Raw genomic sequence first — 57,671 nt, 5'->3', positions numbered from 1 at the left:
CTCCTCCCCCACCTTAAATGGCTGACATACAACAAATACACCCATGTCTATTATGTTGACCTGAAACCAAAGGTTACAGATGTACAGATATTTACGCCTGATACCGACCACCCCAACGGATGGGGGACCATACTCATTGGCGGCATGAGACTTGGAGGGAAAGACATGGAGTGGACAGCGGGGGGCAATAAGTACCGGACATTCTCGGCCTATTTTGCCCTTGATATAACCAACCCTGAGGTTCCGCCGAAACTCCTCTGGACATTTACAGATCAGGATGCAGACTCTGATGGAATCCCGGATATGGGCCTCGGCCTTACCACGTCATACCCGGCAGTGGCAAGAGTCAAGGCATCAGATACCGATGACCTCTGGGTCATGATCGTGGGCTCAGGTCCTACCGAGTTTGATGCAGGCTCCAATGTAAGCAGTGACCAGACAGGCAAGGTCTTTGTAGTTGATCTGAAAACTGGCAGCCTTTTGAAGTCCTTTGACACAGCCAGTAATGCCTTTATGACAGACCCCATCACCGTTGATGTTAATCTTGACTACAAGGTTGATGTTGCATATATAGGAGAGGCTTATGATCCTGGAACAGGATATAACCGGCTCAGTGGCAACATGTACAGGCTTGTTACAAAGAACAGCACAGATGTGTTCAATGAGTGGCAACTCTCAACCCTTATCTCCACCTCAGGTTATAAAGTGATAACCTCTGCACCATCTGCTGCACTTGATGGAAAAGGGAACATGTGGATTTTCTTCGGTACAGGCAAGTTCATCGGCTCGGATGACCAGTTGACCTCGGATGCACAGACCTTCTACGGCATAAAGGATGTATGCAAACCCTGGCAAAATTACACGTGCACAACTACTGTCTTAGAGGCGGATCTTTACGATGCATCTGCAGTAGATGTCTGCGAAGGCGGCACTGTTACGGACTGCAGCACAAATGCCCAGACATGGAGCAGCATCATTAGTGCATCTGCTGCTGCAGATGGCTGGACTATAAACTTCCCATCTGTACCGGGACACGCGAGCCTCAAAGGTGAGCGTTCATTCGCAAAACCTGTTGTGCTTGGAGGTCTTCTCATCTTCACCTCATACATACCGGAAGAAGACCTCTGCAGTAATAGCCAGGGAAGTGGATACCTCTGGGCCGTCTATTACGAGACAGGCACAGCCTATAAAAACTATATCTTTACAGACGATACTTCGAGTACTGTAAGCAGAACAAGAGATCTCGGAGAGGGTTTTGCAAATGTCAGCGCCATGGTTACAAGGGGCGGTTCACTTAAGGCATTTGCCCAGACTTCGATAGATGCAGAATTCCAGATAGAAACAGAAACGCCCTTTAGCTTAACAAGCGGTATCGCTGGCTGGAAGACAGGCGAGTGCAGGCAGTAGGTAGCGGGTGACGGACAGATTGAACTCCCCCTTCAGAAAAAGGGGGAGTTTTACCGTACTAAAGAGAAATAGTTCACCGCAGAGCTCGCTGAGAATGCAGAGAAAACAGTAAAAGATTAGAATAATACTTTTAAAAATATCCTGTTAATCCTGTCTGAATAATTACTCAAATTCCTGCACATCAAGAAAACACGGCCAAATTGTGCTAAAATAAATCTGATGATGAAACCAATAGTACTGGCGCTAACACTTTTATTGATAATATCCTGTGGAAATGCAGAGCAGGAAAAAGCTGTACAAGCGTCACAGCCTCAAAAAAAATGTCCTTACACGATTAATTTAATTCCTGAGGACGCAACAAGGAAAAACTCAATCACAGTGTACGTAAGGGGAGCAAATCCCCGGGATCTGAGCTACCAGTGGTTTGTAAACAATACAGAGATCACAGGGGCCAATGGCCTTGTTCTCAAATACTCCGGACTCAGAAAGCACGATGAGGTGAGAGTAAGGGTCTCAACTAAAGACCTCGGTGAATGTCTTTCCGACCCATTGGTTATTGCCAACATCCAACCCAAGATCCAGTCAGCCGCACTCCTGCCCAGCCCACCCCGAAAAGGGAACGACCTGCACGTTAAAATAAAGACATTTGACGGAGACGGTGATAACGTAACCGTTGATTACGAGTGGTTTATAAATGGTGAGATCATACCGCAACAGGCACTTGACGACCCCGGGATATTGAACGGCAATCTTATAAAAAGAGGCGACAGGGTCTCTGTAAAAATAACCCCATCTGACGGCGAAACAAGAGGCCGTGCAATAATTCTTGAAAGCCGTGTTGCCAATTCCGCACCGGTCGTCTCTGATGAACTGGAAACAGAATTTAACGGCTCTGTCTACTCGGCAAAAATCAAAGCATTTGACCCAGACGGCGACACGCTCACCTATACCCTTAAGCAGGCTCCTGAGGGCATGACGATCGACCCCGAAACCGGCGTTATAACCTGGCTGGTAACACCTGATGACGAAGGAGAGCACGACATAACGGTGTCGGTAAAAGACGGTCATGGCGGTGAGATCATCCTGCCTTTTAGCACCACAATAGGTTTTCTTGAACGTACAGGCTGATCAAATATCTTCAACTTTTTACAAATGGACCCGGGGTTTTCACCTCAGTTCTTTCCCCTAAACTGCTTTCTGCTGATAATTCTATGGTAGTTGCTTCCACAATCTGTGAAGCTGATTACATATTTTTTTCTGCCAAGGATATACCCTTCCTGCAACATCCTGAAATATAAGCAAAAAAATTCAGGCATTGATATTGCTTTATAACCAGTAACATTAAAAAAACTTAAGAGTTCACCAAAGGGACAACACGAAATCCCCCTGCCCCCTTAAAAGGGGTTTTAAGGAGTCCCCCTCTGTAGAGGGGGACCAGGGGATTTTACACTGTTCGACTTTATAACAGACTACAGGAGGAAGGAGGTAGAATGAAGGCTTCAGAAAATGTAAGAAAGGAAATAACAGGGAGATTTTTCAGGAAACTCCTTTTCCTGATGACAATTATGGTCTTTATACTCACTTCCGCCAGCTTTGCACTCTCAGACGATTCTCCCTCAATTGCACAATATACTGCATATCCGCCCTTTGGCGGCAAGCTGATAAAGCCGAATGTGCTTATCAATCTGGACACCTCGATTTCCCTGAACTACTTTGCCTATGATTTTAACTGGAATGCAAGGACTTCAAGTGGTGGACGTGCAGCTATCCCGACAAGTGTAGGGTTTTATCCAAACAGAGAATATTACGGTTACTTTGATCCTTACAAATGGTATCAGTACACATCATCTGTAAGCGAGTTCGAGGCTGTTGGCAATAAGAGTACAATCAGTGACTCCAAACCTGCAGGAGCAGCGTGGTGGGACGGTAACTTCCTGAACTGGCTTACCATGAGACGGTCCGACATAATAAAGAAGGCACTTATTGGCGGAAGAACAAAGGCAAGGGCCGGTATAACCGGTGGACACCCTCATGACCTCATTGGAAAGGCGGCACACATTAAACTTGAGGGGTATGAAAAGAAAATTTGTGTTGCAGAAGACGGAAACCTCAATTCAGCAAACTATACACCTTACAGTGACTGTCCCCTGACATTCGCCTTTGATAATGCAACAGGCACGTCAACAGAGCCGATAGCTTATTTCAACGTTAATTCCACTACACATTATGTCACTGTACACAGGGGCTCAGAGCCCGGAGGGGTAATTCAGAGAGTCGGCAGCAGCGTAAGATGGGGTCTTGAACTGATAACCGACGGTACATTTGACGATAACGGCGGCGGTAATTGCAGGGGAGAGACAGGCACCTCTGGTGGGGGGGCGATAATTCCGATAGACGGTGGAACCGTAGTAGTTCCGGTTGGGTACTATGATGCAGTAAAGGATGACATAATAAACAACATCGCAAACAGTCCTTCAGCTCCCTCAACACCTCTTGCCGAATCACTCTGGACGGCAACCGGATACTTCGCTCAGGACAGCACCACCGGCAGTACTGGGCCTCGATATACTTCAAATTCTTCCGGGTCCTATACTGTAAGCGATGAAACCGATCCATTCAACTATGCACTTGATCCGGCTGCTGATACAAGATGGGTCCCCTGCGCCAGTTGCTTTGTCATTACTATCACAGATGGAGAACCGACTGCTGACCTGGAAATTCCATCTGCACTAAGAAGCTATGGTTCAGCCTATGCCGATAGTCCGGCTAATGAAAAATCAACCGGAATACCAGACTGGGCAGACACAACTACCACTGTAGACGGTGCCCTTCTCAACTATTTCTGGGACCAGGACCTCGAAGGATCACATTACATTGACAATGTTGCCTACTATGGTCATACCAATGACCTCAGAAACCTCAGTGATAAGACGAATCCCGATGGTAGTGCCGTTGTTGACAATGAAAGACAATATCTCACACATTATTTTATATATGCAACTTTTGGCAGTAACACACCTGATGGCAGAAGACTACTGAACTGGTCTTCCGGTACAGGCACCTCTCCCAATGATTATTCAAGCGGTGGTGGCGGAGCGGCAAGGAACGGCGGATTTATAGATTCGAACAGCAACAATGAGCCTGATCAGACCAGTGAGTACAACACTAACAATGATGATTTTGACGACAATTTCTATGCAGCGAAAACAGGAGATGAACTTGAGGCAGCCCTGATAAAGGCGCTGTTTAAAATTATCGAACAAACAGCATCAGGCACTGCACCCGCTCTTGCAGGTTCGAGGAACGGAGAGGGGAATATTGTTTATCAGGCATATTTTTATCCTGAAAAGACATTTCCTGAAGGTAAAAGGGACTGGATAGGTTATTTGCAGGCATTGGAGGTGGATACTGATGGCAATGTTTCGGACACCCCGTTATGGGAGGCCGGGGAGAAACTCCGGGAAAGGGAACTTTCAACCCTGCCCCGTTTAATATACACCACTACAGACGGATTGAGCCTCATTGAGTTCAAGGACGGCAATGGCCTGGATGATTATCTCAGAGCAGCAAACAGTGCAGAGGCCACAAATATAATCAAATACATTCAGGGCGAAGATATACCCGGATACAGGCCAAGGACTATTAACGGAAAGGTCTGGAAATTAGGGGACATCATTTACTCATCACCGACACCTGTCGGCTTGCCCGGCGAAAACTACGACAGGCTTTACAGGGACATCTCTTACACAGGCTTTTATCGAACATATAAAGACAGGAGGAATGTTGTCTATGTCGGCGCCAATGACGGAATGCTCCATGCCTTTAACGGAGGCAAATACAACGCAGCTACCGGCCAGTACGAAAACGGCGGGACATACCCTCCTATCGGCAAGGAACTCGCCCTCGGGGATGAACTCTGGGGATTTATACCAAAACAGCTACTTCCTCACCTTAAATGGCTTACAAATCCCAACTACACCCATGTCTACTATGTTGATCTGAAGCCCAAGGTTACCGATATCCGGATATTCTGCGATGCTACCAATTCCAGTGCAGACTGCATTAATGGACAGTCTAATGTATTACATCCTTCTGGATGGGGTACCATACTCATAGGAGGGATGAGACTCGGGGGCAAACAAATCAGCGCTGATATTAACGGAACCAACGAAACATTTTACTCTGCCTACTTTGCCCTTGATATAACTAACCCCGAGGTCCCTCCAAAACTCCTCTGGACTTTTACAGACCAGGATTCAGACGCTGATGGTGTCCCTGATCTGGGACTCGGGCTTACCATGTCATACCCGGCAGTTGCAAGGGTGAATACCGATACTAAAGATCTGTGGGTCATGATTGTCGGCTCCGGCCCCACTGAGTTTGATGCAGGCTCCAATGTAAGCAGTGACCAGACAGGCAAGGTCTTTGTAGTTGATCTTAAGACCGGCAGCCTTTTGAAGTCCTTTGACACAGGTGTCGGCAATGCCTTTATGACAGACCCCATCACCGTTGACGTCAACCTTGATTACAAGGTCGATGTTGGATATATAGGAGAGGCTTATGATGCAGGGACGGGATATAATCAGCTCAGCGGCAACATGTACAGGCTTGTTACAAAGAACAGCACCGATGTCTTCAATGAGTGGAAACTTTCAACCCTTATCTCCACCTCCGGTTATAAGCCGATAACATCCGCGCCATCCGTAGCACTCGATAAAAAAGGAAATATGTGGGTCTTTTTCGGAGCCGGCAAGTTCATTGGCTCCGATGACAAGTTAAGCAATGATGCCCAGGCATTTTACGGCATAAAAGAGATATGCCAGCCCTGGAAGGATTACGCTTGCACCGCTGCTGTCTCAGAAACAAACCTCCTTGATGTATCCGGTGTAACAGTCGATGTTGGCGCTACAAATATCACTGCAACTGGGACAACAATTTCAGGCAGTACGTGTGGTGATACAACCGCTATTGAATGGTGTGACCTCTTACATGCTATAAACACGAAGAACGGCTGGGTCATAAACTTCCCCTCTGTTGCGGGACATGAAAGTCTCAAAGGTGAGCGTTCATTCGCAAAACCTGTTGTACTCGGAGGCCTCGTCATCTTCACCTCATACATACCGGAAGAAGACCTCTGCAGTGATAGCCAGGGAAATGGATACCTCTGGGCCGTCTATTACGAAACAGGCACAGCCTATAAGGACTATGTCTTTACAGACGAGATAGCGACTGAACCTGCCACTGTTGGAAGGGAACAACAACTCGGAGAGGGTTTTGCAAGTGTCAGCGCAATGGTTACAAGGGGTGGTTCACTCAAAGCGCTTGCCCAGACCTCATTGGGAAATATCCCTGGAATCGAAATAAAAGCGCCCTTTTCATTACAGAGCGGTATCGTAGGCTTTAAAACAGGTACCTGTCAGGAAAAATAAGCTTAATCCATATCCGGGAAGACGGGGAAAAGGAGGAGAATGACTGAACGACCTGTCATTCTCCTCCTGACAACCGTTTACACAAACTATGAATCAGATTCCATAATTCTTTTTGCTGCAACAACAAACCCCCCGAAAAACAAGTAAATTTATTTTGGTATTGATTTTGCAACTCCGCCTACTGTAAACATAGCTCACACGCATATAGAGAAAACGATGGAAAAACAATTTAATTCATATTCATCACCAATCACAAACAAAAAAGGGGTTACCCTTATTGAGGTCCTTGTGGCGATTGTAATCCTGACAGTCGGCCTGACAAGCGTTGCCATGATGCAGTATATGGCAGTGGCAGGCAATGCATTCGGAAGAGAGACACAGATTGCATCGGAATTGGGCCAGGAATTATTGGAAAAGATGCGGTCTACTCCTGTCAGAGACGATACAGGTACCGTCAACAGCATATTTGTGGCCGGCACTCATCCGACACCGGAAGACGACACAATCCTGCAGAACCCTGTAGGTTCAGGAGACGCTGACTACGACCCTGTAACAAGAGCAGGAGGAATGACTTTTACCAGGATATGGTGGGTTGAGGATGATTGCAGGAGCGTGGACATAAACGACCCGATTCCCACTGCACTTCTCTGTACCCCTGCCCCTCCGGGCGCGTGTGCCGGCGGTGCCGGGATGAACAATGTAAAGGCACTTGCAGTCAGGGTATGCTGGACCGACAAAAACGGCAGCAATCATACAGTCACACTAAATGGAGTTAAATGGGATGAAACAGCAACACCATAAAAAACAATCTGAGTGCACGGGACAAAACGGCTATTCACTTGTTGAACTGCTGGTCGTTATAGTCATCAGCCTGATAATAACAGGCGCTATATATTCGTCATATATATCCCAGCAGCGTTCCTTTACTGCACAGGACCAGGTCACTGAGTTGAACTCTACATCCAGGATATCTCTCAACATAATTGCCAACGACCTCAGAGAGACAGGCTTTGGCCTGCTGGAAAACGGGGCATTCAACATAAACGGCTTCACACAGGTGCTTACCCTTACAGATAATGCCAGCGCCCCTGATCAGATTACCTTGATAGGAGCCTTCAGAAAAGCCGGGACCTTATGCAGCAATGGCAATGGTAATGCCATAAGCCCGGATGATACCACCCTCAGACTCGTACCGCCTGAAGGCAGTGAGGGGCTGGATAATATAAACACCACTGACAAGAGGAACATCAGTATAGCAGGTATCAGGTACGGAATAGTTACTTCAGGTGGCGGTGCAGAGTTCAGGATACAATTACAGGACCGTGTAGGCGAATCCTTCCCGTTGTATACTGACTTAAACGCTAACGGCAACTGTGACGACGGCGAGGGAGTGCCTGTTTACCTGATTGAGGACTACACCTATCGGGTAGTCGGAAACGAATTACAGAGGGTCAGGAGATTAAACGATCCTGACCCTGACATTGATATAATTGCTCAAAACATTGAAGATCTGCAATTTGCTTTGGTGAATAGTAATACGGTCAGGGTAAATATCCTTGCATCAACAGCACGGCCTGACCCGAATTTTCAGGGACTGGGCAACCCGCCCCAAACAATAGAAAACCGTAACCTGCCTGCCACCAATGACGCTCTGAGAAGGAGATGGTGGCAGATGGAAGTTGCTGTGAGGAACCTGTAATGAAAAATAGACAGAGGAACATAACCTCAAGTGATACATTTAAGGGAGCAGATGGGTTCATCCTGATCATCTCCCTTCTTTCCCTACTGGCTTTAACAGCTATCGGGATTCTGGCAATCTCGACATCCACGACAGAAGTCATGATTGCAGGGAACACGAGGCTCAGGGAGATTGGCCTCTCTGCTGCTGATTCAGGGATAGAGCTGACTGAGCCGATATTGAGAAATACCGATAATCTTGAATTCACAGATATTCCACAGGCTGAGCTGAGTGACAGAATGCAGGACTTAAGGGCTGAAAGAAACTGCGTATCTCAACTGAATCCCGACACTGAAAATTTTCCGGTTAGTATAGGAGGCAATAATAATGTCAGTGTTGATGTTGATTATGTCAGTGCTGGTGACCCAGGTCCTGGTTATGCACTCGAAGAAGGGGGACCACCGATTGTAAGAAAGAACTACATAATTAACGCAACAAGCAGGGGAGCATCAGGCTCTGAAACCAGAGTCGGTGCAGTGTATTTCCTCGTAGGTTGGTGTGATTAACATCCAAGAGGAGGGACCATGAAAAAATTACTCGTGATAACAACCATGTTTTTAATCCTGTTTATAACCTTCTCCCCTGCCATGGGAGAGGAGACCATAACAGGCAATCTGTCAGGATATGGAAAGGATTTTATAGTTGTAGATGGTAAAAAGATCGAACTCTGCGACGATTACAAAATATCCGAATCCATTGATGCGGAGGAAGAGGCAAGTACGGATGGCCTGATTGCTGTTGAAACAGTAACGGTCACTTTAAAAGATACATGTGCCGCAGAAATTAAGGCAATGGTTGTGAGGAACTGACATGAAATATTTAAATAAAATATGGCTTGCGATTTCAGTCTCGATAATGAGCCTTATGGTTTTTCAGGGGCAGGCATTCTCAGCATCCTGCACTGTCCCGACCCCTGGCGACTACACTTCCTATCCGCCGTTTATTGGAAGTGTTGTGAAACCCAACGTGCTTATCCTGCTCGACAACTCCGGCTCCATGTTCTTCTTTGCCTATGACTTCAACGGCTCTGATGTCAGCGAAGGTTTCGTCCCGGGAACAGCCTATTACGGTTATTTCAATCCTGAAAAATGGTACACGTATCAAAACTCAAGGTTCGATGAGACAGGAAACAAATCAGACCGTGTAAAGACATCAAGTGAGTGGGACGGTAATTTCCTGAACTGGCTCACAATGAGAAGAGTCGATATTGCCAGAAAGGTTCTTGTAGGGGGAAAGGCCGTTTCAAGGTCAGGACAGGGAAACCCCCACGACCTCTTTAGTGAACAGGCTGATTATGATGGCAGGGGATACCTGAAACGGTACAGCGATGCCGGGGATTATACTCCCTACGGCGGGGAGAGATGTTTCAGGTTCAACCGGGGGTCAAGCAGTGTTTCAAAATTCGGGGTCGGCCCCTCCGACGGAGATTGCTCTTACAGTAAACTGGTCACTAACGGCTATGTATTTAATGTCAAGGTACATCTGTCCGACGAGCCCCTCGGGGTTTTACAAACACTGCAGGACAAGGTGAGGTGGGGACTTGAGTTCTTTAACACCTCGCAGGGCGGACGCATAAAGACCGAGATCGATGACGGTCTTCCAAGCAGCATGATCACTGCCATAGAGAATGAGCGTCCAAGCACATGGACGCCCTTGGCCGAGGCGCTCTGGACCGCAACAGGGTATTTTGCCCAGGACAGCACAACCGGTGATACCGGCCCGAGATATTATACATCCAACAGCAAGTCATACAGAGTGGGCGCTACTGCAGACCCGTTTAATTTTGGCACGGGAACAGGTGCACAGGCAGATTATGTCTGGTGTGCAAAGAGTTTTGTCCTTGTTATTACAGATGGAGAGCCGACATATGACTTGATGTTACCATCAGGAATAGAGGGATATTATCCGGACTATACAGACGGATCAGCCCCGGTACCCCCGTGGGCCGGGCCGGATTATTTCTGGTCATCAAAGGGTTCACACTACATAGACGACATTGCCCTCTGGGGCCGTACTGATGTCTCAAACGGTAAGTACAGGGATCTGAGACCCGACCTGGAAGGAGACCAGTATATTACATCATATTTCGTATATGCAGCCTTCAGCGGGGGATCCCCTGACGGCCGCCAGCTTCTGAAACAGGCGGCAAAAAACGGCGGGTTCGAAGACCTGAACGGAAACTTCCTCCCGGATATTCCCGAGGAGTATGACAAAAACGGAGATGGAGACCCTGACAATTATTTTGAGGCCCAGGAAGGATATGCCCTTGAAAATGCCCTTATTAATGCACTCACCGGTATACTTAGCCGCGTCCTTTCAGGAACTGCGGTAAGCGTGCTTACAACAACAGGCGAAGGTGAAGGTGCGGTTTACCAGGCTTATTTCTATCCATCAAAGATGGAGGGACTCAATGAGGTAAAGTGGCTTGGCTATCTACAGGGGTTATCGATTGATGCTTATGGAAATCTGAGAGAAGATACGAATGGAAACAAGAGCCTTGATCTCGGAACAGATTTAATAATACGGACATGGTTTAATGAGACAGAAAAGAAGGTTATGGTAGACCGGTTTAGCGATGCAGATGAAAACGGCTTTTTTGACTGCATTGACTCGGATGGTGACGGCAGGATCAATACCGATACCTGCACCAACGACCTGAAAGTTGACTCTATAGAGTTTAATGATATAACCCCGTTGTGGGAGGCGGGAATGCTTCTCTTTGAAAGAGACCCTGCTGACAGGAAAATCTACACCACAGAGGACGGCTCAACACTCCTTACAAACGGCTTCTCTGCATCCAACGCCTCCACCCTAAGGCCGTTCCTGAGGGCGGCAGACAACACAGAGGCAGAAAATATTATCAACTGGATACGTGGAGACGACCTCAACGGCGTAACCGACTCCGGCCATCCTGACGGATACAGGTCACGGACACGCACCATTGACGGGAACACCGCAACGTGGAAGTTAGGGGATATAATCTATTCTACACCTACAAGTGTGGCACGGCCCAACGAGAAGTTTTATATTTATGACAATACATATGCAGCATTCAGGAATAAATACTATAACCGGAGGACGGTTGTCTATGCAGGTGCCAATGACGGTATGCTCCATGCGTTTAACGGAGGGTTTTATGACCTGCAAAACGACGCCGGTGAGAATATCAATAAATTCTGTATTGGTGGTGACGGCAACAGCGACGGAATCATCAGCGATTCGGAATGCTCATCAGGCACTTACAATCTTGGCGAAGAACTATGGTCATTTATCCCAAGGGACCTGCTGCCCCAGCTAAAGTGGCTCACTGATCCTGACTATACTCATGTCTATTACGTGGATCTGAAACCAAGGATTGCCGATGTCAGGATTTTTGACCCTACTGACGATGCCCATCCCGGCGGATGGGGTACAATCCTTATAGGCGGAATGCGATATGGAGGCAAGCCTATATGTGTAACAGACGATTTTGGATCAGGCACGGAAAACAGGACCTTCAGGTCAACATATTTTGCGCTGGATATCACTGACCCTGAAAAGGAACCAACGCTCCTGTGGACGTTCACCGATGACAACCTCGGCTTTACTTCCGTCTATCCCGCTATCGTGAAAGTAGGCGCTGATAAATGGTTCACCGTCTTCGGCTCGGGGCCGACAACAAATGTCAAATGTTCCCGCAGCACCAAAGGCTCAGTCTATATCCTTGATTTAACAGGGACATACGGCGTGGTTTCCGACTGGAATCTCTCAAACAACTACTGGAAAAAAATCCCTTCAGGGAATAACAATTCCTTTATGGCAGACGCCATTTCAGTAGATGTAAACAACGATCAAACTTCCGACGTGGTTTATATCGGCACGGCATATGAACAGGGAAACGCGTGGCAGGGGAAGATGTTAAGGCTGGTAACACAAAATAGCTCGGATCCCGCTACCTGGAACCTCTCAACACTTTATAACCCGGGTAGACCTGTGACAGCTTCACCCTCTGCATCACTGGATGGAGACGGCAACCTGTGGGTATTCTTCGGCACCGGCAAATTCCTTGACCAGTCAGACAAGGAAAACACCGACCAGCAGGCTTTTTACGGAATAAAGGACATCTGTAAACCCTGGATCTCCGACAATTACTCATGTACCGATACTGTCTCCCTGGGAAACCTGCTCAATGTAAGCAGTGCTGTTGTCTCTGTAGGAGGCGGCACCATAGCAGGGGTTTCAGGTGCTTCCAACTGGACGGAACTAATCAGTAAAATTAACTCATCCGATGGGTGGTATATAGACTTCCCGATCTCCGGAGAGAGGAACTTTGTAAAACCCCTGGTCATGGGAGGTCTCGTTGCCTGGGCAACTTACCTGCCTGACACCAATCTGTGTTCTCCTGAAGGAGAGAGCAATGTTTACGTTGTATATTATGAGACAGGAACCGCCTTCAGAAGTCATGTATTTGTGGAAGACAAGGGAACCGGCAAGCCCACTGTTGACAGGAGAAAGGACATAGGCAGGGGCGCACCGTCGAGCATAGTTGGAATGATAACCAAAAAAGGTACCATTAAAGGTTTTGCACAGACGTCAACAGGCGAGATTAAAGAGTTTGAACTTGACGCTCCGATTAAGCCTTACAACTATATACAGCGCTTCAAAAGAGGCGGAATTCGGTAGCATAAAGTGGCTTCAACCCCAAACCTCCTCCTTATAAAACCCCTCCCTTCATAGGGGGGAGGGGTTCTTTTTTTATCTTATTTCCCGGTATTAACAATCTCAAGGAAAGAGAAAAAATAGCCAATCTCATACTTTGCGGACTCCGGGGAGTCAGAGCCATGGACTATATTCCTCTCTATATCAGATGCCAAATCTGCCCTTATCGTCCCCTGGTCAGCCTCTTTTGGGTTTGTAGCTCCCATGATGCCCCTCACCTTTGATATGGCATCCTCACCCTCCAGTACCATCACAACAATGGGCCCTTCAGACATGAAATCAGTAAGGCTCTCATAAAACGGTCTCTCCTTATGGACTATATAAAAACCCTTTGCCTCATCCCTGCTCATCCTTATCATCTTGAGAGCTGCAACCCTTAATCCGTTTTTCTCAAATCTGCCAACCACATCTCCAATGAAATTATTCTTGACCCCATCAGGCTTAACAATTGAAAGCGTCCTCTCCATATACCAATTCCTCCTCATTTTTTCGTTAGCCACAGATTCTTACAGACATAAAACGTTTATTATAAATACTGATTTTTTTCACGCAGAGAGCGCGGAGTTCGCAGAGAAATAATCAATACTCAATCGAAAATGGTCAATCGTCAATCATCAATCCTATCTTCTCAATAAGTCCCTTTACAGCCTGAACCGATCTTTCAAAAAAAGCCTTCTCATCCGCTTCAAGCTGAAGCTCTATAATCCTCTCTACACCCTTAGAGCCAAGAACAACAGGCACACCTGCATACAGGCCGTCAATTCCGTATTCACCGTTTAGACGGACTGCTGCCGGCACCACCCTCTTCTCGTCAAGCAGTATAGCCCTGACCATCTGGAAGGCAGAGGCTGCCGGTGCATAATACGCACTCCCGGTTTTAAGGAGCGCAACTATCTCTGCACCACCGTTTCTTGTTCTCTCACTCAATGATTCGATCTTCACGGCAGGGAGCAGGTCTGTTATCGGCACCCCCCTTACCGTAGTATACCTCGGCATGGGAACCATCTGGTCCCCGTGACCACCCAATACAAGTGCCTCAACATCCTGAGGCGAAACACCCAATTCTTCTGCAACAAAAGTCCTGAACCTTGCCGAATCAAGGACACCACCCATTCCCATAACCCTCTCAGCAGGGAAACCGGTCGTTGCCCGGCATAACTGGGCCATTACATCCATAGGGTTTGTCACAACAACGACAATGCTCCCAGGACAATATTCTGCAATCCCCTTACTGACAGTCCTGACAACACCGGCATTTATATTCAAAAGGTCATCCCTTGACATGCCGGGCTTTCTTGCCGCCCCTGCAGTAATTACGACTATATGAGAGCCGGCAATATCCTTTAAATCGTTTACTCCCCTTATATTAACGCTGACATCCCACAACGGAGATGCCTCCATCATGTCCAGGGCCTTGCCCTGAGGCATCCCCTCAACAATATCATACAGAACAACATCAGACAGGCCCGACTGCACAATAAGCTGTGCAAGCGTAGCTCCCACATTTCCAGCCCCTATAACTGTAACCAATTTTCTCATTCTCTATCTACCCGGAATATTTATCATTTGTCATTTGCTATTTTTCATTTACTATTGAAAGAACAAACAACCGACAGAAAAAAATGATAAATGATAAATGGAATATTATATATGTTCTGTGTCTCTGTGTTTACAACTTCCTGTACATTTCACCGTGCCATTTTCTCAATAATTGCATCCGCCACCTCTGAGGTCCCGACAGCAGTGGGGTCATCAGCAGCAGGTTTCATATCATAGGTCACGCTCCTGCCTTCCTCTATAATCTCAGCAACGGCCGTCTCAAGCCGCACGGCAGCCTCACGCTCGCCTATATGCCTGAGCAGCATCACTCCTGAGAGGATCATGGCAAGGGGATTTACCTTGTTCAGTCCCTTATATTTGGGTGCACTGCCATGGGTTGGCTCAAAAACCGCTATATCCTTACCTATATTGGCCCCGGGCGCAAGACCCAGTCCCCCGATAAGACCGGCGGCAAGATCTGAAACGATATCCCCGTAAAGGTTCGGCAGGACAAGGACATCATATAATTCAGGTTTCTGAACAAGCTGCATACACATATTGTCAATAATCCTGTCCTCAAACCCGATATCCGGGTAATCTGCCGCGACCTCTCTTGCCACATCAAGAAAAAGCCCGTCAGAGAATTTCATAATATTCGCCTTGTGCACAGCAGTAACCTTTTTCCTTCCATTGGCCCTGGCATACTCAAAGGCAAACCTCACTATTCTCTCCGTACCAAACACGGATATAGGCTTGATACTTATCCCGGAATCTTCCCTTATCCGCTTCTGAGCGGCCTTCTCAATGTAGTCGATCAACCCCAATGCCTCCTGAGAACCCTTGGCAAACTCGATGCCGGCATAGAGGTCTTCGGTGTTTTCTCTTACGACTACAAGGTTTAGCCCTTCGAATTTGGTCCGTGCACCCTTAAAAGCCCTGCAGGGCCTCAGACATGCATAGAGGTCTAGGGTCTGTCTCAATGTAACATTGACACTCCTGAACCCCTTGCCGACAGGTGTGGTAACAGGCCCCTTGATGGCAACCCTGTTCTTTCTTATAGATTCAATAACACGATCGGGAAGGGGAGTTCCCTCGCTCTGATAAACATCCTCACCAGCCTCCTGCACATCCCACTCTATAGGAACACCGGTTGCCTCTATAACCCTGACAGTAGCCTCTGTTATCTCAGGTCCAACTCCATCACCCGGAATAAGTGTTATCCTGTGCATCAGAAGTTCACCGTCAGAATTTTCTTGACCACGTCAGGATAGGAAGCAATAAACCTCAACTCATCATCAGTCAGTGGTTTCTGGGTATGGAGGTTTGCATACTGTACCAGCTCGAGTACCCTCCTTGCCTCTTCATCGCTTTTAAAATGGATACCCAGCCCGTCATAGACATGGCGGAAGCCTTTGACTCCACCATAGGCCCCTGTAGTAATCACTCTACCTGACTGAAGCAGGTCAGGCTCTCCCCTGCCGACATCTTCAGGGTCATAGAGCTCATAATTACGCCTGTCCTTCAATGCACCGTCAGCATGAATACCGGACTCATGGGCAAAGGCATTGGCGCCAACACCGGCCTGTGTAATCGGTATGGGTATGTTAAAGGCATAGGAGGCATACTTTGCTATCCTCCAGGCCATCTTCAGATTGACCCGTTCGTCAAGGGGCGCCCTCTCCCTGAGACCCGTTGAGAACTTCAATGCCAGCATGGTGGATACCAGGTCGGCATTGCCGGCCCTCTCTCCATAACCGTTTATTGTAGTGTTTATGTAAGTATGCATACCGCTCTCTATCGCTGCCCTTGCCCCTGCAACGGAGACAGCCTCGGCCATACCAAGGTCATTATGACAGTGCATCTCTATCGGAAACTTTGTGGCAGCAGAAAGGGCATTAATCCGCTCATAAATCGTTATGGGGTCATCTGCGCCAAGGGTATCACAGTAACGGAACCTGTCAGCCCCAGCCTCCTTACCGGCAATGACAAATTCTATAAGACGCTCCAGCTCCGTCCTTGAAGCATCCTCTGCATTAATACCGACTGTCTCGGCACCAAGGGCCTTTGCAGTCTTCAAGGCCTCAATCGTTGTCTTCAGAAGGTCCTTAAAAACCTTTCTCCCCTGAAATTTTCCCTGTATCATTATCTCGGAAGTCGAGATCGAGATATTTATATGTTTCAGTCCGGGACAGTTTTTGAAAGAGAGTTCCACGTCCTCAGGAACAGCCCTGCACCATCCCTCAAGGTGGAGGGTCTTTATCCGTCCCAGACGTGCGAGCTCTATGTTAGCATTGATATAGTTTATCTCATGTTTCAGGGTTGGAAAACCAACCTCGCTCTGATAAACTCCCATCTCGTCAAGATAGAGGTTTATCATGGTCTTTGAAAGTTTTGGAAGCAAAATCCTCGATGTCTGAACACCATCGCGGTTGGTGACATCAATCAGGTAAACCTTTCCTTTTTCAGTCATATATATATCTCCCTCTTTAATATTTATTTTTTTGTTTCTTGTGTAAATCCTCGAATTTATGAGACCCTGAAACAAGTTCAGGGTGACAAATAGAGACGTTTCACGAAATTATTTGGTTACTGCCGGGAAATCAGCGAACCCACATCAGGAGGTACTTTAACACAGTCTCTTGTCCATTCTCCGGATTGAATATAAATTATACAATATTTCTTTTCTTGACTTCAATGCTTTTGGTTATTTATGATAATTTCCAGTGTCGTTGTCTATAAACCTCAAAATGACACCAGAAACAGAACACTAAAAAATATTATGTCTTCAATGAAAATTGCCATTGCTTGTGACCACGCTGGTCTGGAACTAAAGGAAAGCATTAAAACACTGCTCCAGAGATTCGGGATAGATACCCGGGATTATGGAACAGGTGATAACTGCTCTGTTGATTACCCTGATTATGGTGAAAGGGTATCAGATGCTGTCGCTTCAGGAGAGATTGAAAGGGGCATCCTGATATGCGGCACAGGACTCGGCATGTCAATTGTAGCCAATAAATTTCCGGGTGTCCGTGCAACACTCTGCCACAACCCCCTTACTGCCAGGATGGGCCGTCTTCATAATGATTCAAATGTTCTTGTCCTTGGTGCAAAAATAATAGATGATGAGATTGCTGCGGAGATAGTAAAGATATGGCTTGAAACCCCTTTTGAAGGACAGAGGCATTCAAGGAGACTTGAAAAGATTTCAAAAATAGAAACAAAACTCAACGAAGGAAACAAAGAGTGATGAAGGAGCAGAGATGAGTCTTGAATCATTGAAAATTGTTGACCCCGCTGTCTATGATGCAGTTATTAACGAGACAGAGAGAGAAAAAAACAAGATACTTCTTATTGCCTCGGAAAACTATGCCTCACAGGCAGTCCTTGAAGCTCAGGGTTCTGTATTCACAAACAAATACGCTGAGGGATATCCTGGAAGACGCTATTATGGAGGCTGCGAATTTGCCGATCAGGTTGAGGACCTCGCAATTCAGAGGGCGAGGGAGCTCTTTGGAGCTGAGCACATTAATGTACAGCCCCACTCAGGGACACAGGCCAATATGGCCGTCTACTTCTCTGTCCTTAAGCCTGGAGATACTGTACTTGGAATGAGCCTGAACCATGGAGGGCACCTCTCTCACGGAGCCTCTGTAAATTTTTCAGGTTTTTTATACAATCCGGTAACCTACGGAGTAAATAAAGACGGCTATATTGGTATGGATGAAGTCAGGGACATTGCAAGGAAGCATCGTCCGGGACTTATAATTACAGGGGCAAGCGCATACTCAAGGACTATTGATTTCAGGGCATTTGCCGACATAGCCAGCGAGGTAGGCGCCTACCTGCTTGCTGATATTGCCCACATTGCCGGACTTATTGCCGCCGGAGTACATCCCTCACCATTTCCCTACTCGGATTTTGTCACAACAACCACCCACAAGACCCTCAGGGGGCCCCGTGGTGGGATGATTATGTGCAAGTCGGAGTTTGGAAAAAAAATAGATAAAATGATATTTCCAGGTACGCAGGGCGGCCCTCTTGTCCATGTCATTGCTGCAAAGGCGGTTGCCTTTAAAGAGGCACTGACCGGGGAGTTTAAAAGCTATCAGAGAAGAGTCGTTGACAACGCCAAAAGGCTCTCTGCAGAGCTTGTTCAAAGGGGTTTTGATATAGTCTCGGGCGGAACCGACAACCACCTGATGCTTGTTGACCTTACAGGGAAGGGCATCACAGGCAAGGAAGCCGAGACAAGCCTTGATATAGCCGGAATAACCGTGAATAAAAACTCGATACCCTATGATGAAAAACCACCTACAATAACCAGTGGAATAAGGCTTGGCTCCCCTTGTGTAACTACCAGGGGAATGGCTGAGGAAGAGATGGCAGAGATTGCCGCGATTATTGATGAGGTTATTAATAATTCAAAGAATGAGGAGGAGCTTAGGGTCTTGAAGGAACGTGTGCTTACCCTCTGTAACAAGTTCCCCATTTACTGAAATGATGATAGATAACTACCTTGGTATAAATAACACAGAGACACTGAGACACTGAGATTTCAACAAAATTCTAACTTAAATCCCTGAAATTATATAGTTAAGAGCAGTAAATCTCAAAAAACCTGTGCAATCAGTGTCCAGAAATTCTATTCTGTCTTTCTCTGTGGCTCTGTGTCTCTGTGGTTAATTATTTTTAAAACTGTCTTATCGGAGTCAAAACCATGAAATGTCCATTCTGCGGAAATTTAGATGACAGGGTTATAGATTCACGAATGAGTAAGGAGGGGGACCTCATACGGAGGCGGCGGGAATGTCTTGGGTGTGAACGCCGTTTTACCTCGTATGAGCGGATAGAGGATGTTTTGCCGATGGTGGTTAAAAAAGATGCCCGCAGAGAGACTTTTGAGCGATACAAGATACTGTCAGGTCTGAAAAAGGCATGTGAAAAGAGACCCATTTCAACTGAAACCCTTGAAGGAATAGTAGACGGAATTGAAAAGAAACTCCTTGAGCTGGGGGTAAAAGAGATACAGAGCACATGGATAGGGGAAGAGGTTATGAATGCCCTAAAGGAACTTGACAAGGTTGCATATGTCAGGTTTGCCTCTGTTTACAGGCAGTTTAAGGACATAAATGAACTCATGGATGAAGTAAAAAGTCTTTTTGAGGCAAAAAAGAAAGAGTAAGCAAGCGTCAAACCCCTCTCCTGTCGCCAAATACATATTTATGTAATTGCAGGTTTAATCTCACGTTCAGACAGTCCGCAATTATCCATCCAACAAGGACCTCAGGGGCAAGCAGGCCAAATGAAGGGGAAAGGAGGATATTTCTCCCCGCAAGTCCGAACTTTTCGATAACACCCTTTGTCCAGACATAGTCAGCCCTGTCTGCAATAACAAACTTTATCTCGTCATGGGGTCTGAGTATCTCAAGGTTTCCAAAGAACATCTCCTCTGCCATACCGCTGCCCGGTGTCTTTATGTCAAGGATAGCCACTGCACGGCTGTCTATGCCATCAATCTTCATTGAACCATTAGTCTCTACCAGCACGCTGAAACCCTCATCGCACAGACTCTTTATAAGTGCGGGAGTACCTTTTTGCAGCAAGGGCTCACCTCCGGTAACCTCAACCAGCCCTACCCCTGAGTCTCTTGCTCCGGACAGAATTTCCCCTATATCCATCTCTTTACCATCAGAGTAGGCATAGGTGGTATCACAGCAATGACACCGGAGATTACATCCTGTCAGTCTAACAAAAAAACAGGGCTGCCCGGCATAACTCGACTCACCCTGTATGCTGACAAAGGTTTCACATATCTTAAGTCTTACGCCATCAGTCATCTATTTGAGTTTAAATACTTCACTCAGCGCCTTCTCAACAATTTCAGGCACAAGCCCTTTGACAGACCCGCCAAAGGAGGCAATCTCCTTTATCATTGTTGAGGTCAAAAAAGAGTACTCCTCACTGGGCATCATGAAGACCGTCTCGATTCCGGAATCAAGCCTCCTGTTCATCAGGGCCATCTGCAGCTCATATTCAAAATCCGAAATTGCCCTGAGTCCCCTTACAATGGCAACCCCGCCTTTCTGTTTCACATAATTTACCAGTAACCCGTCAAATGATTCAATTGTAACCCGTTCCAGGGTCTTAAAAGACTCCCGAATCAGGTCCATCCTGTCTTCAACTTCAAAAAGAGGCGTCTTCTTGGGATTCGGGGCAACAGCAACGACAATCTCATCAAAGATACTGAGACTCCTCATGACTATATCAATATGCCCATTGGTGATGGGATCAAATGTTCCCGGACAGATAGCAATTCTTTTCATTCAAACTCCTTCCAATAACCGTTTATCTCTGGTTCAGACTTAAATGTCGTCAAGACGGTATCCCCGTAAATATATCTCTTCTTCTGCCTCAACCCCCCCACTGATTCCGGGAGCAACTTTCCGGAGAAATGCTCTACCATAACCATTCCCCGGTCATTCAGCATCCCTCCCTCTGCAATGAATGGCAAGACCTTCATCACTTCGTCAGATTGATATGCAGGGTCTATAAAGATAAAATCAAAGGTGTCACCATAGTCTTCGGCCTTTTTGAGATATTCAAAGGCTTGCATCCTGTAAACCTTCATACGTGTCAAAAAACCAAGTTCCAGGCCGGTCTTCCTTATAAGTTCTACCCTGACGGGGTTTATCTCAACAAATACAACAAATCCAGCCCCCCTGCTTAGTGCTTCAAAGCCTACGGCACCTGTACCGGCGTAAAGGTCAAGAAACCTTGCACCACAAATCCCGGGGCCTGTTATATTAAAAAGAGCCTCCCTCACCTTTGAGGCTGTCGGCCTTAGAGGTGACCCTTCCGAGACAGCAACGGCCTTCAGCCTTCTTCCCTTTGCCGTACCCGCTGTAATCCTCAATTCCTTCATCATATCCTTAATATAAAAAGGTTATTCTGTTATAAAACCATTTTTTATTATAACACCTCGAGGGCACGGGGAGAAAGCCGGGCATATCAGCAATTCACGCTTGTGATTCAGGATTGATAAATTATTAAATAACGTGCTAAAATCTGACTCTAATTTAACATCTAATCTCTATAGGAGGAGACATGAAAATCAGGATAATCGCTATAGCTGCAGGAATCGGATTACTGTTATCTTTTGGGGCATGTAAAAAGAAAGAAGAGCCTGTACAACAGGCTCAGGCACCAGCTCATGAAACAATGATGCCTAAAGGGGAATCAATGATGCCCAAGGGGGAGACCAGGATTGTTGTCCCGGATTCTGTCAAGGGCAAATGGGAGGCCGTTAAAATAGAGATACTTGATAAGACTTCAAACAAAAAGGAAGTGGTCACTATAAAGCTTGGCTCTGAGTACACAATCCCAAACTCGAATATAAAGATCAAGATTGGAGATTTTCTGCCCGATTTCAGAATGGATGGACTGAGCATAACATCGGCTTCGGACGAACTCAAAAATCCGGCAGTCCATATTACAGTTTATGAGGGAGACAAGGAGATATTTAAAAGCTGGCTCTACTCAAACTTCCCTACAATTCATCCTTTTCAGCACGAAAAGTACAGCCTGACCCTTATTGAAGCAATACCCGCAAAAAAATAACCATGGAAAATTACAGCACTCCCCGCCGCTAAAACGGCGGGGTATTATTCCCGGCCTTCCATTCCCCTGACTAAAACCTCTCGCATCAAGTCAACCGGAGGGATAATACCTGTCCATATCTGAAAAGCTAACACCCCCTGCCAGAGCAACATTCCAAGGCCGTTAACAGTCTTGCACCCCTTCTCTCCTGCACCCCTTATGAGCGGGGTATCCCAGTAAATAAGGTCACAAACAACCTGTTCTCTCCGGAGGAGGTCCATCTGCAGCGGAAGCGGGTCATCCTTTTTCAGACCAAGGGGGGTTGCATTAATAACTATATCAGATGAACGTATACTATCCCTGTCCTCCACTGCAAAAACCTCTCTGTTCAGCTTCTTAAGATCTCTCACAAGCGGCAGGCTCTTAGCGGAATCAACATCAAAGATATAGAGTCTCAATGCCCTCTGAGCAAGGTAATAACCTATAGCCCTTGCCGCCCCTCCGGCACCTATGATGAATATATCCTTTCCAAACGGGTCAACCCCTGCCTCTTTTAATGACTCCATAAACCCCCTGCCGTCTGTATTAAATCCCTTCAACAGACCAGTGTCATTCCTTATGGTATTTACAGCACCAATAAACCCTGCCTCATCATCAATCTCATCCAGAAGCGGAATTACATCCTGTTTATACGGCACGGTAACATTGCTGCCATGGAAGTTCAGCGCCCTTATGCCCTTAACGGCATCCGGAAGTCCTCCCGGTTTAACAGGCATGGCAATATAGCAGTAATTCAGACCAAGGTGTTCAAAGGCAGCATTGTGCATGTCAGGCGACAGGCTATGCTCTACAGGATAACCGATAAGACCTGTTATTTTTGTTCTGGCATTTATAGACATATTTTTATTCCTCCAGTGCGTTTATTAATCCCCGGGGTGTAGGATCAATCACCTTCACCTTGATCCTCAGTATACGCTCCAGCTCTTCCACTGTTATGTCATCGAGAAGGATATCCTGACCGTCCCTGAATATAACGTCAGGGAGAAGCAGCACATCATGGTCAGAGGACAAATCAGCAACGCTCTGTATGATATCCCTTCCTGTAAGCAGTCCTGCTACTGTCACCGTTTCACCAAAAAACCTGTTCTCTACAGGGATAACATCAATACAGACCTGGTTCTTCAGACGCTCAACAAACCTGCTGAGAAATGGATAAAAGGATGTGCCGGTTACGGTCAGAAATCTCTGTCCGGAGGGCCTTTTGAGGGATTTTATCCTTGCAGCCTTATGGAGAAAAAGTGGAACCATGCCAACACCGTTTTCAATCTGTGGAAATTCACCATAATACTTAAGGGAAGGAAACTTCTTTTCCGCCCGGATATAAAGCTCATCAGAGCCATATACCAGGGCATCCCCGTGCTTTTTCATAAACCTCTTCTGAAAATCCGATATTATAGAAACGGTTTCAAGGGCTTCGTCTTTCCCCACCGGCTTCAGCGGGGACTTCCTGTGCCTCGTCAGACCAACAGGCACAACTGCAATAGATGAGACATATGGATAGAATTTATGCAGGTCATTTATGGTGCTAACGAGTTTATCCCCATCATTGTATCCCGGGCAGAGGACAACCTGCACATGAATACGTATTCTGTTCTTTGCGAGCCACTTCAATTCCTTCATTATATCCGCAGCATTATTGTTACCAAGAAGGGTGTTTCTTATCTCCCTGTCTGTAGAATGGACCGAGATGTAAAGGGGGCTCAACCTCTGTTCAATAATCCTCTTCTTCTCTGCAGGGGTTATGCTGGAAAGGGTAATGTAGCTGCCGTAGAGAAAGGACATCCTGAAATCCTCGTCCTTGATGTAAAGGCTACGCCTCAACCCCTTTGGCAACTGACTTACAAAGCAGAAAATGCACCGGTTCCTGCAAGTCTTTACGCGGAACGGACGAAGCTCTATCCCGAGATCCTCTCCTTCATCTCTGATTACCGTGGTCCGTATAATCCTGTCCTTTCTCTTTACCGAGATATTCAAATCCAGGCTATCAGTATAAAAAACAAGATCAATTGAGTCGTGTATTCTTTTTTTGTTAACGGTCAGCAACATATCACCAGGCCTGATACCGGCTCTTTCAGCAGGACTGTCAGGCCTTGCAGTTCCAACTATATTTCCGCTTACACCTCCTGACATCAGGCAAGCCCCCTGTAGATATAATGTACCCCTGAGAGAACCGTTAAAACAGCTGTCACAATAATCAATGGTTCCGGTGCGGGCAATACATCCCTGTCAAGATTTACACGAAGGAGGATATAAACGAGTAAAATAAGCTGGGAGGCATTTGCAAGCTTTCCAAGAAGACTCGGCTCGACTCTCGTCCTGTGAGAAGTCAAATACAGTATCAACCACCCTGTCACTATGATAATATCCCTGCTGATAACTGTTATTGTCAGCCATTTCGGCACCAGACCATATACGGCAAAGAGGACAAAGGAGGTGACAAGAAGAAATTTATCGGCCACAGGGTCAAGGAATTTACCAAGTGCAGTCTGTTGGTTTCTCGCCCTTGCAATCAGTCCATCAAAGAAATCCGTAACTGCTGCAACAATAAATACATAGAGGGCATAGTCATATTTTTTGTAGACTAAAGCACTCACAAAGACGGGTACAAGGATAATTCTGAGGGTGGTCAGTGAGTTAGGTATATTGAAATGCTTCAATGTCATCTCCCCGGAGTCTGAAACGGCAATATCAGGCCCCATTCTCCACCCTGAATCTCCTGACAACTTCAGAATAATCCACTGAGTTAAAGAAAGCCGACCCCATAACCAGTATATCTGCACCTGCATCAGCAATCTCTCGTGCGTTATCTATCTTGACACCCCCATCAACCTCAATAAGGATATCAAGCCCCCTCTCCCGGATAATCCTCTTCAGCATCCTTATCTTGTCAAGACTCTGTGGAATAAAGCTCTGCCCGCCAAACCCCGGGTTGACCGACATTACAAGGACAAGATCGACCTCTGAAAGAATGCTTTCAAGGCTCCACACCGGGGTGGCGGGATTGATTGATACTCCAGCCTTCTTACCGCTCTCCTTTATCCACTGAACTGTTCTGTGCAGATGAGAGGTAGCTTCCAGATGCACTGTAATTATGTCAGCCCCGGCATTAACAAAGTCAGAGAGATACCTGTCAGGGTCTTCTATCATGAGGTGAACATCAAAGGGCAGACCTGTGGCCTTCCTGATCCCTCTCACCACTTCCTGGCCTATGGAGATATTCGGAACAAAGTGGCCATCCATTACATCAATGTGAATCATATCAGCGCCGGCTTCCTCTGCCTTCCTGATCTCTTCGCCAAGCCGGGTAAAATCAGCCGAAAGTATGGACGGCGCAATCATAACCATCTGATTTCCTGTTCCTCCTCGTACTTTAATCTTAATTTAACAGACTCTCCTTTCCTTATAATACTTCCTGGTTGAGGTGTCTGCTCAGCTATGACACTGCCGTAATCGATCAATTCAAGCTCTATCCCCAGCCGGTCTGACAGGGTCTTTGCCTCATCAAGGGACATCTTCGTAAAGTCAGGGCAGGAGTAAAGTGTCTGAAAGGGTCCTTTACTCAGGAGAAATGTAATATTATCCGAACCCTTCTCCTCAGGGGCAGGTCTCTGTGCAATCACTGTTCCCTTTTCAAAACTCTCGGAGTGAACCTTGATAATCTTTCTGATCTTTATACTCTTTTTTATTGCAAGTTCTCTTGCCTCGTCCAGATTGAGGCCGACAAATGACGGCATATAGTATATCCGTGGCCCCTTGCTGATTATTACCCTTATGGTTCGCCCTTCTTTTATCTTGTTATCCGGGGGGATTTCCTGCCTGATGATATATCCGGTCGGCACTTCAGTGCTGAAGTCTTCACCCCCTATCTTCAGATAAAGCCTCTTTGACAGGAGTTCCTTGTTGGCATCAACAAGGCTCTGTCCCCTGAGGTCAGGGACTGTAACAGTCTTCTTGGAGCCCATCACCCAAAAGGTAAGATAACTGCTCACAATGGCCAGAAAGATAAACAGCGAGATGTAGAGGCTTATTTTTATAAAACCTTTCATATTCCCTTTTTTGAGAGTCTTACTGCAAAGAAACCGTCCATATCATGCCTGTGCGGATAGGTCCTGAAGTATCCCTCATCACTTATCAGTTCTCTCAAATTATCCACTAAAGGGTCTTCATCACAAGTTGAGGGCAAACTTTCCGTATCATCTATAATAAAAAAATCCCTCTCTTTATGCAAGAAACTCCTTATAACCTCTTCCCCTTCCTCAGGCTCTGTAGAGCAGACAGAGTACAGCAGTATCCCGCCAGGAAGAAGATGCCTGCTGACAGCGGTAAGCATCTCCACCTGTTTTTCATGAAAACGTCCCAGCACCTCCGGGCTGTGTTTGTACCGGACATCCGGATTACGCCTGATAACACCAAGGGACGAACAGGGGGCATCGAGCAGAACTCTGTGAAAACCTTCGGGGGGCTTGAACTCCCCTATGTCCGAGCATATCATCCTGACTGAACCGAGGCCTTGTCTCCTGACGTTTTCCTGTAATATCCTTAACCGTTCGGCACTGCTCTCCACTGCATAGACCCTGGCCCTGTCCACGGTCAACTCGGCAATATGGGTCGTCTTTCCTCCCGGGGCTGCACAGGCATCGAGTATTGCCTGACCCTCCTGCGGCTGCAGGAGATAAGTTATCAGTTGAGCCGCCTCATCCTGAATAAATACATCACCCAGTAAACCCTCTATCTCCCTGAATACATAACTACCCTGTATCTTTATCCCGACAGGTGAGAAGTCTGTGTATTTGAACTCTATGCCCATCTCCGACAACCTCGCGGCCACTTGTTCCCTGTCTGTTCTGAGTGTATTTACACGAAGGGTCAGCGGAGGTATCGTATTATTTGCCTTTGCCAGGGCCTCTGCCTCACTAATGCCAAACCGTTCAATCCATCTTCTTACAAGCCATACGGGATGAGATGTGAGGATTGATAGCCTCTCTACGGGGTCCTCCGGCAAGGGAGGGCATGCCTTTCCGGTTATAATCTTTCTGAGTACTGCATTGACGAGCCCTGTATTTCTTCCTGCAAACTTTTCAACCTCTGTTGTCTCAAATACTACAGCCCTGTCAGGGACCCGCATAAAAAATGCCTGATAGACGCCAAGTCTCAGGTTATTCAGGGTAGCATATTTAAGTCCTGATGGGTCTTTTAAATATGCAGTCAGACACCAGTCAATGTAAAGCCTGTTCCTGATAACGCCATAAACCAGCTCCTGGATGAAGGCCATGTCCCTGCTGTCAAGTGTGTCGGCATAAGAGTCAAGCACCTCCCGGGGCCTCTTGTCCTTCCGCCATATTTCATTTAAAGCACGAAGTGCCAGCAACCGTGGATTATTCTTTTTCATAGGAAGGGGGTTATCTGTTGTACTCGGTCATTGCCCTGCTTACACCTTTCTCAATGATAGACAGGACTGCATCAGATGCCGACTCAACAGCCTCATTAATAATCTCTCTCTCCTGAGGAATGAATTTTTTAAGGACATAGACTTCAGCAGGAATCTCCGGCGACCTGCCGATCCCTATCTTTACACGAATGAATTCATTTGTGCCTATGGATTCGATAATGGACTGAATGCCCCTGTGTCCTCCGGAAGAGCCTCTCTCCCTGATCCTGATCCTTCCCACCGGCAGGGCAAGGTCGTCATGAACAACAATGAGCCTCTCAGGAGGACAATTCCTCATCCTTAAAACCTCCCTGACCGCTGATCCGCTCAGGTTCATATAAGTGAGGGGCTTTACAAGAATAAGCCTGTTATTCTTGTAAAGCCCCTCACCCCTCAGATACTTCTCTTTTTCAGTAAAGACTATCTGTAGTCTCTCTGACAGGGAATCGATTACCATGAACCCTATGTTATGCCGGGTTAAACTGTATTTTCTGCCGGGATTGCCCAGGCCGACTATCACCCACAACTATATCAACCCTCTTCAGCCTCTTCCTTCTTCCCCTTCTTTATTACCTCGGGCTCGGCAGTCTCTGCTTCTTCAGGAGCAACTTCTTCAACCTCCATAGTCGGCGCTATGACCGTTGCTATAACTTCCTCAGGATTATCAAAAACCCTGATGCCCTCCTGAAGGGAGAGGTCACTGACGTGTAAAGAGTGACCGACTTTCAGCCCGCTGACATCAATCTCAAGATGCGAGGGGATAATATCAGGTAAACACTCTATCTCCAGTTCAGAATGGGCCTGCTGCAGGATTCCCCCTTCTTTCTTGACTCCTACCGGTTCACCGGTCAGTACTATGGAAACCGTTACCCTCACCCTTTCCTTGAGTGAAACCTCATAAAAATCAGTATGAAGGAGCTCTCCCTTTACAGGGTCAACCTGATAATCCTTCAACAGGGCCAGCCTTAGGTTACCATCAGAAAACCGGAGATTAACCATCACCTGTTCGCCCATCGTGGAATTCAGAAAATTAACAATATCCTGCTTCTTCAGTTTTATAGGCGTTGCCTTGCCTGCCCTGTAAATCACGGCAGGCATATATCCCTGACGTCTCAATGACCTGGCAATTCCCTTTCCAGCCTCGGTCCTGTGTTCTGCACTCAAAGTAATCCTTTCCATTTATTCCTCCTTCAAACTTCGAAATTAGGACGCAGATTTTTATATCCAGGTTAATCTGCATCAAAAACAGTATTTTTAATTACACAAACAAGGAACTGATCGATGTCTCCTCGTGTATTCTCTTTATTGATTCAGCAAAAATAAGGGCTATACTTAAACTGACTATTTTACTACATTTCTCCATTTTACTGTCAAGGGGTATGGTATTTGTGACTATAACCTCTTCAAGGGGAGAGGCATTTATCCTGTCTATAGCCGGACCCGAAAGCACGGCATGTGTACAAGCGGCAGAAACCCTCTTTGCCCCTCTCTCTTTCAAGGCCTCCACTGCCTGTACTGTAGTTCCGGCAGTATCAATTATGTCATCGAGTATCATTGCATCCTTGTTCCTGACATCACCGATAACATTCATTACCTGAGAGACATTTGCACGCTCTCTCCGTTTATCAATTATGGCAAGGGAGCATCCGAGTCTTTTTGCAAAGGCCCTTGCCCTCTCAACACCACCGGCATCCGGGGATACAATGACCAGGTCGCCATTGGGATAGTGCTCTCTTATATGATCAAGAAGAACCGGAGTGGCATAGAGATGATCAACCGGAATATCGAAAAACCCCTGTATCTGCCCGGCGTGCAGGTCCATGGCAAGGACCCTGTGAGTTCCGGCAGTCTCAATAAGGTCTGCCACAAGCTTTGAAGAGATCGGGACTCTGGGCTGCACCTTCCTGTCCTGTCTGGCATACCCATAGTAAGGGATAACAGCGGTAATTCTCCTTGCAGACGCCCTCTTCAGGGCATCAATGATCAATAATAACTCCATTATATTATGATTAACAGGGGTACATGTAGGCTGGATGACAAAAGTATCAGCCCCCCTGACATTCTCATCAATATGGACCATTATCTCTCCATCGATAAAAGCTGTAACAGTAGCTGCCGTAAGGGGTTCACCGAGAAAATTCGAGATCTCCTCAGCAAGCGGCCTATTGGCATTACCCGTAAGTATCTTGATTCCTTCAGGCATAAGACAACTCCTTTCACTGAATTTATAGGGGGAACTATAACCTTGGGCATCTATTTTAACTCTTAAAGCGAGTTTCTTTCAACTCAACAACTCAAAATACCGAATGTTTCTTGTTTTTTAAATCAAATTTAGAGTAATTTATAAATAACTGTTAGCGATTCAGAGGAGCAGGAAAATGACAAAAATAGAAATTTATGATACAACATTGAGAGATGGCTCTCAGGCCGAGGATGTAAATTTCTCTGTAGAGGACAAGCTCAGGATTACAGAGAAACTTGATGAGTTCGGCGTCCATTACATTGAAGGCGGCTTTCCAGGGGCCAATCCAAAGGATGCCCGCTATTTCAGAAAGGCAAGGAAACTGCACCTGCAGAATGCCGCTGTTGTGGCCTTTGGCAGTACCCACAGGGCGGGAATCAAGGTGGAAAATGACGGCAACGTAAAATCCATCCTTGCAGCAGAGACCGGAATTGCCACTATCTTTGGCAAGTCCTGGGATTTTCATGTAAAACATGCACTGCGGATAAGTCTTAAGGAAAACCTCGACATCATATACAACACAATCCGCTATCTCAGGGAGAGGCTGGATAAGGTCTTCTTTGATGCCGAACACTTCTACGACGGCTACAAGGACAACCCGGATTATGCCGTAAAATCCCTGCTTGCAGCCAGGGAGGCAGGCGCAGACTGTCTTGTCCTGTGCGACACAAACGGCGGCACCCTCCCTGGAGAAGTCAAAAAGATAACATCCGGAATAAAGAAGATATTAAAAACCCCTATAGGCATACATGCCCATAATGACTCCGAGTGTGGTGTGGCAAACTCTGTGATAGCAGTCCAGGCAGGGGCCCGGCATGTACAGGGCACAATAAACGGCCTTGGAGAGAGATGCGGTAATGCCAACCTCTGCTCCATAATCCCAAACCTCCAGATCAAGCTTGGTTACGGGTGCATCACTGAGAGGCAGCTCAACAGGCTCATGGAGACATCACGGTTTGTAACCGAGATTGCAAACCTGAGACATTTCAAGCGACAGCCCTATGTGGGGGAAAGCGCATTTGCACACAAGGGCGGAATCCATGTCTCTGCCATTGCAAAAAGGCCGGAGACCTATGAACACATAAGGCCTGAGCTTGTTGGAAACTCACGCAGGATTCTCATCTCCGACCTTGCGGGCAGGAGTAACGTCCTGAGAAAGGCTGAGGAATTCGGACTCCATATAGACAAAGACTCACCCCAGCTTATGGAGATACTGGCCACAATCAAAGACCTTGAGAACAGGGGTTTTCAGTTTGAGGCAGCAGAGGCATCATTTGAGCTGCTAATGAAGAAAACACTGGGACTCCACAGGAGGTTTTTTGATCTTATAGGGTTCCGGGTAATTGTAGAGAAGAGGAAGGAAGGAGAGGACCCCCTGAGTGAAGCCACCATAATGGTGAAGGTGGGCGGCCATATTGAACACACAGCTGCCACAGGTGATGGCCCTGTAAATGCCCTTGACAATGCCCTGAGAAAAGCGATTGAAAACTTCTATCCTCAATTGAAGGCCGTCAAACTCATTGACTATAAGGTAAGGGTTCTGGCTGCCGGCAGTGGGACCTCGGCAAAGGTGAGGGTACTGATTGAATCAGGTGATGCCGAGGGCCGATGGAACACTGTGGGCGTCAGCGAGAATATAATCGAGGCCTCCTGGCAGGCACTTGTTGACAGTATCGAGTACAAACTTCTGAAGGAAGAAGAGTAAGATAATTACTGCACGAAAATGGCAGAGACCGGCTACAGCATAAAACTACCCCTCTTTGAGGGCCCCCTGGACCTCCTCCTGCACCTTATCAGGGAAAACAAGATAGATATCTATGACATACCTATATCCGAAATTACACGTCAGTATATAGAGTATCTTGACCTGATGAAGGAACTGAACCTCGAGATTGCAGGGGAGTTTATTGTAATGGCAGCCACTCTTATTCAGATAAAGACCAGGATGCTGCTGCCGGTTGATGAGGATGTGCCGCCTGAGGACCGGGAAGACCCGAGGATAGAGCTTGTTGAGAGGCTTATAGAGTATCAGGCCTTCAGGAATATGGCCTTTGACCTGAAGGACAGACAGGAAAGGTGGTCTGATTATTTCTGGAGGGAGCCCTCCCTTCCCGAGACTGAAGAGACGAAAAGTCAGCCATATCTCTTCGATGCAAATATCTTTGATCTGATAGCTGCACTTAAAAAGCTTCTTGATACAGCACCTCCCGAGATGGTGACTATCACGAGAGAGACACTTACCGTAAAGGACAGAATGAATCTTATTACTGAAAAATTAGAAGGAGAGAAGACCCTGAGGTTTGAGGATATATTTGAAGACAACCATACACCCGCCCAATTCATAGTCACCTTCCTTGCACTCCTGGAACTGTTGAGACTGGGTGTGGTAAAGGTCTATCAGGAAAATCTCTTTGATCAGATATGGATATTGAGGCGTGACAATAGTGATGGAGTAGTGGAGAATGGAGTGATGGAGTGATGGAGTAGTGGAGTGCAGTTCTCCAATCCTCCAATCCTCCAATCTGTAACCCCCAAGGAGGGCAAGATGTTTCATACTGCACGGCCTGAAGATATTCTGGATGGCAGCATAACCGACGTCTACTTTGAGCGTACCCTGAGAATACTTAAGGGCAAGGGTGTTAACCCTGTTGTCAAGGCTGAATTTATAGCAAAGGTTCTGCCCGGAAACTGGCCCTGGGCTGTATTTGCCGGGCTTGAAGAGGCAATTTACCTCCTGCAGGGGCTGCCTGTAAAAGTGAGGGCAATGAAAGAGGGAACTGTTTTTTATCCCTACGAGCCTGTTATGGAAATAGAGGGGCGTTATCAGGATTTCTGTGTTTATGAAACAGCCATCCTTGGTCTTATATGTCAGGCCTCAGGGATTGCAACCAAGGCTGCCAGATTCAAGAGCCTTGCCGATGGTCGTCTTGTGGCCAGCTTTGGGGCACGGAGGATGCACCCTATCCTGGCCCCGATGATTGAGAGAAACGCCTACATCGGGGGATGCGACGGGGTTGCCGTAATCAAGAGTGGCGAGATGATCGGAGAGGATCCCATCGGGACAATGCCCCATGCACTTATAATCTGCATGGGATCCACTGTTGAGGCTGTCAGGGCTTATGACGAAATACTGGAGCCGAAGTTCAAAAGGGTTGCACTTATAGATACCTTTCTTGATGAAAAGTTTGAGGCTATTAACGTTGCCAAGGCACTTGGGGACAAGCTATTTGCCGTAAGGCTCGACACCCCGTCTTCAAGGCGTGGAGATTTCTACCGTATCCTTGAAGAGGTCAGGTGGGAACTTGACCTCCGGGGATTTAAACACGTAAGGCTCTTTGTAAGCGGCGGGATCAAGGAGGAGGATATCCCTGTATTAAACCCCCTTGTTGATGCCTATGGCATTGGAACCTCCATCAGTAATGCACCTGTGGTGGATTTCGCCATGGATATCATGGAGGTTGAGGGAACACCCATAGCCAAGAGGGGGAAGTGTTCGGGGAGCAAGAGGGTACTCAGGTGTCGCTCATGCGGCTCCAGACGGATTGTACCGGCCGGCCCTGTAACACCAAGTTGTGATTGCAAGGGAGAGCTTGAGGATATCCTTATTCCTGTCCTCGATTCGGGCAACCTTCTTATTGATAAAAAATCAGCCTCTGAAATCCGACAGAGCGTGCTGGAGCAGATAAAAAGGCTGAGTCTTTCCTGATGCCATCCCTGTATATTGTAGCAGCCATTCTGATCTGGAGCTCCCTTGGCTTGATAGTAAGGTTGGCAGGAGTGGAAGTCCATATCCTCATCTTCTACTCCACCTGTTTTTCCCTTATTTTTCAGAGTCTTATGTTTACAGGCAGACATTACAGAAAGGCATTCCCTCCTTTAAGTAAGATACCCTACATATTTCTGCTGAGCGTCTGCCTCCTGCTGAACACCTTTACATTCCTGTTTGCCTACTCAAAAACTTCGATAGCAAACGCTGTATTAACCCATTACATTGCCCCTGTAATAGTCGCATTTCTTGCAGTCCTGTTTCTTGGTGAACGGATAACCAGGAAGGTTATTATATCCATAATCCTTGCCTCAACAGGCCTCTGGATAATGCTTGGCGGTGCCACCATAATGGAGTGTCTCAGGAATGTCTTTTCACATGGCCTCCACCTCACCCCCGACCTTATAGGAATAATTTCAGGGCTTGTATCAGGAGTTGTCTACGCCGTACTCGTCATACTCGTCAGGGTCTTTACCCAGAAGTTCAACCCCTATGTGCTCGTATTTATTCAGAATTTTTTCATGGCCCTGATATTGCTGCCATTTATAAGCTCATTCCCGGTAGAGAAGATGTGGATATTTGCACTTATGGGCATATTGCATTCAACCGCAGCCCCTTTTCTCTATTACAAGGGATTGAGTTCAGTGCAGGCAAACAGGGCGGCAGTGCTTGGTTATCTTGAACCGGTTGGTGCTATAATCTTCAGTATGATCTTTCTATCTGAATTCCCCCCCATGAATGCTTACATAGGCGGAGGGCTTATACTTCTGTCAGGATATTTAACGGTTAAGGCGGGTTAACAACATGAGACCTGACTTCAAAAGGCCTGCAATTGCAGGTGCTGCCTCAGACAGCGACCTAAAATATATATCTGAAGATATCCTGAAGGCTCTGGACCTCATTGAACTCAGGATTGACCACTTCTCCAGCCTCACAGATGGACACATCGTGGATGTTTTTAAAAAAGCCGAAGCCCTGGGAAAACCCCTGATAGCAACGGTCAGGTCTACAGAAGAAGGCGGACAGAGAGATATTTCCGACAGCGAAAGGATAAGGCTTTTTAATCTGACAAGGAATTCTACAGACTTCATCGACATTGAGGCAAGGGCAGAGATATTTGATAAGGTAATGAATCTTGCAAGGGATGCCGGGATTACCCTGATAGCATCATACCATAATTTTGAAGGCACCCCTTCTTATGACGAGCTCTCCGGGTTTATAACAGAATACAGGGAGAGGGGCGCAGATATTGTAAAAATCGCTACAACAGCAAACAGCAAGGACGACCTGAGGACAATGACCCGTCTTACACTTGATCACTATCAGGAGGGTATCGTCTCTATTTGCATGGGGGTGAAGGGCTTGATATCAAGGCTGTTTTTCCCATCCGTGGGCTCACTCTTCACCTTTGCCTCGATCGGTAATTCAAAGGCCCCCGGCCAGATACCGGTGCTTGAGCTGAGAAAGTATATGGAGGCACTTATAGAAGGATAGCATTTATTCCGGAAAGGTGGTATAATTTATTAATAGATGGAGAGAGAAAACATTTCAGATACGGAGGTCCCGGGATGAGTATTACCATTGTGGGTGGTGGTATCTCGGGGCTCTCATTAGCTTATTTTCTCTTGGAAAAAGACCCGGGCCTTGAAATCCGGGTGCTTGAGGCTGAGAACAGACCAGGCGGCAAGATTTGCTCTGACAGCACTGACGGTTTCCTCTGCGAACGTGGCGTAAACGGCTTTCTTGATAACAAACCCTATACTCTTGAGCTTGCAAGAAAACTCTCACTTAAACCCCTGAGAAGTAATGACGCTGCAAAAAAAAGATTTATTTATTCAAGGGGTAGGCTTTATCCTCTTCCGGAATCACCCCAGGCATTTTTATTCTCAGGCCTGTTAAGTCCATGCGGAAGGGGAAGGATTTTCTATGAGATACTGAGCCCTAAAGGAAAGGAAGAAGACGAAACCCTTGCCTCCTTTGCCAAAAGGCGTCTCGGTAAAGAGGCTTATGAAAAACTGATTGACCCCATGGCATCAGGCATATATGCAGGGGACCCTGAAAAAATGAGCCTCAAGAGCTGTTTTCCAAGAATACACGAACTTGAAAGAAAGTATGGAAGTCTTATAAAAGCACTTCTTAAGCTGCAGAAGGCGGCAAAAAAGAGCGGCAAAAGCGTCGGACCTGGACCTGGTGGAAGACTTACATCCTTTTATGATGGAATGGAGACACTCGTCAAGTCTCTAAGGGATTTTCTGGGGCAGAAACTCCTTGTATCCAAAAGGGTTACGGCTATTGATAAAAGAGAAAACGGTTATAATATTTATCTTGAGGACGGCAGTGTGATGGAATCAGATATGGTTATACTTGCCTGTCCTGCATATGCAGCCTCAGAGATATTAAGAAACCTCGACCCTGCCCTGTCAGCTCACCTGTCTGAAATCCCCTACCCTGCTGTCTCTGTTGCGTGTCTGGGGTTCAGGCAGGAAGACATAGGTCAGAAGATCAACGGGTTCGGCTTTCTTGTGCCTGCATCTGAAAAAAGAAAGATCCTCGGCACCCTCTGGGACTCGAGCATATTCCCCAACAGGGCACCAGAGGGTTACGTCCTCCTTAGAAGCATGATTGGTGGTGCAAGGGCCACTGAACTCGCACTGGAGGATGAAGAAAGAGTGACAGGTATTGTGCTTGATGAATTAAGGGATATTATGGGCATTGATGTCTCTCCGGATTTCGTAAGGATATACAGACATGAAAAGGCCATCCCCCAATATAATGTCGGTCATGCAGCACGTCTTCAAGAGGTTGACAATGTCGTCTCAGGATACCGTGGCCTTTACCTGACCGGCAACGCATACAGGGGCATTGGGGTTAATGACTGCATAGAGAATTCCCGTAACCTTGCCCGGGAATTGCACTCAAAAACTTAACACCCATCCCGTGTGGATGGAGAAGGAGGAGGAGCTTATGAACGACCAGGAAGTCCTTGAGATTCTGAGGAAGGAAAGCAACGAGTTCCGTCATCTCGAAGAAGAACACAGGACACTGGATGCAAAGCTTTCAGAATTGGAAAACAAAAACTTTCTGACAGCTGAAGATGAGTTGAAGATCAAGGCTATGAAGAAACAGAAACTTATCAAGAAAGACAGGATGGCCAAATTGATAAGGGAATTCAAAAAACCTGCAACAATAAACTGAGGAGGTTAAAGAGATTGAGAAGCAAGACTATCAAGGAGGGGATCGAGCGCGTTCCTCACAGGGCACTTCTTTATGCAACAGGTATTCCCAGGAGTGAAATAAACAAACCCTTCATTGGTGTGGTCACCAGCTTTACAGATATCATCCCGGGGCACATCGGGATGAGAGACCTTGAGAGATTTATTGAAAAGGGTGTTCACACAGGTGGTGGTTATCCCTTCTTTTTTGGCGTACCCGGAATATGTGACGGTATTGCGATGGGACACAGTGGCATGCACTATTCTCTGCCCTCAAGAGAACTCATAGCTGACATGGTGGAGAGCGTTACAGAGGCACATAAGTTTGACGGCCTTGTGCTCCTCACAAATTGTGACAAGATCACCCCTGGAATGCTGATGGCTGCGGGCAGGATTAATATCCCTGCTGTCGTAGTAACGGCGGGTCCAATGCATTCAGGCCATCTCAAGGGGAAAAGGCTATCCCTTGTTAATGACACCTTTGAGGCCATAGGAAAATTCAAAAAGGGACTCATCAAGGATAACGAACTGCAGGCACTTGAGATGTGCGCCTGCCCCGGGGCTGGATCCTGTCAGGGAATGTATACCGCCAACACCATGGCCTGCGTCACAGAGGCCCTTGGCATGAGCATCCCCTATTGTGCAACCGCTCTTGCCTCTGATGCTGAAAAGAGAAGGATAGCCTTTGAGAGTGGCCGAAGAGTCGTTGAACTCACAAAAAAGGATATTACTCCCCGGAAAATAATGACACTTAAGGCCTTTGAAAATGCCATAAGAGTGGATATGGCCCTTGGAGGTTCAACCAATACAGTATTGCACATCCCTGCAATTGCCCATGATGCAGGGATAAAACTCCCTCTCGAGCTCTTTGACAAACTGAGCAAGACAACACCTCATATAGCTGACATGCTTCCCGGGGGAAAGCACTATCTTGAGGACCTCCACTATGCCGGCGGCATACCTGCTGTACTCCGGACTCTGGAAGACCTCATGCATAACACCTCATCAGTTAGTGGATTGAAGACCAGGAAAATAGCTGAAATGGCCACGATATCTGACCCTGAGGTTATAAGACCTGTCAAAAAGGCCCATCACCTGGAAGGCGGGATTGCAATACTGAGAGGAAACCTTGCACCTGATGGTGCTGTGGTGAAACAGTCTGCTGTAAGCAAAAAGATGATGCGATTTGAAGGCACGGCCATAGTGTTTGACTCTGAAGAGGATGGGATGAAGGCAATCCTGAATGGGAAGATTGCTCCCGGGGATATCGTTGTAATCAGATACGAGGGACCCAAAGGGGGACCCGGCATGAGGGAGATGCTGTCACCAACTGCTACAATTGCAGGACTGGGACTCAGTGAATCAGTTGCTCTTATTACTGACGGGAGGTTCTCAGGCGGCACCAGGGGCCCCTGTATCGGACATATCTCTCCAGAGGCCATGGAAGGAGGACCTATAGCAATACTGCGTACCGGCGACAGGATAAAAATAGATATACCCAAAAGAAAGATGGATGTACTCCTGTCTGACAAGGAGATAGAGAAAAGACTCAGCAAGTGGAAAAAACCGGAACCGAAGATAAAGAAAGGGTATCTGTCAAGGTATGCACGCCTGGTGAGTTCTGCAGCCACCGGCGCAATAATGAAATAACGCAAACATTACCCCAAAATCGTCACAGAACAGACAGGGGATGCATAGAGAAAGACGGAATATGGGGATCAGAATGAAGATCGTTATAGGTGCGGACCATGGAGGATATTATCTGAAAAAGACCCTTTCTGACTTTATCAGGCAATCAGGATACGAGGTCATTGATATCGGAGCTTTCAGCCATGAATCGTCCGACTATCCAGACTATGCCCGCCTCGTGGCTGAAAAAGTTCAGTCCAAAGAGGCATGGAGAGGTATATTAATCTGTGGGAGTGGTGTTGGAGCCTCGGTGGCTGCAAATAAATTTGGGGACATAAGGGCAGCTGTATGCCATGATACCTACTCCTCCCGCCAGGGAGTTGAAGATGATGCCATGAATATACTCTGCCTTGGGGCAAGAGTAATCGGAGAGGAACTGGCAAAAGAGATAGTAAAGGCTTATCTGCAGGCGGAATTCAAGGATCTCGAAAGGTACCGAAAAAGACTATTCAAGATAAAGGAGTTTGAAAGACAATGGAAGAGGAACGACTGATCCATGACTGGATTGTCCGTACACTGAAGTCAAGGTTGTCAAGGGAGTATAATGATATTACGGATAATCTGGAAGGTCAGAAGCACGAATTCAGGGGATACTATCCTGATCTCATACTCGGAAATCACGGTATGGTACTCGCCGTTGTTGAGGTTGAAACAGAGCATAGCGTCAGCAAGGAAAAGGCTCTGCAGTGGAAGGCCATTTCTGAAACAGGGACAAAACTTATCCTTATGTTGCCAAAAAAGGTTGTTAAAACCGTGACAGAACTCCTTTGGGAGGAATCAATAGCAGACAGGGTCTCCATAGGGACCTACGATGTTGTAATCAATATGCCATAAGAATTAAAAACTGGAGTTATGGAGTGGTGGAGTGGTGACATAAAAGATGACGGCATTAGAAAAACAGGTAATACAACTTAAAACCCTTATTGAACTGGGCTCTCTGATTAATTCATCTTTTGACCAGGGTGAGATAAGAAAAAGGGCTATCGAGGCAACAACAAAGGTTCTGAATGCAGAGGCGGCCAGCCTGCTGCTGCTGGACGAGGCCTCCGGGGAGCTGTATTTTGATGTAGCAACCGGAGAAAAAGGGGGAAGGGTCAAACAGATCAGGCTCAAAAAGGGTGTCGGCATTGCAGGCTGGGTGGCTGAACATGGGACCCCCCTGATTATACATGATGCACAGTCAGACCCAAGATTCTTTAAAACCGCAGACAAATTCAGCGGTTTTGTGACAAGAAATATCATCTGTGTTCCCTTAAAAAGCAAGGAACGGATTATCGGGGTGCTTGAGGGAATAAACAAAAAGGATGGCCGGTTTGATAACAGTGACCTTGAGTTGACAGAGACCCTCGCAAATTATATTGCAGTCGCAATTGAAAATGCACGCCTTTATTCAGAACTGAAAGAGACATTTTACACCACAGCCGAGACCCTTACCGAGACGATTGAACTGAGAGACCCTTGTACAGGCGGACATACAAGAAGGGTAAAGAACTACAGCATGATTATCGGCAGATATCTGGGATTAAGCAAGGCGGAACTCGAAAACCTGGAGCTTGCCGCAATATTGCACGATATAGGGAAGATTGGAATCAGGGACGATATACTCCTGAAAAAGGGGAAACTCAGTGAAGAGGAGATGCTGAAGATGAAGATGCATTCAATTTACGGAGCAGAGCTCCTGCAAAGCATCAAGCAGCTCAAGGAAATACTGCCCGTTATCAGGCATCATCATGAACGATATGATGGAGCCGGTTATCCTGACGGACTTAAAGGTGACGAAATTTCCCTTTTGGCGAGAATACTGTCGGTAGCCGACAGCTTTGATGCAATGACAACTCATAGGCCATATAAAAAAAGAATCTCACCAGAGGCAGCCCTGGAACAACTCAAACGAGTAGCAGGTGCACAGTTTGATCCGAAAGTTGTTGAGGCATTCCTCCAGGCCTTTGCTGATGGAACGGTATCATTATGAAGATAAAGGTTCTTTGCGTTCATCTGTTTCCAATGCATTCCCTGATATCAGGGACTTAACCTCGTATATCTCAACAGGCCGTTCCTTGCCCTTAACTATCACCTTCTCCAGCCCCTTTATGGACGTATGTGTACGGTAGAGAGAATCCGTTGTCAATAACTCCCCTATCCTGTTCAGTGTAAATTGTGTTATCAGGATATGTGTATTATATTTCCTTGTAAGTGTCTCAATCCTTGCACCAACGTTTACATGGTCACCGATAACCGTATAGTCCATTTTTTTCCCTTCTGCTCCAATGTTTCCAACTACCACTTCTCCTGTATTTATCCCTATCCCTGCATCAAGAACCTGTTTGCCTTCAGACTTCCATTTTCGCTGGAGCTCTTCAAGTCTCCTGACCATATCAAGCGCACACCTGACTGCTAACCCCGCATGGTCTTTCTGCTCCAAAGGCGCGCCCCAGAAGGCAACGATTTCATCTCCCACGAATTTATCCAGTGTCCCCTCCCATTTAAAGATGACCTCTGTCATTGCCCCCAAATACTCATTAAGCATGGCAACCACTTCCTCAGGTGCATGTCCTTCTGAAAATCCTGTAAACCCCATTATATCGGAAAAGAGAACGGTTACTTCCTTCCTCTCCCCACCCAGCCTTGCCAGTTCAGGGTTTTTAATCAGTTCATTAACGACCCTCTCGGTCACATAACTCGAAAACATCCTTCTGATCTCTCTTGCCTTCTTCTCTTCAACAAAATACCCATAACATATAATAAAAGTCCCTTCCGATATGACAGTAAGGAGGGGGTATATCAGATTAAGCCTGATTCCATACCAGGTAAAAAGGACCTGATTTGTAATGACAACCATTGAGGTCAGCGCCGTATAGCCGGCAACCAGGTATAATGCCCTCTTTTTTTGACCTATAAACAGGGCAAGAATACCAGCCAGCAAAACCACAAGCAGATCAATATAAACCGGGGTCTTCTTTATGAAATTACCGCTGAGGATATTGGCAACAACAGTTGCATTCTTTTCAACACCCGGCATGTTTGCAGAAAAAGGGGTAATTTTCTGGTCATATGTTGCCATGGCAGTGGTACCGATAAATACAATTTTACCCGTAAAAAAAGAGGCGGGGATACGCCCTGAAAGGACATCTGCTGCTGATTTGTGGATAATGCTGCCCTCTCTTCCTATGTAGTTGATATGAAGCCGTCCAAACTCATCAGTGGGTATAAACCTCCCCCCCAGTTCAACCCCTGCACCACCTATGATACACACCCTGTCCCGTGCAATGCCCAGGGCAACACGGGCAGCCTGGAGTGTCAATGAAGGGAAATACTCACCGTCATATTTGATATACAGGTTTTCCCATCTCAGTTTTCCATCCCTGTCAGGCAGGGGATAGACATGTCCGAATATTGCAGAACGGGATAACGACTCAGGTGGAAGGAGTACCTTGTATGCCTCTACAGAGCGAAGGTATTTCAGGTTTTCAATCCTCGTGATTGCCTGGTCATAAAGAATCTCCTCTACCTCACCATCAAAAACCTTTCCTTCTTCAACCTCAAAACCAAGGGCCATAACAAGGCTGTCTTTATGTTTCCTTATCATTTCTGCAAGTGCCCTGTCCGATTCGGGAGATCCAGCTTCGGGATAAAAAATATCTACCACTACAGCCTTTGGGTTTCCCTCAAATACCTTCCCTATCAACTCTGCCTGCAGCTTCCTGCTCCATGGCCATCTCCCATAGATTGAAAGGCTCTTTTCATCAATGGTAACTATTACGATATCGGATGGAACCGGAGGAGGCAAGATAAGGTTTCTGATCTTAAATCTGTAATCCAGGAGGAGTGTCTCTATATACTCATCAATAATCGGGGGGTTCTTGACCGTCAGGGCTGCAAAGACGAGAGTTATAAGCAGGGGAATAAAAACAGTTGGCTTCCCGAACCATTTAGGATTGCGTAGCCCGAATAAGGTTTTTATGTACAGCATCCCTTCGGGAGTCTGGCTCGATGGTCCTCTACAATCCTGCCTCTGCTTCCTTCCCCGGTAAATTCGATAAGCTCAACCCTTCCATCTCCCCGCTCCAGATACATGACGTTTTCCTCTTCCAGCTTCGGGAAGTACCTCCCTGATATATCCTCATACATATCAACCCTGTAAAGCAGTGTGCCAAGATCTGGAACTGCCTCCGTGGAAAGGCTGAGGAGCCCGCCTTTTTCATACACGTTATATCTTCCTTCTTCATTCTTGTAACCAACAAAGTATCTCCCGCCTTCCTTGTGATAAATATCTGCATTCATAGGATAATATTTATCACCTACCATCTCAACGAAAGTATCTCCCCTGATCTTAAAACTCTTTCCTGCATCGCACAGCACCCATTCCGAGGTTATTCCGTCAAGACTGTGGGTTAATATAACCTTTTCTTTCTTCAGAGAAGTATTTTTTAATTTCTCATAGTCTGTGTGGACTATACTGTTTCTTGCAGCTATATCATGAATAACTATGGCATTATTAAAGGCATTGATTGCCGCCTTGTACCGTTCCTCACCCCATATCCGCTCTATATAGTCGTTTATATCCCCGAAAATAACAGCAGCAGACTCAAATTGTTCTCTTGACATCGTAAGCCTCTGAACCCTCTTCTCGGTATAGAGTTGCCTCCACAGTTCTCTATCATTAACGGTATCAGAACTGAAAATAAGCGTCTCACTATCAGTTGTAATCTTTATACCTATACATGGAACACCATGCCACACAGCTGACTTAATAGCTTCAAAGGTAAAACCCTCCGGGGTTTTGTAAATATTTCTGTCTTCCTCATAGAATATGGATGAAGAAAATGGATAAAAGCTCTCCGGCTCAACCCATTCATTGTAATCAGGGTCTTTAAAGAGCATCCTCGGTCTTTTTGTCTTCTTACTTATAACAATCTTCGCAATATCAGGACCAACAACATTACCATTCCTGTCAATTATACAAAGAGCTGTTTTCCCGTCACCTTCATCTACGGAGACTATTCTGTATTTTGCACGTGGCCCCACTATCCTGAAATCAGTGTATTCCTCGCAGGCAATATCTATTATATTTTTCGAATCATTTGAAAGGCTTCTGTCCAGTGCCGGGCCTGATGACCTGATAAGTTCATTATGAATATCCTCTGATGTAAGGAAGAAAATCTTGTTGCTGATATCCGGTGCATACATATTAAAGAGGGCAAGATCAGTAAACCACCGCTTGTGGTCGTCATGGCAGTGAGTAATTATAAGACCCTTTATCTCTTTAAGCCCTTGACTTCCGATTTGTTGAAACAACGGTGCACCGCAGTCTATAAGATAAATAGACCGCCCGATCGTTATCTGATAAGTGATGCTTTTCCCCATGCTGGAAAAGGGGCCAAAGTCACCGAGTATGCGGACTGTAATACCGTCAGTCATTTGATAAATATTTTAGCATAAACGTTTATCAAAAAATCCTGTTTGAACAATTCAAGGGTTTTTAAAAACATAAACTTAATGCCTTGAAGACAGGGTGGTAGCTGAAACCTCCACGGTGTTGGTCTCTACGTTGCCTGCCTCATCCTTTGCCCTCACCACAAAGTAGTAGGTTGTTGAGGATGTAAGTCCTGTTACCGAGTAAGTGGTAGCTCCGGCAGCCGTGGTATAGCTCGGCGGAAGCAGGAAATCCTGTCCCCCGGATGTTGTTGATATGTATATCAGATAGACTATGTTCGCTGAAGGCGTTACATTGTCTGTGGCTGCCGTCCATGTCAGGTCTACCTGGCTGCTTGAAATTGTGGTGGCTGTCTCAACACCGCCGAAGGTTGGAGGAATTGCATCAAGTGTAGTGGCTGAGACCTCTACGGTGTTGGTATCCACGTTACCTGCCTCATCCTTTGCCCTCACCACAAAGTAGTAGGTCGTCGAGGTGGTAAGTCCTGTTACCGAGAAAGAAGTAGCTCCGGCTGCAGTGGTATAGTTCGGCGTCAGGAAGTTCTCTCCCCCCGGTGTTGTTGATATATATACCAGATAGACTATGTTTGACTGTAGTGTTACATTGTCTGTAGCTGCCGTCCATGTCAGGTCTATCTGGCTGCTTGATACGGTTGTGGCTGACCCAGCTCCTCCAAAGGTTGGAGGTGTTGCATCCGTTGGTGTCAAGGTAGTGGCTGAGACCTCCACGGTGTTTGTATCCACATTGCCTGCCTCATCCCTGGCCCTCACTACAAAGTAATAGGTTGTTGAGGGATTAAGTCCGGTTACCGTATATGCGGTAGCACCTGCTGCTGTGGTAAAGCTTGGAGGCACCAGGAAGTTTTCTCCTCCGGGTGTTGTTGACATGTATACCAGATAGACTATGTTTGACTGTAGTGTTACATCGTCTGTGGCTGCTGTCCATGTAAGGTCAATCTCCGTGCTCGAAACGACCGCTGCTGTATCAGCTCCTCCAAAGGTTGGTGGTATTGCATCAAGGGTGATAGCTGACATTTCCACGGTGTTTGTATCCACATTGCCTGCCTCATCCCTGGCCCTCACTACAAAGTAATAGGTTGTTGAGGAACTAAGTCCTGTTACCGAATAAGTGGTAGCACCGGCTGCTGTGGTAAAGTTCGGCGGCACCAGAAAGTCCTGCCCCCCCGGTGTTGTTGATATGTATATCAGATAGACTATGTTTGCTGAAGGCGTTACATCGTCTGTGGCTGCCGTCCATGTCAGGTCTATCTCCGTGCTCGAAACGACTGTCGCTGTATCAACTCCTCCAAAAGTTGGCGGTATTTGCTCTGCCACGGAAACCATTGTCACGGTTACCGTTGTCGGGACTCCCAGGAGGGTTTTATGAGTATCGCCATAGTAGAGCAGGGTATTGGCATCATCATAGGCAAAGACGGTAAAATGCCTGTTTTGGCCATTTGGAACCTGAAATACCTCTTCGATAGTGTTGCTTCCGGTAACGCTTATCGTGCGTTCTATGGGACTCATTCCGGATCCGGAGATATAAAATTTCACGTAGCTTACTGCGGAAGGAATTACCTGGGCAGGAGCTGCATCTCTTTCAGTTGCCTGCTGACCAAGTCCGATCACCACGGTTGTACTGTCTGAGCTGAGCACGCCGTCACTGCCGCCTCCACAGGAAGCACCCATCAGGGTTAAAACAATCAGGCTTATGTATAGCGTATATTTCATAATTTTCACTCCTATGGAAAGATTACATTTATGGTTACCGGAACAGACGTCTCTACCGGTTCCTGAGACACCGGTGGCTGAAACATGTATAAACCCTCAGTAAATTGCATCGGTATTCCCTCGGGCAATCTGTCAGGACCCTTTATTGTATTTCCTAAAACCATGGTCTGGTCACTTAATTGTCTCATTATTCCGATATCAATCGGTTGTGCTGCCTCTGGTGGCTTATCCATGTAAACACGGCTCATCTGACCACTCTTTACCGTAACCTCTCCAGCTATGCCCTTAACGATATTCTTTACTACAACCTCAGACTCAAGGGTTATTATTCCTGTAAACATGTTATCTCCGCTGCCTTCAACCCATACTATAAATTTCGTCCCCCTTGCGGCTGCCACTGCAGTCGGTGTATGAATCTCAAGATCCGACCTCCCCACTACCATCCTCAGAGAACCGCTAATCAGCCTGTACACAGACCTTGATCTCTTCTTCTCCGGAGTATATAAATATTCTTTGACCTCAACCCTGCTTAACTCGCCAAGATTGAGGATACTGTCATCCATAAAAAAGAGTTTTGTCCTTGCCCCCCTGTCTGTTACAACTGTATCTTTGAGTAAAAGCTGCATCTGTGGCTCTGCGTTGTTCTTTTGAGCATTCCTTACCAGATACACGCTACCTTTTACCGTCAAGACCTGTCCCGCCTCTGTATCATCATCTGTATCAGATATCCCGGAATATGATTTTGATGTGACAATGAGAATCAAGGCAAGACAAATGAGCATTACCAGTCCATATTTTTTCATAATACACCTCACAATACATCTATTGTTAAGAATATCCCTGTTATATTCCTCTTGTAATTAAAAAGAGCAATATTCGAATCATTAACAGTATAGCTCTCTGTTACAGAGGCACTCATCCTCTCAGAAATGAAGTATATCAGCCTTAGAGAGTATTGCTGCATCCTGTCCAACCGTTTCTCCTGAAAGCCCGGGAAGTCATCATGGTACCGCCTCTCATTGTATTCACCTGAAACATTAATATGCAGATGAGGTGTTATCTTATAGGCAAGTTCAGCACCTAACCTCTGTCCGTCAAAAGCCCAGTAGCCCTCTTTTGCCCTGTTAAAATCACTAAAGTAATATATCTCCCCTGATAGCCGGTTTAAATAAAAATTCTGCTTTATACCCACGGTGTTTTGATATCCTGTGCGTATGGAATTGGTCTGAAATATATCGCCGTCCCAGTACTTAAGACTCCTGTATTCATATATTGCCTCTGTTGAGAGCTTCTCACTCTCTTTCACGGTAAACTTGCCGTAAAAGGTATGGAATCTGCTGTATAGGTCACTGCCAAGGAGCGTATACTCCAGGGAGTATCCCACTGAAGACCTGAGTGCATCGGAAAAAGTCATCTCTAAGACAGGCGTGATTTTATGGTACTGCACATTGAATTCATTCAGGTTCATGTGAAGACTCTGGTAGAAGTTATAATCCAGCGTCAGCTTTATGACCCTGTCTTTTAAGAGAACGGCTCCGGACGTTACATATAACACAGCCCTGGTGTCCGACTTTCTCTCCGCACTGACAGGGGGGTTGGAGGGCTCAAGTATTACGTTGCTGTCATACTGAGTGCCTGCAGAAATATCAAGCCTGTATGGTTTCTCTTCAGCCTTATTCCTGCAACCATCCACTAATTCAGCTGCCTCCCCTTTTAAGGCCTTGTCTTTTGAACGGTCTATAAATTTTGAAAGAAGCTCTTCCAAATCGTCACATCTCGATGTGACATAATAGATACGGCCAAGTTCGAGATATGCATTTGCGGATGTCTCATCCAGTTGAAGTGTCTGTAAAAACAGGCTCTCCGCCTCTTTATAGTTACCATTTATTGAATAGGCAACTCCTGCGTAATAAGCGGCTTCCGGACTTTCCGGCGTTAATTTCAGTGCTTTCCTGAGTAACACGATAGCATCCTTCGTTTTCCCCTGATTTATCTTCTGGATACCCTGTGCAATATATAACTCGTAATCTTCTGACCCGGCATAAAGTGGTGACACTGTAGAAAGGAATATAAATACTAATGCTATGCATAAATACCTCATCAGCAACCCAGCTCCTTCTTTCTTAATTTATATTTATAGAGTAAGCCCTGTATATCAGGATGCCGGGACACCGGATATGATATTGAAAGCAAAATAAAGCGAGGAATTATTTGTCAGATATTACTTTATCAGCCCGGTATCCATTAGGGACTCTTCCAATTATTTATCTTAAAAAACTTTTAATTTATTGATTTTTTTTAATCTTAAACTTTTAATAAAGCAAGATCAATGCCTATAAAATTTTCCTTGTATTTCAGGTGCTTTTATTTTGAGACAGAAGAAAATTGCATAACCGGCTTCACAAACTATGTAACCGGTTTCATAATTCTGCCTGAATATCCTGGTAGAAGTTAATTGGGTAAACCTTAATTCGCTGTCACGCCCCCTGATACGATGAAGGCCATAACGTCTCCGCTGTCAGCGCTAAGGGGGGCAACCTGTTCTTTTGGCACAATTATGAGATTTCCTGCAAAGTTGTATGACTGGGGAAGATATACGGCAACACTGTCTGAAAGCCCTAAATTATGCAGGCCTTCACGAGTTACAAACCCTATAACCTGTATCTTGCTCCCCGGCATAAGGGTAACTAAAACAGGTTTGTTAAAACTCTTCTTATCGCCAACAAATGCACCTATCAGGTCTTTTATGGATGTGTAAATCATCTTTATGAACGGCAGCCTGGCAAAGGTTCTGTCAACCAGGAGCACCAGTCTCTTTGTCAGGAAATTTGAGGCAATAAATCCCACAGCGGTTATTGTCAGTATTGTAACTACAAACCCCACCCCCGGGATCCTGAAGCTGAAAAGCCTGTCTATCTTTATAAAAACAAGATACACGACATAAACCGTTGCCACCAACGGTACTAAAAACAAAAGACCCTTTAAAAAATACTCTGTGAGTTTCTTCATGCTCCCTCCTGATATTATTCGTTCCGGTTATTTGGCAATCAAGCCCTGCTTAGCCAAGGCTGTAGTGATTGGAAAAGATCCTCAGGTTCATGGTTTATTCTGACATTACTACAGACTTTGAGGCAATCACATACTTACCGGTCCGACGATAGGATAAATTGTCAAGCTACAGAATACTTTCAGGAGAATAACGGTTATGAACGAGCTATTATCGAAGTAAAACCAGTGATACATTGAGGTTTGACCAGGGGGATGAAGCCCCTGGTCAATAATAGAGAGTGGATTAATGGGCTCCGTGAATCAAAACCGGCAGACAAAGCACACATACCAGCTTCTCTTCGCCGCCCTGAACACAGGAAAGATATACCCTCTCCTTATCAGCCGCACCACATACAAAACACTTTGTTTCCATAATCAGTCCTCCAGTTCGTTTATTTCTTTTACCACCACCTCGGGGTCAACGTTATGCATCGTTGCACCAAAGGCAATTGACTCCACGTTAATTCCCGGACACGTAAAGCAACCATTTCCAAAATACTTCTCAATAACCTTCGTGGCCTCGGGCATCTCCCTGATTATGTCCCCGATTATGGTATCCCTGTCAACTTCTTTCCTGGTTGTCGCCATTTTTTTCCTCCTTCAATTTAATCTTATCTTTATAATAATGCCTTAAAAGATATTTTGTTATGATTTAAGTCATATCGGGGATCACGAATACTTAAAATTCTCTTCTTCGCATTCAAGTTGAAACTGAGTTTGTTAAAACTCGGAGACACGGGAAAAGCAGAAAACATTAAAACAAGTCTCAAATACTCTCGTGATTATTCGTGGCTAATGCTTGCTACGTGGCTAACAGCGTGGTCAAATAATCGGTCCAGTCAGGCAAACCTGCACCGGTCCTGCAGGAGACCTCAAATATTTTCAAACCGGAATTAAGAGACAGGGCACTCCTTCTTATCTTTTCCATGTCTACATCCGTATAAGGAAGGAGGTCCGTCTTGTTGATGATGAGTGCACCTGATTCCTGAAACATCAAGGGATATTTTAAAGGCTTGTCATCACCCTCAGAGATACTAAGCACCATTGCCTTCATATCTTCGCCAACATTAAACTCAGCAGGACAGACAAGGTTGCCTACATTCTCGATGAACAGAAGGCTTATATCATTAAGGGGAATCTCATCAAGCGCCTCCCTTATCATGTTGGCATCAAGGTGACATGCCCCTTCCGTATTTATCTGAACCACAGGGACATCAAGGGCATTTATCCTTTCTGCATCATCTGTGCCGGTAATATCGCCCTCTACTACCCCTATTGAAACCCTGTCTTTCAATGCCTCTATGGTCCTCACAAGAAGAGAGGTTTTTCCGGCACCGGGGCCGCTCATCAGATTTATTGTAAAAATCCCTTTCTCTTTAAAAAGCCTCCTGTTTTCTTCTGCGATCTTCTCGTTGGCTTCAAGTATACGCCTTACTACCTTTACCTTCATGAAATGGCCTCCCTGGCAACAGCTCAGTCAACATCAATCTCCACAATATCAAGTTCTCTTCCCCCATTGATTTTGAAGCGGGTTCCACCACATTCAGGACAGGCAAGGATCAAGTCGGATGCAACCTCAAAATTATTATGACATTGCGGGCAATACCCGGCTACAGGAACCTCTTCACAGATCAGGGTTGCACCTTGGGCAATGGTATCAATTTTGATTATATCAAATGCAAAAAGGAGAGACTGGACCTTTACTCCTGAAACCTTCCCTATACGTAATGAAATAGAATTTATCCTCTTGTACTCAGCTTTCCGGCACTCTGTTATTGCTATATCCAGAATGCTTTGGGCTATGGACACCTCATGCATCAGGTCTTCTTGTGCTTTTCCCTTTCCTGCTCAAATGCCTCTTTCCCGGCCTCAATAGCAGAGCTGAGGGCTGATTTTTTCTCCTCAATAAACTCCTTGCCCTTCTCAAGGGTTGTAGAAACCGTTCCCTTACCCTGCTCAACCCCTTTTGTGACTTTCTCCTTAATCCCGGACGTCTTCTCCTTAACATCCTCTGCAAGGTCCATTACCCGTCTTCTCGTCTCAGGTCCTGACTGAGGGGCCAGAATCAAGGCCACACCTGCACCAACAAAGCCACCAAGCAAAAAGGCAAAAAACATCGAGCCGACACCATAACCCTCTCTTTCCTCCATAATATTAACCTCCCTTACGCAATAAATTCTTAAAGAAAACTATAACTGCTGTTTTAACACCGCTTTTAAAACCGGCAATAGCGGCATTTGTCTCGCTTCCAACTCTGCTGATTACAGTTGATATTGACCGGACATTATTGGCTGTATCTGTAAGGACATCGGTAATCTCCCTTACTCCCCCTGTTACCGATTGAATATCTCCGGAAATACTCTTGAGGTTTTCAAGGGTCTGTTTAAGTTCATCAATTGCTGGTGGAAGCTCTTTTCCTGTGGTATCAAGAAACTCATTAAGTCCCTTCATCGTCTTCCTGAACTCAATAAGCACAGGGATTAAAAAACCAGCAGAAATTATGACAACCACCGCTATTATAACAACTGCAATCTCACTCATAATAAAAACATTATAACATACTTTAAATTCTATGTGGAGTTTAAGAAAGCCCGAAAACTTGACTCTTGACATGCCTATACATCAAAATATCTACGTCCATCATCCACAGCTAACCGCTAACAGCAATGAGTCATAAATACCGGGCTAATGGATTAACTGTTATAACCATAATGAAAGTACTTGTTACAGGTGCTACAGGATTTATTGGAAGCCATTTAGTCGAGGCTCTTGCGGGCCGGGGCTATAGTGTTAAATGTCTTGTAAGGTCGTCTTCAGACCTTAGATGGATAGAAACACTACTTTTCCCTTCGAAGATGACAAACCTTCCGGAAGCCCCCTCCGTTGAGCTCTTTTACGGAGATTGTCAGGATATCAATAGTTTAAAAGGGGCTGTCGAGGATTGTGATTACGTCTTCCACCTTGCAGGACTTACAAAGACCGTGGAAGAGGATAATTTTTTTGCTGTTAATGTTAAGGGGACGGAAAACATTGTTAATGCCTTAATAGATAAGGGCAGGAGACTAAAGAGATTCGTCTTTCTCAGCAGCCTTGCTGCCGTAGGCCCGAGCCTCAACGGAACACCTGTTACAGAGAGTACGGAACCTCACCCTGTCTCTTTTTACGGAAAGAGCAAACTCGAGGCCGAAGGCGTCGTTTACAGCGTAAGGGACAAGATACCTGTAACAATAATAAGACCTCCGGCGGTTTACGGCCCGAGGGACCGGGATTTTCATATGCTCTTCAAGATGATAAAACGAGGGGTATTTCCATATTGGGGGAAGACCGTTTATTCTTTGGTTTATGTCGATGACCTGATAAATGGTATACTATTTTCCATAGCAAATGAGATTGCCACCGGCAAGCTCTATTTCATCTCGGACTCGAAGGTCTATACAAATGAAGAGATAGCCTTTGAGATAGCCGGGATTTTTGAACGGTCTTTTATAAAGTTGCGGATACCAAAGGCCGTGATGCCTCTTTTTGCAGGTATCAGTGAGCGGTTCAGTAAAGGGGGGATAATCAATAGAGACAAAATACGGGAGTTGCATCACCCATATTGGATATGTGATTCAACTCTTGCGACACAAGAACTGGGATATAAATCAACTGTAACATTAAAGGAAGGGATGAAATGGACGGCAGACTGGTACAGAATAAACAGATGGCTGTGAAAAAAGAAGACCTCTTTGAAAAGTGTCTTCATTTTAACAAGGCCAGGGAACTGATGGAACTGGGACTATACCCCTACTTCCGGGTTATCGAGAGTGCCCAGGATCCGGTCGTCTGCTCAAATGGCAAGAAGATGATAATGGTCGGGTCCAATAACTACCTGGGACTGACTAATGATCCACGGGTTAAAGAGGCTGCCATAAAGGCTATAGAGAAGTATGGAACCGGCTGCGCAGGTTCACGATTCCTTAACGGCACACTGGAAATACACGTAGAGCTTGAAGAAAAACTCGCCCGTTTCATGAGAAAAGAGGCTGCCATGGTCTTTTCCACAGGTTTTCAGGTAAATCTCGGGGTAATTTCAGCCCTCATAGGAAAGAACGACATTGTCATAATCGATAAGATGGACCACGCCAGTATTATTGATGGTTGCAGGCTGTCCTATGGAGATATAAAGAAGTTCCGCCATAATGATATGGATGACCTTGAAAGGGTCCTGAAAAATTGTAATGGAAAAGGAAAACTTATTGTTGTCGATGGTGTCTTCAGCATGGAAGGTGATATAGTTGACCTGCCAGGGGTTTCCGGCCTTGCAAAACAGTATAAGGCCAGGCTGATGGTTGACGACGCCCATGGAATAGGCGTGCTGGGCGAGACAGGCCGTGGAACATGCGAATATTTCGGAATGGAAGACGATGTAGATCTGATTATGGGCACCTACAGCAAATCCCTTGCCTCAATTGGCGGCTTTATTGCTGGAGACGAGAAGGTGATACATTACATTAAACACTTTGCCCGTTCTCTTATCTTCAGTGCCAGCCCTCCTCCTGCCTCTGTGGCTGCTGTCAGTGCAGCACTGGATATAATCGATGAGGAACCGGAAAGGATTCAGAGACTGAGTCAGATTACAACAAAGATGCTCAGGGCTTTCAAGGAACTCGGATTTGAGGTTGGCCCGAGTCAGACACCGATCATACCCATAATTGTTAAGGATGATGAAATCGCTTTCAGAATGGCCATGATGCTGCAGGATGAAGGGGTCTTTGCCAATGTGGCTGTAAGTCCTGCGGTTCCCAATGGAAAGGCACTTATCAGAACCAGCTATATGGCTACACACACAGATGAGCACCTTGAAACAGTCTTAAAGGCATTCAAAAAGGTAGGAACCAGTCTGGGACTGATTTAATAACAAGGAGCAACCAATGATAGAGGTCACTGAAGCAAAAACAGATCAGGAGATAAAAGAATTTATAAAGTTCCCTTTTAAATTATATAAAAACGACCCCTATTACAGCCCTGAGCTTATAAAGGACCAGAAAGAACACTTTTCTCCTGCAAACCCCTTTTTCAAGAATGCCGCTGTAAAATTTTTTCTTGCCAGGGAGGGAGGGAAAATAGTTGGAAGGGTCACATCAATAGTCAATCAACAGCACATCGGATATCATAATGAAAAAGCCGGATTCTTTGGTTTCTTTGAGTCCCGCAATGACCCCGATATCGCAAATACCCTGTTAGATACGGTTTCAAAGGACCTCAGCGAGGCAGGAATGACAGTTATGAGGGGGCCCATGGACTTTTCAACAAATGAGCAGTGCGGCTTTCTGATAGACGGATTCCATGAACCACCCATGCTCATGACCCCATACAACCCCCCTTATTATCCAGAGCTGATGCAACAGTGCGGGATGATAAAGGCAAAGGACCTCCTCGCATTTATTCTTGATGTCCCTAAGGAATTACCCGAAAAAGTACTTCGTGTCGCCCGTCTGGCCGAGCGCAGGGGCATAAAGATAAGACAGATTGAAAAGAAGAGGTTCAGCGAAGAACTCCGTGCATTCAAGGAGGTTTATAATGAGGCATGGAATACAAACTGGGGATTCATCCCCCTCACAGACGACGATCTGGAGTACCTTGGAAAACGTCTAAAACCCATTGCCCCACCCGAGATGACGCTGATTGCAGAGAAGGATGGTGAGCCTGTTGGATTCCTCGGTCTGCTGCCTGATTTCAATCTCCTCCTCAGAAAGATGAATGGCAGATTAACCGCGATATCCATTCTTAAGGCCCTCTACTACCAGAGAACAATAACGGACCTCAGGCTTCTACTCCTTGGCGTTAAGTCCGCATACAGGCACAGGGGAGTGGATGCCCTGATGTTCAGAGAGGCATTTAAGGCCGCAAGGAAACGCCATAAACGGGTGGAAATGTCATGGATTCTGGAAGACAATGAGCCGGTTATAAGACTTATCGAGATGTTCGGAAGCAGCTTGTATAAGAGATACCGAATATATGAAAAGGGAATATAAGGAACCTAAACCTTTTTCAATACAAGGGCTGCATTAATTCCCCCAAAACCGAAAGAAGTGCTCAGGGCCACCCGGATGTCCTTCTCTACAAGGTCTGAGGAAATATTAAGACCACACTCCCTGTCAGGCAGGGCAAGGTTTATGGTTGGAGGAATCAGTCCCTCATGAAGACTCATGGCTGTGGCTGCCACCTCCAGGGCGCCTGATGCTGCAAGCATATGCCCTGTCATGGACTTGTTTGCCGTTACATGGATATCCCGTAACCTCGTTCCAAAAACCTCTTTCAGTGCAAGGGCCTCCACCCTGTCACCTGATACCGTGGAAGTTCCGTGGGCATTAACCATATCAACCTCCTCTGTCGTGATACCCGCATATTGAAGTGCCAGACTTATCGTCGCAGCCTCACCAGCCTCTGAGGGCATTGTCTGATGAAACCCGTCATTAATGCTGGCATAACCCATAATCTCGGCATAAATCACGGCCCCCCTCTTTATGGCATGCTGCATCTCCTCAACAACCATGACACAGGCACCCTCTGAGAGGACAAACCCATCGCGGTCCCTGTCAAAGGGGCGGCTTGCGCTGCTGTCTGTACCTGTGGAGAGCGCACCTGTCCTGCCATATCCTTCAAGACATAACCTGCATAAAGGCGCCTCTGTCCCGCCTGTCAGGGCAATGTCCGCATACCCAGTCCTTATCAGCCTGAATGCTTCCCCAATTGCCATGGTGCCCGATGCACAGGCATTGGATATGCCAAGACAGTATCCCCTTAAACCGAGTTTGTGCGCAATATATGACGGTGCCATACTTATTGTTGTAGCCGGCATCAGATAGGCTGACAGGGGCCGTCCCTCCTTAAAATATGCACTCAGGGATTCTTCAATCCTGCTGACCCCTCCCCTGCTCGAACCTATTATGACCATAATATTCGGCTCGGGATATAAAGAGGTGTCTTCAAATGCAGAAAGGGCAGCAGCGAGGGAAAACTGTATAAATGGGTCAAGACGGTTCTTCTCCTTGGGAGTCAGGAAAGAGAGGGTATCAAACCCTCTTAACTCTCCGGTCACCTTCCACGGTATATCATCCACCTCAACCCTGCTGCATCCGGAAAGCCCGGAGAGACCTTTCTTCAACCCATCCCAGGTCTCCTGAAAGTTAAGCCCCAAGGGAGTAACTGCGCCAATACCTGTTATAACCACCCGCCTCATTTGCATCCGATTACTGTTTCCGAATTAATTAAATTCCCTCTTAATTCAACTATATCCTGCAGCAGGCTGACAAGGCGACGGTGTGGTCTGCCAGGCCCGTCGCTCATATGCCTCAAAAGGGGTTCACAGAAATACCAGGTACACCTGAAGGGTCTCTGCCATCTTGGTCTTGAACACCCGTTAAAGGAGAGGAATTCACATCGCGCCTCAAGACCTCTCTCGCTATATTCAGGAACTGCAAGGCCAAGGGCAGAGATGCAAATCAAGTCCTCACTGTCATAATATGCGTGTCTCTGTTTACAACAGACGTCCTCACAGTTAGGACAGACTTCCGAGGTATAACCCTCGATTAACGGGCTTATCTCTTCAAAGAGGCCCCTCAGTCTGAACAATACATCTTCTATTCTGCGGCAGGCCGCTTCACTGAGTTGAGGCTGGGCTAAAAAAATCATTCCTTTATCTTTTTCGGGACAATACCGTAGGTCTTCTTAAAGAGGGTAGAGAAGTATTTGGGGCTGTAACCAAGCTTCATTGAAACATCGGATATACTATTGTCACCTTCCTTCAGTAACTGAATTGCATGATCCAGTCTCAACCTTCTTATATAGGCATTGCAGGTAAATCCTGTAAGTGCCCTGAAATACCTGCACAAATAAACCCTGTTCAGACCGGAAACAGAGCTGAGCTCTGAAATAGTGATTGGCAACATATAGTTGTAATCAATATACGTCTTTACCTTCACCAATTTTGATAGAATCTGCGGTGGAATCATAGGGGATTCACTTACTTCGGAATCAGCATTGATCTCGCAGAAACTCCCTGAAATAATTGCTTCGATCTTCTTCAGTAACTCATCAAAACTGAAGGGCTTCTTTATATAGTCCTTTGCCCCGAGCCTGAAAGCCCTCAGGCACAGGTCCTCTGTCCCGTAAGCTGTGACAACAATTACAGGAATAGAGGGGTAGCGTTCCTTGATGTGTCTGAGAACCTCGAGACCGCTCATGTCAGGCAGTATTATATCCAGCACAACTATATCGATATCAGAAGAGAGCTGATTAATCGCCTCGTTCCCGCTTGCAGCATAGAGCACATCAACGGATTCCCAACTATTGCCTGGCTTTAAAGTAAGGAGTTCCTTAAGGCAATCAGCCTGTTCCTTCTCATCCTCAACTATCAGTATCTTCTTTTTCTCCATCACAAATTCCCGGTCAGCATGTCAAATGTTCCCATCCGTTATCTATTACTTCTTCAACCACACCTTCCTCAATTCAGTATATTATATATAATTAAGACTCCCGGATACAAAACTCTTTACTATGTCCAATAACCTTGCAAAATTACGGCCCGCATTGCAACCCGTCCCCTTTTTGAGTTATATTAATTGATTACATGTCCATCACCATGTCACGTATGCAAGATTTTATTGT

The 57,671-nt window shown here is 46.2% G+C and carries 57 protein-coding genes (1 of these 57 running past the window's edge); 26 read left to right on the top strand and 31 right to left on the bottom strand.

The genetic code is table 11. The features are described from left to right. From VST71_12370 to VST71_12335, 8 genes are all read left to right on the top strand, one after another. Positions 1-1,407, top strand: partial view of a PilC/PilY family type IV pilus protein gene (locus VST71_12370; protein MEC4686513.1) — the final stretch only. The gene continues 2,568 nt to the left of window position 1, outside the view; only the last 1,407 of its 3,975 coding nucleotides appear in the window; its start codon lies off the left edge, out of view; its stop codon occupies positions 1,405-1,407. Between the two features lie 378 nt (positions 1,408-1,785). Further along, positions 1,786-2,535, top strand: coding sequence for an Ig domain-containing protein (locus VST71_12365; protein ID MEC4686512.1), 750 nt, complete (start codon positions 1,786-1,788; stop codon positions 2,533-2,535). 362 nt (positions 2,536-2,897) lie between these two features. After that, on the top strand, positions 2,898-6,836 hold the full coding sequence (locus tag VST71_12360) for a PilC/PilY family type IV pilus protein (GenBank protein MEC4686511.1): 3,939 nt from the start codon (positions 2,898-2,900) through the stop codon (positions 6,834-6,836). A 216-nt stretch (positions 6,837-7,052) separates the two neighbouring features. Further along, complete coding sequence (pilV, locus tag VST71_12355) at positions 7,053-7,637, top strand: type IV pilus modification protein PilV (protein MEC4686510.1); 585 nt, start codon at positions 7,053-7,055, stop codon at positions 7,635-7,637. Beyond that, a complete protein-coding gene (locus VST71_12350; GenBank protein ID MEC4686509.1) occupies positions 7,618-8,535 on the top strand; it encodes a prepilin-type N-terminal cleavage/methylation domain-containing protein in 918 nt (305 codons plus the stop codon). Before pilV ends, VST71_12350 begins: the two co-directional genes overlap by 20 nt. After that, a complete protein-coding gene (locus VST71_12345) occupies positions 8,535-9,080 on the top strand; it encodes a PilX N-terminal domain-containing pilus assembly protein (GenBank protein ID MEC4686508.1) in 546 nt (181 codons plus the stop codon). The genes VST71_12350 and VST71_12345 overlap by 1 nt, the downstream gene beginning before the upstream one ends. Positions 9,081-9,098: 18 nt before the next feature. Then, the gene (locus VST71_12340; protein ID MEC4686507.1) at positions 9,099-9,383 is read left to right on the top strand and encodes a hypothetical protein; all 285 of its coding nucleotides are present in this window, start codon (positions 9,099-9,101) and stop codon (positions 9,381-9,383) included. Position 9,384: 1 nt separating this feature from the next. Beyond that, the gene (locus VST71_12335; GenBank protein MEC4686506.1) at positions 9,385-13,236 is read left to right on the top strand and encodes a PilC/PilY family type IV pilus protein; all 3,852 of its coding nucleotides are present in this window, start codon (positions 9,385-9,387) and stop codon (positions 13,234-13,236) included. 77 nt (positions 13,237-13,313) lie between these two features. On the opposite strand, the gene ndk is transcribed toward VST71_12335, so the two are convergent. From ndk to VST71_12315, 4 genes are all read right to left on the bottom strand, one after another. Further along, positions 13,314-13,739 (bottom strand): nucleoside-diphosphate kinase, encoded by a 426-nt coding sequence (ndk, locus tag VST71_12330; GenBank protein ID MEC4686505.1) that lies wholly within the window; start codon positions 13,737-13,739, stop codon positions 13,314-13,316. 133 nt (positions 13,740-13,872) lie between these two features. Beyond that, entirely contained in the window at positions 13,873-14,811 is a 939-nt protein-coding gene (mdh, locus tag VST71_12325; protein ID MEC4686504.1) for a malate dehydrogenase, read from the bottom strand. 149 nt (positions 14,812-14,960) lie between these two features. Further along, a complete protein-coding gene (locus VST71_12320) occupies positions 14,961-16,043 on the bottom strand; it encodes an isocitrate/isopropylmalate dehydrogenase family protein (protein ID MEC4686503.1) in 1,083 nt (360 codons plus the stop codon). Then, a complete protein-coding gene (locus VST71_12315; GenBank protein MEC4686502.1) occupies positions 16,040-17,281 on the bottom strand; it encodes a homocitrate synthase in 1,242 nt (413 codons plus the stop codon). Before VST71_12315 ends, VST71_12320 begins: the two co-directional genes overlap by 4 nt. Positions 17,282-17,599: 318 nt before the next feature. On the opposite strand from VST71_12315, the gene rpiB (VST71_12310) reads away from it, so the two are divergent. The 3 genes from rpiB (VST71_12310) (at position 17,600) to nrdR (ending at position 19,996) form a co-directional block, all read left to right on the top strand. After that, on the top strand, positions 17,600-18,061 hold the full coding sequence (gene rpiB / locus VST71_12310; protein MEC4686501.1) for a ribose 5-phosphate isomerase B: 462 nt from the start codon (positions 17,600-17,602) through the stop codon (positions 18,059-18,061). A gap of 13 nt (positions 18,062-18,074) precedes the next feature. Then, on the top strand, positions 18,075-19,310 hold the full coding sequence (glyA, locus tag VST71_12305; protein MEC4686500.1) for a serine hydroxymethyltransferase: 1,236 nt from the start codon (positions 18,075-18,077) through the stop codon (positions 19,308-19,310). Positions 19,311-19,531: 221 nt separating this feature from the next. After that, a complete protein-coding gene (nrdR, locus tag VST71_12300) occupies positions 19,532-19,996 on the top strand; it encodes a transcriptional regulator NrdR (protein MEC4686499.1) in 465 nt (154 codons plus the stop codon). Positions 19,997-20,003: 7 nt separating this feature from the next. Here nrdR and VST71_12295 read toward each other — a convergent pair whose 3' ends face one another. From VST71_12295 to rsmD, 3 genes are read right to left on the bottom strand one after another with little or no spacing between them, the layout of a single operon-like run. Further along, positions 20,004-20,651 (bottom strand): radical SAM protein, encoded by a 648-nt coding sequence (locus VST71_12295; protein ID MEC4686498.1) that lies wholly within the window; start codon positions 20,649-20,651, stop codon positions 20,004-20,006. Beyond that, entirely contained in the window at positions 20,652-21,137 is a 486-nt protein-coding gene (gene coaD / locus VST71_12290) for a pantetheine-phosphate adenylyltransferase (GenBank protein ID MEC4686497.1), read from the bottom strand. Next, a complete protein-coding gene (rsmD, locus tag VST71_12285; GenBank protein MEC4686496.1) occupies positions 21,134-21,739 on the bottom strand; it encodes a 16S rRNA (guanine(966)-N(2))-methyltransferase RsmD in 606 nt (201 codons plus the stop codon). Before rsmD ends, coaD begins: the two co-directional genes overlap by 4 nt. A 179-nt stretch (positions 21,740-21,918) precedes the next feature. Here rsmD and VST71_12280 point away from each other — a divergent pair, with 179 nt between their 5' ends. Next, entirely contained in the window at positions 21,919-22,431 is a 513-nt protein-coding gene (locus VST71_12280; protein ID MEC4686495.1) for a DUF2155 domain-containing protein, read from the top strand. Positions 22,432-22,475: 44 nt separating this feature from the next. Here VST71_12280 and VST71_12275 read toward each other — a convergent pair whose 3' ends face one another. The 9 genes from VST71_12275 to VST71_12235 all read right to left on the bottom strand — a co-directional run bounded on the left by VST71_12275 (position 22,476) and on the right by VST71_12235 (position 30,101). Beyond that, positions 22,476-23,309: a shikimate dehydrogenase gene (locus VST71_12275; GenBank protein MEC4686494.1), complete on the bottom strand. Its 834-nt coding sequence runs from the start codon at positions 23,307-23,309 to the stop codon at positions 22,476-22,478. A gap of 4 nt (positions 23,310-23,313) precedes the next feature. Then, a complete protein-coding gene (locus tag VST71_12270) occupies positions 23,314-24,600 on the bottom strand; it encodes a DUF512 domain-containing protein (protein ID MEC4686493.1) in 1,287 nt (428 codons plus the stop codon). After that, complete coding sequence (gene pgsA, locus VST71_12265) at positions 24,600-25,169, bottom strand: CDP-diacylglycerol--glycerol-3-phosphate 3-phosphatidyltransferase (protein MEC4686492.1); 570 nt, start codon at positions 25,167-25,169, stop codon at positions 24,600-24,602. Before pgsA ends, VST71_12270 begins: the two co-directional genes overlap by 1 nt. Then, positions 25,159-25,815 carry a ribulose-phosphate 3-epimerase gene (rpe, locus tag VST71_12260; GenBank protein MEC4686491.1) on the bottom strand — a complete coding sequence of 219 codons (657 nt, stop codon included), beginning with the start codon at positions 25,813-25,815 and terminating at the stop codon, positions 25,159-25,161. Before rpe ends, pgsA begins: the two co-directional genes overlap by 11 nt. Beyond that, positions 25,806-26,516: a PASTA domain-containing protein gene (locus tag VST71_12255; GenBank protein ID MEC4686490.1), complete on the bottom strand. Its 711-nt coding sequence runs from the start codon at positions 26,514-26,516 to the stop codon at positions 25,806-25,808. The genes rpe and VST71_12255 overlap by 10 nt, the downstream gene beginning before the upstream one ends. Beyond that, positions 26,513-27,859 (bottom strand): 16S rRNA (cytosine(967)-C(5))-methyltransferase RsmB, encoded by a 1,347-nt coding sequence (gene rsmB, locus VST71_12250; GenBank protein ID MEC4686489.1) that lies wholly within the window; start codon positions 27,857-27,859, stop codon positions 26,513-26,515. The genes VST71_12255 and rsmB overlap by 4 nt, the downstream gene beginning before the upstream one ends. 10 nt (positions 27,860-27,869) lie before the next feature. Beyond that, entirely contained in the window at positions 27,870-28,418 is a 549-nt protein-coding gene (gene pth, locus VST71_12245) for an aminoacyl-tRNA hydrolase (GenBank protein MEC4686488.1), read from the bottom strand. An 11-nt stretch (positions 28,419-28,429) separates the two neighbouring features. Further along, complete coding sequence (locus tag VST71_12240; GenBank protein ID MEC4686487.1) at positions 28,430-29,077, bottom strand: 50S ribosomal protein L25; 648 nt, start codon at positions 29,075-29,077, stop codon at positions 28,430-28,432. Positions 29,078-29,156: 79 nt separating this feature from the next. Then, positions 29,157-30,101, bottom strand: coding sequence for a ribose-phosphate pyrophosphokinase (locus VST71_12235; protein MEC4686486.1), 945 nt, complete (start codon positions 30,099-30,101; stop codon positions 29,157-29,159). A 175-nt stretch (positions 30,102-30,276) separates the two neighbouring features. Here VST71_12235 and cimA point away from each other — a divergent pair, with 175 nt between their 5' ends. The 11 genes from cimA to VST71_12180 all read left to right on the top strand — a co-directional run bounded on the left by cimA (position 30,277) and on the right by VST71_12180 (position 40,779). Beyond that, complete coding sequence (cimA, locus tag VST71_12230) at positions 30,277-31,845, top strand: citramalate synthase (protein ID MEC4686485.1); 1,569 nt, start codon at positions 30,277-30,279, stop codon at positions 31,843-31,845. An 18-nt stretch (positions 31,846-31,863) separates the two neighbouring features. Continuing rightward, positions 31,864-32,619 carry a segregation/condensation protein A gene (locus VST71_12225; GenBank protein ID MEC4686484.1) on the top strand — a complete coding sequence of 252 codons (756 nt, stop codon included), beginning with the start codon at positions 31,864-31,866 and terminating at the stop codon, positions 32,617-32,619. Positions 32,620-32,685: 66 nt separating this feature from the next. Further along, on the top strand, positions 32,686-33,846 hold the full coding sequence (locus tag VST71_12220) for a nicotinate phosphoribosyltransferase (GenBank protein MEC4686483.1): 1,161 nt from the start codon (positions 32,686-32,688) through the stop codon (positions 33,844-33,846). After that, complete coding sequence (locus VST71_12215) at positions 33,846-34,706, top strand: DMT family transporter (GenBank protein ID MEC4686482.1); 861 nt, start codon at positions 33,846-33,848, stop codon at positions 34,704-34,706. The genes VST71_12220 and VST71_12215 overlap by 1 nt, the downstream gene beginning before the upstream one ends. Before the next feature lie 4 nt (positions 34,707-34,710). Further along, positions 34,711-35,400, top strand: a complete 690-nt coding sequence (aroD, locus tag VST71_12210) for a type I 3-dehydroquinate dehydratase (GenBank protein MEC4686481.1) — start codon at positions 34,711-34,713, stop codon at positions 35,398-35,400. Between the two features lie 74 nt (positions 35,401-35,474). After that, positions 35,475-36,833 carry a protoporphyrinogen oxidase gene (gene hemG, locus VST71_12205; GenBank protein ID MEC4686480.1) on the top strand — a complete coding sequence of 453 codons (1,359 nt, stop codon included), beginning with the start codon at positions 35,475-35,477 and terminating at the stop codon, positions 36,831-36,833. A gap of 37 nt (positions 36,834-36,870) precedes the next feature. Next, a complete protein-coding gene (locus tag VST71_12200; protein MEC4686479.1) occupies positions 36,871-37,101 on the top strand; it encodes a YdcH family protein in 231 nt (76 codons plus the stop codon). A gap of 14 nt (positions 37,102-37,115) precedes the next feature. Further along, positions 37,116-38,768 carry a dihydroxy-acid dehydratase gene (gene ilvD, locus VST71_12195; GenBank protein MEC4686478.1) on the top strand — a complete coding sequence of 551 codons (1,653 nt, stop codon included), beginning with the start codon at positions 37,116-37,118 and terminating at the stop codon, positions 38,766-38,768. A gap of 73 nt (positions 38,769-38,841) precedes the next feature. Further along, positions 38,842-39,300, top strand: a complete 459-nt coding sequence (gene rpiB, locus VST71_12190) for a ribose 5-phosphate isomerase B (GenBank protein ID MEC4686477.1) — start codon at positions 38,842-38,844, stop codon at positions 39,298-39,300. Then, positions 39,282-39,641 carry a hypothetical protein gene (locus tag VST71_12185; GenBank protein MEC4686476.1) on the top strand — a complete coding sequence of 120 codons (360 nt, stop codon included), beginning with the start codon at positions 39,282-39,284 and terminating at the stop codon, positions 39,639-39,641. Before rpiB (VST71_12190) ends, VST71_12185 begins: the two co-directional genes overlap by 19 nt. Before the next feature lie 46 nt (positions 39,642-39,687). Beyond that, positions 39,688-40,779, top strand: a complete 1,092-nt coding sequence (locus VST71_12180; GenBank protein MEC4686475.1) for an HD domain-containing phosphohydrolase — start codon at positions 39,688-39,690, stop codon at positions 40,777-40,779. Here the strand turns inward: VST71_12180 and VST71_12175 are convergent. The 12 genes from VST71_12175 to VST71_12120 all read right to left on the bottom strand — a co-directional run bounded on the left by VST71_12175 (position 40,774) and on the right by VST71_12120 (position 51,560). Continuing rightward, a complete protein-coding gene (locus VST71_12175) occupies positions 40,774-42,777 on the bottom strand; it encodes an adenylate/guanylate cyclase domain-containing protein (protein ID MEC4686474.1) in 2,004 nt (667 codons plus the stop codon). The genes VST71_12180 and VST71_12175 overlap by 6 nt on opposite strands. Then, complete coding sequence (locus VST71_12170; GenBank protein MEC4686473.1) at positions 42,765-44,225, bottom strand: MBL fold metallo-hydrolase; 1,461 nt, start codon at positions 44,223-44,225, stop codon at positions 42,765-42,767. The genes VST71_12175 and VST71_12170 overlap by 13 nt, the downstream gene beginning before the upstream one ends. Before the next feature lie 75 nt (positions 44,226-44,300). Beyond that, positions 44,301-45,971 (bottom strand): fibronectin type III domain-containing protein, encoded by a 1,671-nt coding sequence (locus VST71_12165; protein ID MEC4686472.1) that lies wholly within the window; start codon positions 45,969-45,971, stop codon positions 44,301-44,303. A gap of 11 nt (positions 45,972-45,982) precedes the next feature. Continuing rightward, positions 45,983-46,774, bottom strand: coding sequence for a FecR family protein (locus tag VST71_12160; GenBank protein ID MEC4686471.1), 792 nt, complete (start codon positions 46,772-46,774; stop codon positions 45,983-45,985). An 8-nt stretch (positions 46,775-46,782) separates the two neighbouring features. After that, complete coding sequence (locus VST71_12155) at positions 46,783-48,072, bottom strand: tetratricopeptide repeat protein (protein ID MEC4686470.1); 1,290 nt, start codon at positions 48,070-48,072, stop codon at positions 46,783-46,785. Between the two features lie 365 nt (positions 48,073-48,437). Continuing rightward, positions 48,438-48,980, bottom strand: coding sequence for a DUF502 domain-containing protein (locus VST71_12150; protein ID MEC4686469.1), 543 nt, complete (start codon positions 48,978-48,980; stop codon positions 48,438-48,440). Between the two features lie 283 nt (positions 48,981-49,263). Further along, positions 49,264-49,392, bottom strand: coding sequence for a hypothetical protein (locus VST71_12145; protein ID MEC4686468.1), 129 nt, complete (start codon positions 49,390-49,392; stop codon positions 49,264-49,266). A gap of 2 nt (positions 49,393-49,394) precedes the next feature. Beyond that, on the bottom strand, positions 49,395-49,607 hold the full coding sequence (locus VST71_12140) for a DUF1858 domain-containing protein (protein ID MEC4686467.1): 213 nt from the start codon (positions 49,605-49,607) through the stop codon (positions 49,395-49,397). A 214-nt stretch (positions 49,608-49,821) separates the two neighbouring features. Further along, positions 49,822-50,469, bottom strand: coding sequence for a hydrogenase nickel incorporation protein HypB (gene hypB / locus VST71_12135; protein MEC4686466.1), 648 nt, complete (start codon positions 50,467-50,469; stop codon positions 49,822-49,824). A 23-nt stretch (positions 50,470-50,492) separates the two neighbouring features. After that, a complete protein-coding gene (gene hypA, locus VST71_12130) occupies positions 50,493-50,837 on the bottom strand; it encodes a hydrogenase maturation nickel metallochaperone HypA (GenBank protein ID MEC4686465.1) in 345 nt (114 codons plus the stop codon). Then, entirely contained in the window at positions 50,837-51,169 is a 333-nt protein-coding gene (locus tag VST71_12125; GenBank protein ID MEC4686464.1) for a YtxH domain-containing protein, read from the bottom strand. The genes hypA and VST71_12125 overlap by 1 nt, the downstream gene beginning before the upstream one ends. Before the next feature lie 4 nt (positions 51,170-51,173). Continuing rightward, a complete protein-coding gene (locus tag VST71_12120; protein MEC4686463.1) occupies positions 51,174-51,560 on the bottom strand; it encodes a DUF948 domain-containing protein in 387 nt (128 codons plus the stop codon). Positions 51,561-51,730: 170 nt separating this feature from the next. On the opposite strand from VST71_12120, the gene VST71_12115 reads away from it, so the two are divergent. The 3 genes from VST71_12115 to VST71_12105 are packed head-to-tail and all read left to right on the top strand — an operon-like array spanning position 51,731 to position 55,036. Further along, positions 51,731-52,732 carry an NAD-dependent epimerase/dehydratase family protein gene (locus VST71_12115; protein MEC4686462.1) on the top strand — a complete coding sequence of 334 codons (1,002 nt, stop codon included), beginning with the start codon at positions 51,731-51,733 and terminating at the stop codon, positions 52,730-52,732. After that, on the top strand, positions 52,693-53,916 hold the full coding sequence (locus VST71_12110; protein ID MEC4686461.1) for a pyridoxal phosphate-dependent aminotransferase family protein: 1,224 nt from the start codon (positions 52,693-52,695) through the stop codon (positions 53,914-53,916). Before VST71_12115 ends, VST71_12110 begins: the two co-directional genes overlap by 40 nt. Positions 53,917-53,932: 16 nt before the next feature. Further along, the gene (locus VST71_12105; protein ID MEC4686460.1) at positions 53,933-55,036 is read left to right on the top strand and encodes a GNAT family N-acetyltransferase; all 1,104 of its coding nucleotides are present in this window, start codon (positions 53,933-53,935) and stop codon (positions 55,034-55,036) included. A 5-nt stretch (positions 55,037-55,041) separates the two neighbouring features. Here the strand turns inward: VST71_12105 and VST71_12100 are convergent, their stop codons facing one another. The 3 genes from VST71_12100 to VST71_12090 are packed head-to-tail and all read right to left on the bottom strand — an operon-like array spanning position 55,042 to position 57,439. After that, entirely contained in the window at positions 55,042-56,250 is a 1,209-nt protein-coding gene (locus VST71_12100) for a beta-ketoacyl-[acyl-carrier-protein] synthase family protein (GenBank protein MEC4686459.1), read from the bottom strand. Then, on the bottom strand, positions 56,241-56,696 hold the full coding sequence (locus VST71_12095) for a hypothetical protein (protein MEC4686458.1): 456 nt from the start codon (positions 56,694-56,696) through the stop codon (positions 56,241-56,243). The genes VST71_12100 and VST71_12095 overlap by 10 nt, the downstream gene beginning before the upstream one ends. Then, positions 56,693-57,439, bottom strand: a complete 747-nt coding sequence (locus tag VST71_12090) for a response regulator (protein ID MEC4686457.1) — start codon at positions 57,437-57,439, stop codon at positions 56,693-56,695. Before VST71_12090 ends, VST71_12095 begins: the two co-directional genes overlap by 4 nt. Positions 57,440-57,671: the final 232 nt, after the last annotated feature.

The sequence above is a fragment of the Nitrospirota bacterium genome (genome assembly GCA_035873375.1).
Lineage (GTDB): Bacteria > Nitrospirota > Thermodesulfovibrionia > Thermodesulfovibrionales > JdFR-85 > BMS3Bbin07.
This window is presented reverse-complemented; position numbering and strand designations above follow the sequence as displayed.

Bases quoted from the DNA above. Each gene is read 5' to 3' on its own strand.
- hypA (MEC4686465.1), bottom strand. From the start codon at position 50,837: ATGCATGAGGTGTCCATAGCCCAAAGCATTCTGGATATAGCAATAACA.
- VST71_12145 (MEC4686468.1), bottom strand. From the start codon at position 49,392: ATGGAAACAAAGTGTTTTGTATGTGGTGCGGCTGATAAGGAGAGGGTA.
- VST71_12335 (MEC4686506.1), top strand. From the start codon at position 9,385: ATGAAATATTTAAATAAAATATGGCTTGCGATTTCAGTCTCGATAATG.
- coaD (MEC4686497.1), bottom strand. From the start codon at position 21,137: ATGAAAAGAATTGCTATCTGTCCGGGAACATTTGATCCCATCACCAAT.
- VST71_12225 (MEC4686484.1), top strand. From the start codon at position 31,864: ATGGCAGAGACCGGCTACAGCATAAAACTACCCCTCTTTGAGGGCCCC.
- VST71_12240 (MEC4686487.1), bottom strand. From the start codon at position 29,077: ATGGAAAGGATTACTTTGAGTGCAGAACACAGGACCGAGGCTGGAAAG.
- VST71_12165 (MEC4686472.1), bottom strand. From the start codon at position 45,971: ATGAAATATACGCTATACATAAGCCTGATTGTTTTAACCCTGATGGGT.
- VST71_12215 (MEC4686482.1), top strand. From the start codon at position 33,846: ATGCCATCCCTGTATATTGTAGCAGCCATTCTGATCTGGAGCTCCCTT.
- mdh (MEC4686504.1), bottom strand. From the start codon at position 14,811: ATGAGAAAATTGGTTACAGTTATAGGGGCTGGAAATGTGGGAGCTACG.
- VST71_12295 (MEC4686498.1), bottom strand. From the start codon at position 20,651: ATGACTGATGGCGTAAGACTTAAGATATGTGAAACCTTTGTCAGCATA.
- VST71_12235 (MEC4686486.1), bottom strand. From the start codon at position 30,101: ATGCCTGAAGGAATCAAGATACTTACGGGTAATGCCAATAGGCCGCTT.
- rsmD (MEC4686496.1), bottom strand. From the start codon at position 21,739: ATGATGAAGGAATTGAGGATTACAGCGGGTACGGCAAAGGGAAGAAGG.
- rsmB (MEC4686489.1), bottom strand. From the start codon at position 27,859: ATGAAAAAGAATAATCCACGGTTGCTGGCACTTCGTGCTTTAAATGAA.
- VST71_12200 (MEC4686479.1), top strand. From the start codon at position 36,871: ATGAACGACCAGGAAGTCCTTGAGATTCTGAGGAAGGAAAGCAACGAG.
- rpe (MEC4686491.1), bottom strand. From the start codon at position 25,815: ATGGTTATGATTGCGCCGTCCATACTTTCGGCTGATTTTACCCGGCTT.
- VST71_12100 (MEC4686459.1), bottom strand. From the start codon at position 56,250: ATGCAAATGAGGCGGGTGGTTATAACAGGTATTGGCGCAGTTACTCCC.
- VST71_12115 (MEC4686462.1), top strand. From the start codon at position 51,731: ATGAAAGTACTTGTTACAGGTGCTACAGGATTTATTGGAAGCCATTTA.
- VST71_12170 (MEC4686473.1), bottom strand. From the start codon at position 44,225: ATGACTGACGGTATTACAGTCCGCATACTCGGTGACTTTGGCCCCTTT.
- VST71_12275 (MEC4686494.1), bottom strand. From the start codon at position 23,309: ATGTCTATAAATGCCAGAACAAAAATAACAGGTCTTATCGGTTATCCT.
- VST71_12220 (MEC4686483.1), top strand. From the start codon at position 32,686: ATGTTTCATACTGCACGGCCTGAAGATATTCTGGATGGCAGCATAACC.
- VST71_12255 (MEC4686490.1), bottom strand. From the start codon at position 26,516: ATGAAAGGTTTTATAAAAATAAGCCTCTACATCTCGCTGTTTATCTTT.
- glyA (MEC4686500.1), top strand. From the start codon at position 18,075: ATGAGTCTTGAATCATTGAAAATTGTTGACCCCGCTGTCTATGATGCA.
- pgsA (MEC4686492.1), bottom strand. From the start codon at position 25,169: ATGGGGCCTGATATTGCCGTTTCAGACTCCGGGGAGATGACATTGAAG.
- VST71_12105 (MEC4686460.1), top strand. From the start codon at position 53,933: ATGATAGAGGTCACTGAAGCAAAAACAGATCAGGAGATAAAAGAATTT.
- VST71_12090 (MEC4686457.1), bottom strand. From the start codon at position 57,439: ATGGAGAAAAAGAAGATACTGATAGTTGAGGATGAGAAGGAACAGGCT.
- VST71_12140 (MEC4686467.1), bottom strand. From the start codon at position 49,607: ATGGCGACAACCAGGAAAGAAGTTGACAGGGATACCATAATCGGGGAC.
- VST71_12180 (MEC4686475.1), top strand. From the start codon at position 39,688: ATGACGGCATTAGAAAAACAGGTAATACAACTTAAAACCCTTATTGAA.
- pilV (MEC4686510.1), top strand. From the start codon at position 7,053: ATGGAAAAACAATTTAATTCATATTCATCACCAATCACAAACAAAAAA.
- VST71_12350 (MEC4686509.1), top strand. From the start codon at position 7,618: ATGAAACAGCAACACCATAAAAAACAATCTGAGTGCACGGGACAAAAC.
- VST71_12185 (MEC4686476.1), top strand. From the start codon at position 39,282: ATGGAAGAGGAACGACTGATCCATGACTGGATTGTCCGTACACTGAAG.
- VST71_12155 (MEC4686470.1), bottom strand. From the start codon at position 48,072: ATGAGGTATTTATGCATAGCATTAGTATTTATATTCCTTTCTACAGTG.
- VST71_12340 (MEC4686507.1), top strand. From the start codon at position 9,099: ATGAAAAAATTACTCGTGATAACAACCATGTTTTTAATCCTGTTTATA.
- ndk (MEC4686505.1), bottom strand. From the start codon at position 13,739: ATGGAGAGGACGCTTTCAATTGTTAAGCCTGATGGGGTCAAGAATAAT.
- VST71_12125 (MEC4686464.1), bottom strand. From the start codon at position 51,169: ATGGAGGAAAGAGAGGGTTATGGTGTCGGCTCGATGTTTTTTGCCTTT.
- rpiB (MEC4686501.1), top strand. From the start codon at position 17,600: ATGAAAATTGCCATTGCTTGTGACCACGCTGGTCTGGAACTAAAGGAA.
- VST71_12345 (MEC4686508.1), top strand. From the start codon at position 8,535: ATGAAAAATAGACAGAGGAACATAACCTCAAGTGATACATTTAAGGGA.
- VST71_12120 (MEC4686463.1), bottom strand. From the start codon at position 51,560: ATGAGTGAGATTGCAGTTGTTATAATAGCGGTGGTTGTCATAATTTCT.
- VST71_12095 (MEC4686458.1), bottom strand. From the start codon at position 56,696: ATGATTTTTTTAGCCCAGCCTCAACTCAGTGAAGCGGCCTGCCGCAGA.
- rpiB (MEC4686477.1), top strand. From the start codon at position 38,842: ATGAAGATCGTTATAGGTGCGGACCATGGAGGATATTATCTGAAAAAG.
- VST71_12175 (MEC4686474.1), bottom strand. From the start codon at position 42,777: ATGCTGTACATAAAAACCTTATTCGGGCTACGCAATCCTAAATGGTTC.
- VST71_12280 (MEC4686495.1), top strand. From the start codon at position 21,919: ATGAAAATCAGGATAATCGCTATAGCTGCAGGAATCGGATTACTGTTA.
- VST71_12150 (MEC4686469.1), bottom strand. From the start codon at position 48,980: ATGAAGAAACTCACAGAGTATTTTTTAAAGGGTCTTTTGTTTTTAGTA.
- nrdR (MEC4686499.1), top strand. From the start codon at position 19,532: ATGAAATGTCCATTCTGCGGAAATTTAGATGACAGGGTTATAGATTCA.
- VST71_12110 (MEC4686461.1), top strand. From the start codon at position 52,693: ATGGACGGCAGACTGGTACAGAATAAACAGATGGCTGTGAAAAAAGAA.
- aroD (MEC4686481.1), top strand. From the start codon at position 34,711: ATGAGACCTGACTTCAAAAGGCCTGCAATTGCAGGTGCTGCCTCAGAC.
- hypB (MEC4686466.1), bottom strand. From the start codon at position 50,469: ATGAAGGTAAAGGTAGTAAGGCGTATACTTGAAGCCAACGAGAAGATC.
- VST71_12315 (MEC4686502.1), bottom strand. From the start codon at position 17,281: ATGACTGAAAAAGGAAAGGTTTACCTGATTGATGTCACCAACCGCGAT.
- hemG (MEC4686480.1), top strand. From the start codon at position 35,475: ATGAGTATTACCATTGTGGGTGGTGGTATCTCGGGGCTCTCATTAGCT.
- VST71_12270 (MEC4686493.1), bottom strand. From the start codon at position 24,600: ATGTCAGGAGGTGTAAGCGGAAATATAGTTGGAACTGCAAGGCCTGAC.
- VST71_12160 (MEC4686471.1), bottom strand. From the start codon at position 46,774: ATGAAAAAATATGGACTGGTAATGCTCATTTGTCTTGCCTTGATTCTC.
- cimA (MEC4686485.1), top strand. From the start codon at position 30,277: ATGACAAAAATAGAAATTTATGATACAACATTGAGAGATGGCTCTCAG.
- VST71_12360 (MEC4686511.1), top strand. From the start codon at position 2,898: ATGAAGGCTTCAGAAAATGTAAGAAAGGAAATAACAGGGAGATTTTTC.